The sequence below is a fragment of the Sulfurimonas sp. ST-25 genome (assembly GCF_048079205.1).
Taxonomy (GTDB): domain Bacteria; phylum Campylobacterota; class Campylobacteria; order Campylobacterales; family Sulfurimonadaceae; genus Thiomicrolovo; species Thiomicrolovo sulfuroxydans.
On the sequence record NZ_CP182225.1, the window covers coordinates 619333 to 675259 of the forward strand.

Here is a 55927-nt window from a genome sequence, read left to right on the forward strand (position 1 = left end):
CGCACCAAGCATATCAAGGCCCCGCTCAACGTCTCCGTTATGGGCTGCGTCGTCAATGCCATCGGTGAAGCGCAGCATGCCGACGTTGCGATCGCTTACGGCAAGGGGAGCGGCCTGGTGATGGTGAAGGGCGAAGTTGTTGCGCGCCTGGAGGAGAAGGAGCTGGTGGACAAGTTCGTCGACGAGGTTGAAAAGATGGCGGGAGGGAACGAATAATGGAAGAGAAACTCTACAACCTCGCCTTTGAAAAAGCCGTACTCAGTTCGATCATCTTCGAACCTTCCCAGTTCGAGGAGCTCGAAGCGATTCTGAAGTCGGAGGATTTCTACCTGCCGGCACACCAGGATATCTACGGTGCCATCGTCTCCCTCTCCCGCCGGGACGAGCCGATCGACGAAGAGTTTATCCGCAAAGAGCTCAATGCGAAGAAGAAGTTCGATGAGAACGTGATGCTCGAGATCCTCTCGGCCAACCCGATCTCGAATACGGCGGCCTACATTAAAGAGCTGAAGGATAAATCCCTCAAGCGGCACCTGCTGACCCTGACGACGGAGATCAAGAAGGTCGCGCTCGAAGAGGAGTGGCCCAGCAGCGAAGTCGTGGACATGGTCGAGAAAAAGCTCTACGAGATCACCCAGGATTCGCAGACGAGCGATTTCAAAGACGCCGAGTCGGTGACGATCGATACGATGCGATACATCGAAGAGATGAAGGCGCGCGGTAATTCCGTACTGGTCGGTGTCGATACGGGGTTCGCTGAACTGAACAAGATGACGACGGGTTTCGGCAAGGGGGACCTCGTCATCGTTGCGGCGCGTCCGGCAATGGGGAAGACCTCCTTTGCGCTTAACATGGTGCAGAACCTGCTGCGAAAAGGGAAGGGCGTCGCTTTCTTCTCCCTGGAGATGCCGGCGGAGCAGCTGATGCTACGTCTGCTCTCCGTTGATACCTCCGTCCCGCTGCAGAAACTGCGTGTCGGGGATATGAATGACGAGGAGTGGACAAGACTCGGACAGGCGGTCGAACGGATGCAGTCGAGCAAGCTCTTTGTCGATGACCAGGGCTCGGTCAACATCAACCAGCTCCGTTCCCGTCTGCGCAAGCTCAAGGGGCAGCATCCCGAGATCGAGATGGCCGTTATCGACTACCTGCAGATCATGAGCGGCACGGGCACGCGGGACCGCCACCTGGAGGTCAGCGAAATGTCCCGGGGGCTGAAGATGCTGGCGCGTGAGCTGGAGATGCCCATCGTCGCGCTCTCCCAGCTCAACCGCGGCTTGGAGTCGCGCAACGACAAGCGCCCGATGCTCAGCGATATCCGCGAATCCGGCTCCATCGAGCAGGACGCCGACATCATCCTCTTCGTCTACCGCGACGACGTCTACCTCTACAAGGAGGAGAAAGAGCGTGAAAAGGCCGCGAAGGCCGAGGGCAAGGAGTTTACGCCCACCTATGTCGAGAAGGAGGAAGAGGAGGCCGAGATCATTATCGGCAAGCAGCGTAACGGTCCGACGGGCCATGTCAAGCTGCTCTTCCAGAAGCGGCTGACCCGCTTTATCGACATGCCGACCTATAACGCGACGGAGATCGTTTACGAGAACGTCGATACGAAGAGTGCGGAGATGGATGTCGGCAGCGTTTCCATGCCGACGATTTAACACGCAGACTCTCCATTTTCCCCTTCAAGAAGTTTTGATAGAATAGCTATAAACCAAAATAGTTATTCTATATGAAACTTGAGCCCCCTGCGCTTTTAACCTCCCCGCGGGAAGTGATACTTTCCCTGGGTCTCCTAATCGCTGTTTTTCTCCTCTCCCTGGGCGGGGAGTATCGTGCCTATAAACGGCTGACCCGGTATGACGATGCGGTGATCTTTGCGACCGTCGAGCAGCAGTATGAAAAACGCAAGGCGGAGCGAATCTATCAGGTACTCAAGTTGCGCAGCGAGGCAGGTGCCTCCTTTTATATGACGGCCCCGGCGGCCCTGCGAAACCTGCAGGGGTATGCGGTACGGGTCTGGCTGCGAACGGACCGTCTGGATTTCAGGCACTATCTCAGCGGCTTTTTCGCCCATGGCGCTGTCGATGCCGTCTTGCCGCGACGCCAGTGGAAGTTTCGGGCGGGGGAGTGGTTCGCCGCCCAGCATGACGAGGGACGAAGCGGAGCGCTTTTTGCCGCACTTTTTACGGCAACGCCGCTGCCAACCGAGTTGCGAACGTCCCTGGGGCAGCTGGGCATCAGTCACCTGCTGGCGATCAGCGGCTTCCACCTGGGACTGCTCAGTGTGCTTCTGTTTACACTGCTGCGTTTTCCCTACCGCGCCCTGCAGTCGCGCTGGTTTCCCTGGCGCAACGCGCACAGGGATCTGTTCGCTGTCACGGCAATGATCCTGTTGGGCTATGCCCTCTTTTTGCAACTGCCGCCCTCCGTGCTGCGCGCTTTCGCGATGATGCTCATCGGTTTTTTTCTTTATGACCGCGGCCTCCGGCTGCTCTCGTTCCAATCCCTCTTCATCGCCGCCGTACTCTTGATTGCTATCTGGCCCCGGCTGCTCTTTTCCGTCGGGTTCTGCCTCTCCGTAGCGGGGGTCTATTATATTTTTCTTTTCCTGCACACTTTCGCCGACCGGGGCAAAATATTCACCTTCGTCGGGATGCACGTGTGGGTCTACCTGATGATGCTGCCGATCGCGCTGACGATTTTCGGTACCTTCTCGGCCCTTCACCCGCTCTCTATCCTCTGGACAATGCTCTTTATCCCTTTCTACCCGCTGACGCTGCTGCTGCACGCTGCCGGTGCTGGAGGCGTTCTTGATGCACCGATCGTCTGGATTCTCGAACTGCCAGTATCTGCGGTCAGGGTGGAGGCAGGGTGGTGGCTGCTGATCTCCTGGGGCGCTCTAAGCCTGCTTGCGCTTCCATCCAAGACGGTCAAAATGCTCCTGCCCCTTCTGGCCGCGGCGGTATTTGTAGGCGCGGTCTATCAGGTAGCATAGTTTGAGGCCGTAGACGAAGATGATCCACGATGTATAGATCCAGATGAAGGTGAAGAGAACGATGGAGAAGGAGCCGTAGACAGTCGAATAGGTCTTGTTGTAGAAGATGTAGTAGACGAAACCGTTCTTCGCCAGCGTCCAGACGGCGGCGATGATAAAGGAGGTGATAAAGGAGGCCTTGGTGTCGACGTTGGTGTTGGGCGAGATCTTGTAGATGATGAAGAAAAGCATCCAGACGATGAAATAGGGGAAGAGGCTCACCAGGTTGAACCATGCCGTCGCCCCGTATTCGCCGAGTACGGCGGCGGCCCGGGTCGAGAGGTAGATGGAGAGACCGAAGGCGATCGGGCTCAAAGTTACCAGGGTCCAGTAGGTCGTGACCGACTGCCAGATGGAGCGGCGTTTTGTATGGAAGATCTTGTTGACGATGTACTCGTAGTTTTCGAAAAAGAGCATGGAGGCGACGACGATCATCACGGAACCGACGACGCTGAGTTTGACGGCGTTGCTGAGAAACTCGTCGATATATTGGGAGATCTGTTCGGACTGTACAGGCAGGAGGTTCTCGATGAGAAAGGTTTTCAGATCCGCGTAATACTCCTGGAAACTCGGCATCGTCACCGCGATGGAGAGGATGATCATCAGCAGCGGTATGACGGTGAAGATCGTGTAGAAACTGAGGCTCGAAGCGTAGTAGGTCAGCTCGGAGTCAAGGAGCTGGTTCCAGTAGTAGCGGGCGTGCCGCTTAAAGCGTTTCCAGGAGTAGCGGTGGATGTTCTCTTGCATACGAAGATTGTAGCACAAAGCGCTTTACGGAAGCGGTGCGCAGGGGCGCACCGGGGGAGTATGGGTTAGTCGAGTCCCATCTTGTTCGGGTTGAGGATGTTGTTGGGGTCGAAGGCCTTTTTGATCGCCTTGAAAAGATTCATCTCCTCGTCGGTAAAAGCCATGCCCATGTAGGGGGCCTTCGCCAGGCCGATGCCGTGCTCGCCGCTCAGCGTCCCGCCCATGTCGATGGTGGCCTGGAAAACCTCCTCGATTGCCTTGTAGCCGATTTTGACCTGTTCGGGGTCCTTGCCGTCGACCATGACGTTGGTGTGGACGTTGCCGTCGCCCGTATGGCCGAAGCAGGGGATGTTGATGTTGTACTTGTCGGCGATGGCGTAGAACTTCTCGAGCAGTCCCGGCAGGGCGGAGCGGGGGACGGTGACGTCCTCGTTGAGCTTCTTGCTGCCGTAGACGGCGAGGGACTGGCTGGCGTTTCGGCGCGCGAACCAGAGGTCGGCGGCTTCGGCTTTGTCTTTTGCGATGACGAAGTCCGAACAGCCGTTCTCGCGGAAGACCTTCTCGATCTGGGCGAGCTGGAAGTCCAGGTCGGGTTCGAGGTTGCCGTCAACGTCGGTGACGAGGATGGCACCGGCATCGACGGGAAGGCCCTTGTTGAAGGTCTGCTCGACGGCACGGATGGTGAGGTTGTCGAGGAACTCCATCGCCACCGGGGTGACACCCGAGGCCATCGTTTTGTAGACCGCTTCCATCGCTTCCGTGACGGAGGGGAAAACCCCCATTGCCGTCTTGGTCATTTTCGGTTTGGCGATCAGTTTGAGGGTCACCTCCGTCGTGACGGCCAGGGTCCCCTCCGAGGCGATGAGGATCCCTGCGATGTTATAGCCCGCGACATCCTTAATGGTCCGTTTGCCCGCCTTGATGACGTCGCCGTTGGGGAGCACCGCCCTAATGGCCATGACATAGTCCTTGGTGATGCCGTATTTCGCCGCCCGCATACCGCCGGCGTTCTCGCTGACGTTGCCGCCGATCGTGGAGTAGTCCTGGCTGGCCGGGTCCGGCGGATAGAAAAGCCCGACCGCTTCGACGGCGCGCTGCAGGTCCATGTTGATGACCCCTGGCTGTACGACGGCGACCATATTCTGCATGTCGATCTCGAGGATCTTGTTCATATGCTTTTCAAAGGCGAGGACGATCCCGCCGTGGCTGGGAAGCGCCCCGCCAGTAAAGCCGCTTCCTGCGCCGCGGGGAACGATGACGATGCCGTGTTCGTCGCAGTAGCGCAGGATGTCGCTGACGTCCTGCTCATGGCGCGGGAAGAGGACGGCATCGGGTTCGAAACGTTCGCGGGTCGCATCGTAGGAGTAGGCGAGAAGATGCGCTTTGTCGCTGTAGATGTTGTCGTCGCCGACAACGGCGGCGAAGTGCTGCAGGTGCTTGGGATCGATCATGGCTGGCCCTTCAGGTCAAATTCGTCTAATAATTGCTTATCGGCGCTTGGATGCGACTGAATAAAGTCGTATAGTTTCTGCGAGTGCGGGTTGTTTTCAACGAGCAGTTCGAGGTAATAGGGTTCATAGGCATCGAGCCTGCCGCTGCCGCTGCCGAACCAGTTGGCGTCGATCTCTTTAACCCGGGTGTAGAAAGGGAGCAGCGGCTTCTCATAACTCAGACCGGCCTGGGTGACCTGCAGCAGGCTCAGGCTCTGGCAGTCCAGGGTGAAGAGGGTGTCGTCAAGGTAGAGGAAGAGCAGACCCGTCGTGGCAACGGTGCAGAATCCGGCCAGGTCCTCTTTGAGCGGCGTCGGATGTCCCCGGTAGGAGAGGTAGGTTGCCAGGGTATCGGGATGCATCCAGTCGACACTGCCGAGCTGTTCCGTCAACTTGAAGTAGGTGGCACGCGTCGGGGCGATCAGTACACCGCGGGTATAAGCGAAGGCGAGGATGACCTCGTCACCTGCTTGGGGCTGCCACTCGCCGCGCGGCAGGGAGTTTTGCTGCAGACCGCTGTATTCGGAAAAGGCGACGGTCAGGACACCGGCCGCGTCGTCATAGCGCTCGGCGACGGCATTGGCGATGATCGCACTGTGCTCCGGCGTAAAGTGGCGGACGACAAAACCGCTGACGCCCGGTTCGACGCGCGCCGTCTTGATCGTACCGGACGCATTCTCGGCGGAGACGCTTTCGAGGGAGAGGTGCAGTGCGCCGGCATGAAGAAACCCTAAAAATAACGGAAGAATATAGAAGACTCTTATCACTGAAAACCTTGCAATCTAAATGGGCAAAAATTATAGCCTAGCGTTGATAAATGGGCTCTTTATACCCTTTAGAGCTGGGCTTTAGGACGAATCTGCTACCCTTTCACATCCGTTGGATGGAGGTGAGATTTGGTTCGGGTCTTTTGGCTGCTTTTGGCGCCCCTGGTGCTGTTGGCGTCGTCGGTGGAAACGTACAAATGGAGCGAGGGCGAGAGCTATCTGATGTTCCTGGAGCGTCTCCATCTTCCGCAGGCGCTTTATTACGATATCGACAGCGACGACCAGAAGCTGACGGAGGAACTTCGAACCGGCATGCCCTATCAGGTGATGCATGACCGAAACGGCACGATTGAACAGGTGCTCATTCCCGTCTCCGACGAATTGCAGCTGCATCTTTACCGCAAAGCGGCCACTTACGCATTTGAAGCAATCCCGGTGATCGCGTCGACTGAGCAGGAGTCGATCACGCTCTCCATTGAAAACTCCCCCTATTACGATATTCTCAAAGCGACAGGTTCCCGCTCATTGGCGCATACCTTCGTCGCCGGGTTCAAAAACTCCCTGAACTTCCGCCGGGATCTGCGAAAAGGGGACCGGCTGGTGATGGTCTATACGCAGAAGTACCGTCTTGGAAGCCCTTTCGGCATGCCGGAGTTGAAGGTCGGTATGATTGAAATGCGGGGGAAACGGCATTCGGTCTACCTGAACAGCGATGAGCGCTATTATGATGAAAAAGGGCGCCAGGTAGAGGGATTCCTGCTCTCCAGACCCGTTCGAAACGGCCGGGTGAGTTCCGGGTTTACGCTGCGCCGCTTCCACCCGATTCTCAAACGCTACCGTGCCCACCTCGGGGTGGATTACGCCGCGCCGCGGGGCACGCCGGTCTTGGCTGCCGGCAGCGGAACCGTTATCTTCGCAGGACGGACGCGCGGGTATGGCAATCTTATCAAGGTCCGTCACGGGGACGGGTATGTGACGCTGTATGCCCACCTGAAGGCACTCAAAGGCGGTATCCGCAGCGGTAAACCGGTCAAGCAGGGCCAGGTGATCGGCTACGTGGGCAGCACGGGGCTTTCGACCGGGCCGCACCTCCATTTCGGCCTCTATAAGAACGGCCGGGCGATCAATCCGGCACGGGTGGTCCAGGTGACAACGAAACAGCTCGGCGGCAAGGCACTTAAAGCCTTCAAAGGCCGGATGGCAAGTCTTGATACCAAGGTCGAGGAAGTGCTTGCGCACCCGACGGAGGCTGTGAAAGTGGAGACGATCGACAACGCCTGCTATATCGATCCCGAAAGCTGCCGTCCGCTGAAAAAGGGGGAGATTAATGAAACACATCAGTGAGATCAAGCATGCGTTCGAGCAGTTCCTGCTGGCCAAGACGGAACATCTTCCCCACGCCAGCGAGATCGCTTACCTGCTTAAAAATGTTCACAAGGATAACCCGGAGGATTTCCGCGGAATGCTCGGCCGGATCCCCCAGGATGTCCGGGGAGAGGTCCTGCTCGAACTGCCCGAAAAGCTCAAAGAGGATGCGATCGAGCACTACTCCAGTGACGAGCTCGCCGAGGCGGTCGAAGGGCTGGATTCGGACGACGCCGCAGAGCTGATCGAGGATATCGTCGATTTCGACGAAGATAAGTCCGAGGCCGTTTACGAACAGCTCGACGAGGAAGACCGCGAAGATATCGACAAGATCCGCAGCTACGAAGATGACCAGGCCGGTGCGTGGATGCAGACGGAGCTTTTCGAAGCGACCCTTGACGAGACGGTACGCGATGCGATCGCCCGGCTCAAACGGCTCAAAGAAGAGGGCGAACTGGAGAATGTCCACCAGCTTTACATCGTCAATGACGAGCACCGCCTGGTTGCGACCGTTGCACTGGAAGACATGATCCTGATGGATTTCGAGCAGACGTTCCGTGCGCAGATGGGGCCCAAAGAGTTCCGATCGGTCGAGGCGACCGACGACATCGACGAAGTGGCAACGATCTTCGAACAGTACGACGTCGCCGTGCTGCCGGTTGTCGACCACGACAGCCGTCTTGTCGGGCGGATCACCTCGGACGATATCTTCGACGTCATCGAAGAGCGTGCCACCGAGCAGATCTATAACCTCGCCGGGGTCAACGACGAGGTTGAGCAGGAAGAGGGTATCAAAGGGGTTTTCAAAAACCGTGCAAGCTGGCTCTTTGTTAACCTCCTGACGGCCATCCTCGCTTCGGCGGTCATTGGCCTGTTCGATGCGACGATCGCGGCCTATGTCCCGCTGGCGATTCTGATGCCCATTGTCGCATCGATGGGGGGCAACGCGGGCACGCAGACCCTGACGGTCATGGTACGCCAGATGGCGTTGGGGGACATCGAGTTCGGCAACGCCAAATCGGCGCTCTACAAGGAGATCGCCGTTGCGCTGCTCAACGGGCTGCTTTTTGCTTTGATTATGGGGCTGATCGCCTGGGCCTGGTTCCAGCTTCCGCTCTTGGGAATGGTCATCGGGATGGCGATGATCATCAACCTTTTTATCGCCGGCTTTTTCGGTGCTTCCATCCCCCTGCTGCTCAAGCGCCTCAACATCGACCCGGCGGTCGGCTCGACCGTCCTGCTGACGACGGCGACGGACGTCTTCGGCTTCTTCAGCTTCCTCGGACTCGCCAAGATTATCCTTCTTTGATTTTTCATTGAAGGGTTTGGCTCCCTTGTAAACATTTCTATAAGATCATTGATATTTGACGGTGCGGAAGAGCGCCATAGATGCATGCCCCCGAGGGAGTACATTTATGGCATGAGTCCATTGCTAAAGCAGGCATGGCGTCAGCGAAGTAGCCGAGCTTTTCAAGTAAATCTCGCGAGGCGAAGGGTCGCTTTTACAGTTTGTAAAAATAAATGAAGTGCGGTTGACTGCACGCGCCCCGGAGGAAGTGCCCTTGGGGTATGAGCCCGCTGCTGAAGCGGACACAGCGTCAGCGTAGCCGGAGGGGCTTTCAAGGAAACATCGCGTTGCGAGCGGTACCCTTGTTTGGCTCCTGCGGCGTTAGAATTTATAAGAGACGTTGGCGTAGAAGTAACGCCCCGGTTCGTTCAGCAGCATGACGTCCCCGGCGGGATCGAGGCTGAGCAGCGTCAGGTCTTTATAGGTGTTCGAAACGGCGTAGGTCGCGTTGAACACGTTGTCGACGCCGGCGATCAGACCGAAGTTACGGTTGATGCGGTGATCGATTTTGAGGTTCATGACCGCCCAGGCGCCGATAGCCTGTTCACCGTTCTCCGCATCGTAACGGTCCCACTGGTGTGCGGCGACGCCTTCGATGGTGGCCAGACTGTCGTCACGATAGTTCCAGTTGAGCGCCAGGTGGCCTTTGAGCGGCGGAATATCGGCAAGGTTGGTGCCGTTCTGGTCTCTGAGCGCACTGTCTTTCTTGCCGTACTGGTATGCCGCACCGAAGTCGACGTAGACGGAATCGCTGGCAAACCATGTACCGGCGATTTCGGCACCCCAGATCGTGGCGTCGATGTTCTCGAACTTGTTCTGCATGATCGTCGGCGTGGCGTTATAGTAGATATAGTCCTTCAGGCGGCTGTAAAAGAGGCGCGTCTTCAGGTTGAAATTGCTGTAGGTGTTCGTCATCCCCAGGTCGGCTTCGTAGTTCGTCGTCTGGTCAAGATCGGGCGTACCGACGATCATGCCGCTTTTCTGGAAGTAGAGCTCGCGGGCGTCCGGGACGCGGGAGGCCATACCGATCCCGCCGAAGAAGCCGAGGCTCTCCGTCAGGGAGTAGTCCGCAAAAAGGTTGAGGCCGACGGAGGTGTAGTCATTGTCCTGCAGGGCGGGATTTCCCGAGGTGATGGCCGTATCGTCATAACGCAGCCCCAGCTTGTAGGCTGCATTGGTATAGCGTTTTTCCAGTTCGGCGAAAAAGGCGACGTTGCGGGTGTCGGCATCGTTGATGCTTGGGCCCATATAGGTGCCGTTCATGTCATAAGCGCCATCCCAGTTACGCAGGCTGCCGTCGAGGCCGAGGGTCAGATCCAATGTGTCCGAAAGTGCCGTCGTGTTTTTGAGCGTCGCCCCCTGGATCGTGGAAGTGAGGTGGTTGGTCATTGTCCCCATCATCATGGAGGATTTGCGCCATTCTGTCCACATCGGGTGGTCGACGTAGGAGTAGTAGTAGGTGGCGCGGAGCTCCTTGGACCAGCTGGTCAGATCCGTGGCCACGTACTGGACGTTGTAGAGGTCCGAGTTGTCATAGCGGGCATCCATCCCGGAGTTGGGGTAGAGGACACCGTCGCTGCGGTTGCCGGTGTAGCCGAGGCGGAGTTCCTGGTTCTCGGCCAGGTTGACAAAGAGTTTTGCCATTACGGAGCGTTTTGCGTAGGCGCTGCGGTCGCGTTCGGAGGGGAGGTAGGCATTCGGAGCCTTGGCCGTGCCCGCGGCAACGGCGTTGTCGATCTGGTCGGCGAAGGTGTTTCCGCTGCCGTCCTCGTACTGGCCGCTCCATTCGCCCGAGACGCCGATCAGCGCGCGGACCGTATCGTTACCGCCTGTGAGGGTGCCGGCGACTTTCGAGTAGCCGAAGCTGCCGAGCCCGGCGTTGAAATTGCCGTGTACTCCTTTGTCCGGCTGGACGGTGTCGACGGTCACAAGACCGCTGAGCGTTCCGGCGTGTTCGACGTCATACGGCCCTTCGATGATACTGATCGAGGCGATGTTGTTCGTGATGACGTGCGAGGTCGGCGGGTCCATACGGTTGGGGCAGGCGCCGTAGATCTTGCCGCCGTCGACGATGACGTTGATGTTGTCGCGCTTCTGGCCGCGCAGGATGATATCGTTGGCGATACCGCTGCGGCGGACCAGGGTGATGCTCGGCACCTGCTTGGCCAATGCCTCGGCGGTGTCGGCGGATTTGATCTCTTCGGTGTTAACGTCGCTGAGCGATGAACTTTCGACGACGATGCTGCCGAGCGTCGCTACGTCGCTGTCCGTGGCGTTGTTCTCTACCGTTTCATTGGCCAGCAGTGCGGCCGCGGCCAGCGAAACCAATACTGTTTTCTTCATTCTTGTCCTTCATTCAATTACATTCAAAACCGTCAATAGTAGAGCAAAAGTGTTAGGAGTCTGTTAAATGCTTATCGCTTCGCAGAGGATGCGTTACAATGGCGCCCATGAATGACAAAACGAAACAGATCATCAAAATCGTCCTGCTGCTCGCCGGGTCGGCCTTTTTTCTTTTTCAGGGTTTTTCCCTGCTCTTCACGGAGCAGGACGTGACGCCGGAGAAGGTCGAAGCCGTTATGCAGGGCAGCGCAGAGTAACGCAGGCGGGGAACTGCATCGTTACGCAGTGCAGCGAACCGTGCTGCCGGATCAGGACGCTGCAGTCGATACCGATGACCTCCCGGTCGGGGAAGAGGCGTCTGAAAATCGCCAGTGCTTCGTCGTCGTGGGGGTCGTTGTAGACCGGGACAAGGATGGCGCCGTTGATGATGAGGAAGTTCGCGTAGGTCGCCGGCAGCCGTTCGTCCTCAAAATGGATCGCCTCGGTCATCGGCAGAGGGACGAGACGGAAGGGCTCGCTACGGTCATTGCGCAGCGCCTGTAGCTCCCGCTCCATCGTCTGCAGTGCCTCGTAGTGCTCGTCGGCAGCATCCGTGCATTGGACGTAGCAGATGGTGTCGGCGTCGCAGAAGCGGGCGAGGGTGTCGATGTGGCTGTCGGTGTCGTCCCCGGCGAGGTAGCCCGAGGTGAGCCAGAGGGTCCGTTTGACGCCCAGGGTCTCGGAAAGCACGGCTTCAATCTCCGCGCGGCTTGTCAGGGCCGTGTTGCGGTTGGGGTTGAGCAGGCACGCTTCGGTGACGAGCAGCACTCCTTCGCCGTTGCTCTCGATCCCGCCCCCTTCGAGGATGAAGCGGTGCGAGGCAACCGGGGCATCGTAGCATCCGGCAATCGCAGCGGTCATGGCACTGTCCCTGGCCGCTTCGAACTTGCCGCCCCACCCGGTAAAGGTGAAGTCCTGGATCAGGCACCCTGTCTCCGTTTCGACGGTGATGCCGCTGCAGTCGCGGGCCCAGGTATCGTCGGTCTTGTACGCTGTGAAACAGCGGTTCGCGCCCGGGGCGACGTAACGCTGGACCCGGGCGATGTCGTCGCAGACGATCAGGCAGGGTTGGTAGCGGGAAACGGCCTCGGCGATACGGGCAAACGTAAGGCATGCTTCATCCAGATAGGGGGCCCAGTCGCTGGCGGCGTGGGGGAAGATCAGCTGGACGAAGGACTGGGGTTCAAACTCGGCGGGGAGACGTTTCGGCTGGGGCACTGCTGGGCTCGCTATATTCAATTTATGACATTATAATGTCGTATGGCTTTTATCACCCTAGACCGCAAAGCGTTTCACCACAATCTCAATATGATCTCCAAACAGCTCCAGAGCCGTGACAAGATCGCACTGGTCCTCAAGGACAATGCCTACGGGCACGGGTTGAAGCAGATCGCGCAGGTCGCGAGCAAATACGGGATCACCCGGGCCGTCGTCCGCAGCATTGACGAAGCGGAGCAGGTCCGGGACAAGTTCCATTACATCCTCGTCCTTGCGGATACGCCCTCAGTGCTGATGCCCGCGTACTGTTTTACCATAAATGCGATGGAGCAGATCAAGAGCTTTCCCCCCGGCAGCCGGGTGGAGCTCAAGGTCGATACAGGGATGCACCGCAACGGGGTCCCGCCGCACCTGCTGCATCACGCTTTTGAAAAGATCAGCAAAAACGGCTTGAAGCTCGAAGGGGTAATGACCCACCACCGCAGTGCGGATGAGATGGGAAGCGAATATTTCTGGCAGCGCCACACCTTTGAAAGCGTCAAGCGCGAAGCCCTGATGCTGGCCAAACGCTACGGCTTCACGAAGCTCCGCTTTCACTCCGCGAACTCCGCGGCGACCTTTAGAAGCCACGAGGGACATGATGATATGGTGCGTGTCGGTATCGCGGCGTACGGCTGTCTGGAGATGCCCGAGGGCCTGCCGCAGCCGGACCTGCTCCCGATTCTTTCGCTCTGGGGCGAAAAGATCTCCCAGCGGCGGCTCAACCAGGGCGAACGCGTCGGATACGGCGGGTGTTTCAGTGCCGATCGTCAACTGCAGGTCAGCAACTACGACGTCGGGTATGCCGACGGGCTGCTGCGGACGGCCTCGAACCGCTACAGCGCCCCCGGCGGCGAAAAAATGCTGGGGCGCGTCTCCATGGACAACTGCAGCTTTGCCGGCGACGCGGACGAGTTGCTCATCTTCAACGATGCCCGCAGCTACGCGCAGGCGGCCGGGACCATCTCTTACGAGGTCCTTGTCGGCCTGGACCCCCGCTTGCCGCGCAAGATCATCGAGTAGCGCTTAAAGAAGTGTTTACCCGGTGACTTTGATCACCGCTTCGGCGAAGACCACTCCGTCGATCCCCTCGAACGCCATCGCCTCGATCTGCGCCTCATCTTCGATATAGGTCAGTACCTTCGCATCGAAAAGGTAGGTCTCCGCGACCTTCTGCACCGAAGGAGCCAGGGTGCTCTCGACCAGGATAAAGCGCGCACCGCTGTTTTCGGCAAAGAGCGCTTCTTTGACCGAGGCAGCTTCGAGGGCGAAGGGGATGTCGTTCGCTTGACAATAAGAAACAAGGTCGAGGTTGGACGGGTCCCATGCGAAAAGTACCGTGCTGCCCGCGGGGGTCGCCGCAATCGCTTCGGGACCGTCGATGTGGTAGAAAGATTCCGATGCCAGATGCGGGTGGCCGAAGATCAGCATTTCAGGCACCCTCCATGCAGCTTTTTGAACAGTAGTATTTTCCCTCTTTGATAAAGGCTTCCTTGACGCTGACGAAGACGCCGCAAGCTTCACAGGGCACCATCGTGTCATCGTCACTCTTTTTGGAAGTAGTGTCGGACTTCGGTTGCTTCGCGACCGGCGTACTTTTTTTGAAGAAGATGAAATAGACGGCGGCGATGACGCCGAGGACGAGCAGGATTTTCAAGAGCATGCGGTCTCCTTGGGAGGGTTGATAAGAAGGTAGTGGCGTTCCTCGGTCTCGATGATGCGGAAGGGCAGATCCTCCGGCACTTCGTTATAGACGTTTTCGCCCTTGTAAAAGAGCAGCATCGTTGCCGCATCCCGGTAGGGGGTGCTGAGGTTCAGGAGCATCCCGGTATCGGTCACGGCCCGGGAGGTGATGAGGTCGAAGCGCTGATCGGGAAGCGCCTCGACGCGGCAGTTGGCCACGGTGACGTTCTCCAGGTTCAGCGTCGCTTTGACGAACTGCAGGAACCCGGCGCGTTTTTGCAGCGGTTCGACCAGGGTCCAGTGGGTCTGCGGCTGCGCCATTGCGAGGATCAGCCCGGGGAACCCCGCACCGGTCCCGATATCCATCGCCGTCGCCACCGGCGGCAAAAAGGTAACGGGGTAGAGGGCGTCGTAGAGGTAATACTCTACTGTCGCGGCATCCTTGTAGCCACTGAGGTTATGGACCTTGTTCCACTGCAGGAGCAGGTCGCGGTAGCGCTCCAGGTGGGAGAACAGCTGCGCGGGGGCATCGGGGAGGGCGGTGATCTTCTGGGCGAATGTCATGATTAAAAGAGGTGCCCCATCTGCTCTTTTTTGACCTGCAGATAGTTTTCGTTGTGCTCGTTGGGGTCAATGACGATGGGCAGGCGCTCGACGATCTCGACCCCCTCGATGGCGTTGATCTTCTGGGGGTTGTTGGTCAGCAGGCGGATCTTTGTAATCCCGTAGTGGGCCAGGATGAACTGGACCATTTCGTAGGTACGTTCGTCGGCCGCAAACCCCAGCTGATGATTGGCCGCGACGGTGTCGAAGCCTTTGTCCTGCAGGGCGTAGGCGTTGATCTTGTTGAGCAGCCCGATGTTACGTCCCTCCTGTCGCAGGTAGATGACGATGCCGCCCTCTTTTTCGATCATGTTGAGGGCATAGGCGAGCTGGTCGCCGCAGTCGCACTTGAGACTGCCCAGTGCGTCGCCGGTAAGGCACTCGGAGTGGACCCGTACGACCGGGGTGTCGCCGAAAGGCTCCCGCAGGATCGCCAGGTGCTCTTTATGGCCCTGTTTGAAGGCTTGGACTTTAAACTTCCCGAAACGGGACGGGAGGTTGGCAACATCAGAAATCTTTATATTTTGAAGCAAAAACAGTTCTTTAACGATGGAATTGTTACAATGCGATTATAGCAAAATTGTCAAGGGTGAACATGTTCCAACGTTTCCGCCGTAACCGGCTCAATTCCCATCTGCGTGCTCTGGTGCGCGAATACCACGTCCGTGCGGACGATTTTATCTATCCTCTTTTCGTGCGTTCGGGCGAAGGGATCAAGACGGAAGTCGCCTCGATGCCGGGCGTATTCCAGATGAGTATCGACGAAGCCATCCGCGAGTGCGAAACGCTCAAGGCACTGGGGATCTACTCCATTATCCTCTTCGGGATTCCCGACGTCAAAGACTCCGTGGGCTCCGATGCGCTGGATGAGAACGGCATCATCGCCACGGCCGTCAAAGCAATCAAGCGGGCCCACCCCGAGATGTTCGTCGTCACGGACCTCTGTTTCTGCGAGTACACCGACCACGGCCACTGCGGTATCATCGACCATGTGCACGAGACCGTCGACAACGACGCGACGCTCGCCATCTCCGGCCAGCAGGCGATCATCCATGCCCAAGCGGGCGCGGATATGATCGCGCCCTCGGGCATGATGGACGGGATCATCGAGACCCTGCGCACGGCGCTTGACGGCAGCGGGTACGAGAACCTGCCGGTCATGAGCTACTCGACGAAGTTCGCCAGCGGCTACTACGGCCCGTTCCGCGATGTCGCGGAATCGACGCCGTCGTTCGGGGACCGCGCCACCTACCAGATGGACCCGGCCAACCGCCGCGAGGCGATCGCCGAGAGCATCGCGGACGAGATGCAGGGCGCGGATATCTTGATGGTCAAGCCTGCGCTTGCCTACCTTGATATCATCCGCGACATCCGCGAAGCGACCTCTCTTCCGCTCGCGGTCTACAATGTCAGCGGCGAATACGCCATGCTCAAACATGCAGGAGCGGCCGGCTTGATTGATTACGAGCGGGTGATGATGGAGACGATGCTTGGCTTCAAACGCGCCGGCGCGGACATCATTATCAGCTACCACGCCAAAGAGGTAGCGGGGCTGCTGTAGCCTTTTTCGCACTTTACGATATAATGGGCGCTTTCATTCCGGGGAAACCCGTTACGCCGTGAGCAGAAAATGCGACACTTTTTAACCCTCAGAGATTACACCAAAGAGGAGATCCTCTCCATCATCGACCTCGGACTGCAGATCAAGTCCGAGTGTAAACGCCGCGAACACAAGCCCTATCTGGACAAGCAGACGCTGGCGATGATCTTCGAGAAGAGTTCGACGCGGACCCGGGTCAGTTTCGAGACCGGGATCTACCAGCTCGGCGGACAGGGGCTCTTCCTCTCCAACCGCGACATCCACCTGGGCCGTGGCGAGCCGGTCAAAGATACGGCCCGCGTCATCTCCTCCATGTGCGACATGGTGATGATCCGTACCTTCGAGCAGAGCATGCTCGAAGAGTTCGCCTCCTTCTCCAAGGTCCCCGTCATCAACGGCCTCACGGACAGCTACCACCCGGTGCAGCTACTGGCGGATTATATGACGATGATCGAACACGGTCAGGCGGAAAATCCTGTTGTTGCCTATGTCGGCGACGGCAACAATATGACTCATTCGTGGCTGATGCTCGCCGCCAAGCTCGGTTTTGAACTGCGCGTGGCGACGCCGAAGGGGTATGAAGTCGACGGGGCGATCCTTGCGGACGCCCTGGAGATGGCAAAGACGAGCGGTGCCGTCATCAAGGTCGGGAACGACCCGAAAGAAGCTATTGCCGGTGCGACGGTCGTGACGACGGACACCTGGGCCTCGATGGGTCAGGAAGACGAAAAAGAGCAGCGCATCCGCGATTTCGCCGGCTACATCGTCGACGAAGCGAAAATGGCGCTTGCCGCAGAAGATGCGATCTTCCTGCACTGCCTGCCGGCCTACCGGGGGCAGGAGGTGAGCGAAGGGGTCCTCGAAGGCCCCCAGAGTGTGATCTTCGACGAGGCGGAGAACCGCCTTCATGCCCAAAAAGGATTGATGGTCTGGCTCGATCGGGCGCGTTAAAATCTGTTTAATTGACTTTGGTCCGCCTACGCCCTATAATAGTTTTAATCATATTTAAACTGTTAAAAAGGGACCAAGGTTATGAAACGTATTGCCGCGACTCTACTGATGTTTGCCGCTTTCGGCGCCTCGACGTACGCTACGGAGGCCGCCCCCGAACTCAATTCACAATATCACGACTCAAGCAAGTGCAAATCCTGCCACGCCGCCATTGTTAATGAATGGTCCGGTTCCTATCACGCCAAATCACATTATAAACATGACGAGTACCTCCGCCAATCGATGGAGTACTACGCCCGCAAGACGCGCAAGCCCATCAATGCCGTGAAGGTGGAGTGTGCCGCCTGCCATAACCCCCGCGTTGCCGTGACGTCGACGGACATCAACTACCAGATCGATGTCCTGATGGGGCTGGATGAGGGGAGCGAGGTCAATGCCGCGGTCAGCGACAGTTCGCTTTCAGAGGGGGTCAACTGCCTGGTCTGCCACAACGTCGACAGTATCAAGCATGACCTCCCGGCGGACAAGCGGGGCGTGCACCGGATCCAGTGGAACCCGGTCGGCATTATGAGCGGTCCGATCGAGGACGCGAAGTCCCCCTACCACAAGACACAGTACCGCGACTTCTTCGGCAAGGACCCGAAACAGCTCTGTTTCGTCTGCCACGCCAATGACCGTTCTACGGAGAACCTCGTCTTTGCCAACACGCAAAAAGAGTACAAGGATACGACGAAGCAGTGTGCCGACTGCCATATGAGCCCGAAAAAGGAGGGGGTCGCGTCGAACCTTCCGATCGACAACGGCAAACCGAAGAAGCGCATGATCCGCGAACACGGCTTTGTCGGTGCCCATACGAACTGGCTCTGGCAGGATGCCCTGGGGATTGAAGCGAAAAAGAGCGGCGACAGCTTTATCGTGACGCTCAGCAATGAGAACCCTCACAATATTCCGACGGGCTTCGGTGCGCGGGAGCTGATCCTCGACGTCATCTACCGCAGCGGTTCCAAAGTGATCGAAACGAAGAGCATCTCGATGACCCAGCACTATACGGACAAACGGGGCAAACCGACGATCCCGCACCTGGCGGCTGGCTCGACAGATGATATGTCCGTCCCGGCACGAGGTTCAAAGACGTTCAAAGTCCCGATGGTCAAAGGGGCCGGACAGGTGACCTTCGAACTGCACTACCGCCTGGTGAATGACGAAATCCGCTCACTGCTTGAGCTGAAAGAACCACAGTGGAGCGAGAAGAAGTTTATCAACCGTACGACGATCAGGCTCTAAAGCGGGGCCGGGGAACCCGCTTAGCGGTTAATGAGCTTGATCATCACTTCATCGTCCGCGGTCTCGGCGGGGCGGAAGAAGTGTTTTCCGCAGAACTCCTCATTGATGGTTCTGCACAATCCTTTGGCATAGATCATCGCGGCATCTTTGGTATCAAACGACATTTCCGAATCAATGTTTCTCGCATCTTTGAAGCATCCGCACTCTTTTTCCAACTTTACCGTAACCATTGTTCTTTCCTTATCGTGGTGTTTTACAGAGATAAAACTGCGGATGCATAGGCTATTCTACAGCGGGGTATAAAAGGCCCGGGAAAGGTGTTAATCAGACAGAAGAGTGGGGGGAGATAACAGCGACGGAGATGCCGCGAGTCTTCGTGGTGTGATGAACGGCTCAGCCGTTCATCGCCATGTTGATGGTCATTTCGTTGTCCGCCGTTTCAGTAACGCGGAAAGCGTGTTTCTGGCAGAAGGTCTCGTTCATATCGCTGCAGAGCTCCTGGGCATACAGGAGGGCGTCATCTTTGTTCTCGAAGGTCTTGACCGCTTCATAGTCCGAGCGTTTGAAGCAGCCGCACTCTTTTTCCATTTTAACTGTAATCATTTCTCTATCCTCAATGAAATTCAGGAGCAGCATTCTACAGGGGATGGTTTAAGGGGGAGTAAAAAATTGGAGTCAGGTCGCCCGGGATGGGCGCGGTGTCAGTATGCGGCGCCGGTGACGCTGCGGACCTTCTCCGTGATCTCGCGGGCGGCTTCGCTGGCCTTGGCCGCGCCGGCTTTGAGAATGTCGCGGACCTCGTCCTGGTGCGCTTCGTAATAGGCGCGCTTTTCACGGTAGGGGCGGAAATGTTCCCAGATCACCTCTGCCAGGTAGAGCTTGAAGTGGCCGTGCCCTTCGCCGCCGCGTTCGTAGCGTTCCTGGAGCGCGAGGCACTCATCCTCGTCGAGGAAGAGCTTGGCAATGTTGTAGACGTTGCATCCGCGCCACTCTTTGGGCTCTTCCATCGGGACGGCTTCGGTGACGATCTTCTTGATCGTCTTGAGCTGGGCTTTCTCGTCGCCGAAGATATTGATCGTGTTGCCGTAGCTCTTGCTCATCTTCTGTCCGTCGATGCCCGGGACCGTCGCCACGTTTTCGTCGACACGGAATTCGGGCAGTTTCAGGATGTCGCCGTAGGCGTTGTTGAAACGGATGGCGATATCGCGGGCGATCTCGACGTGCTGGATCTGGTCCTTGCCGACGGGGACGACGTCGACGTCATAGAGCAGGATGTCGGCCGCCATCAGCACCGGGTAGGCAAAGAGGCTGTGGTTGGCGGAGATCCCCTTGGCGACCTTGTCCTTGTAGCTGTGGGCGCGCTCGAGCAGCCCCATCGGGGTGAAGGAGGAGAGGAACCAGTAGAGCTCGAGCACCTCTTTGACGTCGCTCTGGACCCAGAAGGTCGATTTCTCTGGGTCGATACCCAGGGCGAGGAAGTCGGTGGCGGCCTGCATCGTCAGTTCGGAAAGGCGCCGGCCGTCTTGGACCGTCGTCATAGCGTGATAGTTGGCGATAAAGGCAAAAACCTCGTTCTCCGCCTGCGAATCGACCATGGCTTTGATCGAGCCGAAATAGTTGCCGATATGCAGGTCACCGGAGGGTTGGATGCCCGTAAAAACTCTCATTGCTTCTCCTCTTTTAGTCGCGGCATTATAGCGTAAGAGGTTGAAAAGGGGCGCAGCGCCCCGCTGACGGCGGAATATTTGATGTCAATTTAGATATCTTCTGTTATACTTTTTTTATCCCAAAAAGAAAAAGGATTTACGATGAATACTCCTATTCGCACAAAAGATATTACATTGACGGACAATACCCGCGACCACGTTCTGAAAGCCAAAGAACAGTTCATGAAATTCGGACTCGATATTACGACGATCAATGTACTGCTGAGCAAAGTCAAAAACGGCGTTGAAGCAGAATTCGATATCCATATCGCCCATAACACACCGGTTGTAATTACGCAGCAAGACGCCGACCTTGATGCGGCGATCGATATGGCCGTCGAGCGTGCGAATAAAGCCCTCCGCCGTCTGCACGACAAACTCAAATCCCACCGCGGACCGGGCCTCAAAGACATCGAGGTTCAGGAGGCCTAAGGGTCATGGAAAAGCGCAAAGTGGTCTGCCCCCACTGCGGGCAGGTCAATGCCGTCCCGGTCAAAGAGACCTACGCCAAGGCCAACTGCGGCCACTGCAGACACTCCCTGCTCGATACGAAACCCATCGCCCTCGATCCAAGCGCCTTCGACAACCAGATCGCCAACAGCGACATTCCGGTCATCGTCGATTTCTGGGCACCGTGGTGCGGCCCCTGCCGCATGATGGCCCCGGCGTTCGAGGAAGCGGCTTCCTCCTTCGTGCTGAAAGCCCGTTTCGCGAAGGTCAATACGGAAGAGCAGCAGGCGTTGGCATCGCGCTTTCATATCCAGTCCATCCCCACACTGATCGTCTTCAAAGAGGGGTGGGAAGTCGACCGGGTTTCCGGTGCTCTCAGCGCCGAACAGCTCCGGCAATGGGTCGGGCGTTTTCTCTGATATAATGCTGCCCCATGAAACGGGGCATGACATTGAAACTACTTCTTCTACTTCTACTCTCTTTAACACTGGCAACGGCAGACGACAATGTGACCGCGGACGATAACGATTATTCCGTGCGGGTCGGATACGGTTTCTCCGATGAAAGCGATCTCGGTGAAATTATCTCGTTGATGGGCAACCAGCACCCGGCTGACACGTCGGCGGGCGGTGTCGAGTTCGGATACCGCTTTTCCCGTGATACATGGGGACTTCCTCTGGACTTCTACCTTAAAGGGGGCGTGAACCGTTTCTTCGAGAATGGCTACCAGAACGACTTTATGGAGATGACCCTTTATATCAAGGCCTACTGGAACTTCCGGCCGTGGGAGCGCACGATCCGCCTCGGGTTCGGGGAGGGTGCCTCTTATGCCTGGGGCATTCCCTACGTCGAGAAACTCGAAGCCCAGGCCGAAGGCGATCACAACTCGCGCTTTCTCAACTACCTCGACATCTCCCTCGATTTCGACCTGGGGCGCATGGTCGGCTACCGGCCGCTATACGACACCTATGCCGGGTACGCCCTCAAGCACCGTTCGGGCATCTACGGGGCGATCAACGGTGTGCGCCGCGGCGGATCGAACTACAACCTCTGGTATGTTGAACACAACTTTTAGGAGCACTACATGGAATACTACAACTGGATACTGGCCTTTCACGTCATGAGTCTCATCAGCTGGATGGCGATGCTTTTCTACTTGCCGCGCCTCTTTGTCTACCACACCGAGCATGCGGCCAATGCTGGCTTTGTCGAGGTCGTCAAGATCCAGGAGCACAAGATCTACCACTATATCGGCGTGCCGGCGATGTGGGCAACGATCCTCAGCGGCGGGACGATGATCGCGCTCAACCCCGGACTCTTCCAGGGCGGCGGCTGGCTGCATGCGAAACTGACGGCGGCGCTGCTGCTGATCATCTACCATTTCACCCTCGGGCGCTACAAGAAGCAGCTGGCGGAGGGGACGTGCACAAAAAGCGGCAAGTTCTTCCGTGCCTACAACGAAATCCCTACACTGCTGATGATCTTTATCGTCATCATGGTGGTCATCAAGCCCTTTTAACTCTGCAGCGCTTCGGCCTCGGCAAGGCAGGCCAGCCCGAAGGCTTCCGCATCGGTTTCGGGGGAGTACTCCTCCGTCTGTATGGCAAGCAGGTGATCGTTTTTGAGCATGCGCTGCAGACGCTCCGACAGCGGGACGAGGTCCGCTGCATGGGCATGGGATGTCAGGAGCGCGAAGGCGGCGGGTGAGAGACGGAAGAGCTTCTCTTCCCTTCGGCAACTGTCGTGCAGATCCTTGACAAGCTGCTTGAGGTTCCGTCTGTGGATGGCTTCTTTGTCAAAGACCATCAGGATAACGGAAAAAGAGGCATGTTCGCGCTGGGCGGCCAGGGCATGTCCCGTACACTCATCCAGGAAAGCCTGGGCATTGAACAGCCCGGTCTGAAAGTCGATGCGCTGGTTGGTTTCCAGGTCGATACGGACATACCGGTAGATGAGGTAGAGCAGGTAGAAGATCAGCAGGCTGCCGAAGAGTCCAAGCATAAAGAGCGTATTGAGCAGCCGTTTGCTCTTTTCTTTCATAACGTTGTGCAGGTCAAAAAGCGTGTGATTGCCGTGCAGCCAGCAGAGTTCACCCTCTTTGTTCAGCGTTTCGTCCGCAGTGCCCGATGCTGTTTTGATCATTTCCCAGCACGCCTTCATCGTACCGTAGCTGCCAGCCAGCGTTCTTTCGGCTTCGCCGGGGTGTAACAAGGCAGGATACACCAGCTCAGAGGAGCGGAACGCTTCGTCGATCTCCGTCTCTATCCCGCCGTTTTCCGCCGGATTTGTGATATAGCGCTGAATGGAACCGCCGATGAACGTGAGCCGTTTGAGCAGGGCCTCGTCATCGTTCCGGTTGTCGAGTTGATAGGAGACGGTGAAGTATGCCAACGGCAGCAGTAACAAGAGGATGACGGTAAAGGCCGCCAGAAAGCTGGACCGATTCTTCACGTGCACTCCTTTTGAATAGATTGTACTTGATTTCAACAAAAATCATTATGCCATACTTGAGCGTTTCAGGGGTACTACCACGCCGCAAAGCAAGAGAGGTATCGGCGCTTTTTCGTTATAATTGCAAAAAATCAAGGGCACCTCTGAAAGCCCTCAATTGGGATATTGATGAAAAAACTGGCCATTATCGGGCGACCGAACGTAGGCAAAAGCTCCTTTTTTAACCGTCTGCTCAAGGAACGCGATGCCATTACGTCGGAGATGGCGGGGACGACGCGCGACGTCAAGAAAAGGGTCGCCACGGTCCTCGACCGGGAGGTCGAAGTGCTCGATACCGGCGGCCTTGACGAGGGAAGCGAACTCTTTGACAAGGTGCGCGAGAAGTCGATCGCGGCCGCCAAGCAGGCGGATATCATCCTGTTCATGGTTGACGGCAAGAACCTGCCGATCGAAGAGGACAAGAAGCTCTTCCACGAACTCGAAGCGATGGGCAAGAGCATGGCCCTCGTCGTCAACAAGATCGATAACGACAAGATGAAAGAGAAGGTGTGGGAGTATTACGAGTTCGGCACCCAGACGATCTTCGGCATCTCCGTCTCCCACAACCGTTCCATCAACCCGCTGCTCGAGTGGATCGCCAAACAGCTCCCCTACATTCCCAAGGCCGGAGAGCTGGAAGCAGCGGAGCCGGACATGATGGATGAATTCGACGACCTTCTCGACACTTACATGGAGGAGGACGAGGAAGAGGGCTCCATCTACGACGAGAATGACGAGATGAAAGAGAGCGACGAGGACCCGAACCATATCAGCGTCGCGATCATCGGCCGGGTCAACGTCGGCAAAAGCTCCCTGCTTAACGCCCTGCTGGGGGAGGAGCGCTCCGTCGTCAGCGACGTCGCCGGGACGACGATAGACCCCATCGACGAAACGATTGAGCGCGACGACAAGACGATCACCTTCATCGACACGGCCGGTATCCGCAAACGCGGCAAGATCGAGGGGATTGAACGCTATGCACTCTACCGTACCCGCACGATGCTCGAGCGCGCAAACCTCGCTCTGCTGGTGCTCGATGCCTCCGAGCCGTTCCGCGACCTCGACGAGAAGATCGCCGGCCTCATCGATGAGAACCGTCTCGCCTGCATGATCGTACTCAACAAATGGGACAAGGCGCCCAGGGACGATTACGACAAGATCGTGCAGCAGGTACGCGACCGTTTCAAGTTTCTGCACTACGCCCCGGTCATCACGGTGTCGGCATTGACGAAGCAGCGCATCCATAAACTTTACGACATGATCATCCAGATCAACGACAACTACTCACAGCGTATTACGACGTCGCGGCTCAACGAGGCGCTGGCGTTTGCCATGCGCAAACACCCCATCCCGTCGATGCACGGGCAGGTGATCCGTCTGTACTACGCGACGCAGTACGCAACGCGCCCGCCGCAGATCGCGCTCATCATGAACAAGCCCAAGGGGCTGCACTTCACCTACCGCCGTTTCCTCGCCAACCAGCTGCGTGAGGCTTTCAATTTCGAGGGGACCCCGCTGCTCTTCAAAGCGAAGAAGCGGGGCGAGAAGTAGGGCTCAGCCTGCCGCCAGAAACAGCGGCTCCTCTTCGACCTGCTGCCGATGGAAGTGCAGCAGTTTCCACTCTCCCTCCATCGTCTCCACAACAGCAGTACACGACTCCACCCAGTCGCCGCAGTTGAGGTAGTGCACTCCCTCGATGTTGCGGTTCTCCGCTTTATGGATGTGGCCGCAGATGACCCCGTCGAATTCGCGCCGTTTTGCTTCGGACACAAGAACCTGCTCGTAATCATCAATGAACATTACCGCTTTTTTGACGCTCTGCTTGGCGAAGTTTGAAAGGGACCAGAAGCGTTTGTAGCCGATCAGGCTGCGGATGCGGTTGATGGGTTTGTTGAGCTTGAGCAGCATTTCGTAACTGATGTCGCCGAACTTCGCCAGCCACTTCTTTGTCATCGTGATGCTGTCGAAGAAGTCGCCGTGGGTGACGAGGTACTCTTTGCCGTCTGTAGCGGTAAAGTGAAATTCGTTGGTGACCTCGATGTTGTCCCCCAGCGTCAGGGGGAGAAAGGAGCGGACAAATTCGTCGTGGTTGCCGAGGACATAAACAATTTTGGTCCCCTTGCGGGCGCGGCGCAGCAGTTTCTGGATGACGTCGGAGTGCTCCTGCGGCCAGCTCCAGCGGCGGCGCAGTGCCCAGCCGTCAATAATGTCGCCGACGAGGAAGAGCTGTTCGCACTCAAAATCGCGGAAAAATTCAAGCAGGGCATCGGCTTGGGAGTGGCGCGATCCCAGGTGGATATCGGAGAGAAAAACGGAACGGTACTGCCGGACGCTGTTATCCATTTGTGTCACTTTCGTTTGGTTTGTGAAACCATACTCCACCATAATTGCGAAATGGATACAAAGGTATTACTGATCAGCGACACGGTCTACGACGCCAACGGGGTGTCGCGTTTCATCCAGGATATGGCCGCACAGTCCCGTCAGAGGGACGGCCGTTTCTCGGTATTGAGCGCTTCGCCGCTTGGCGGGGAGGAGGTTGAGAGCAACATCGTCAACCTCAGGCCCTTCTGGTATGTCCGAATGCCCTTTTACCGGGAGCAGTTCCTCACCATCGTCCCGCCGTGGATGCAGATGTACCGCTACGTCAAGGCGGCATCGCCGGATGTTATCCACATCTCGACGCCGGGACCGCTGGGGATTTGCGCCATGCTTATTGCCAAGCGGTGCGGCATCCCGGTGGCAGGGACCTACCATACGGATTTTCCCTCCTACATCCGCAAGCAGATCAAGCTGGAGATGGCCGAAGCGGTGACGCGGCGCTTCATGCGGTTCTTCTTTCACCGGATGCAGCGGGTATTCTCCCGTTCGCAGCACTATATGGAGGTACTGGAGCGGGAACTGAAAATGGAAGAACGAAAACTGCGCTTCCTGCCGCCGGGGAGCAATACGGAACGCTTCTCCCCCCGTCACCGGGACCCGGCGGTCTGGCCCCGATTCGACATTCCCGTCGACACGCTTAAGATCCTCTACGTCGGCAGGCTCAGCGTCGAAAAGAACTTCCTTTTTGTCGTCGATCTCTTCGAGACCCTGCAACGCACCTGTGACGTGCCGCTCTCCCTGATCGTCGTCGGGGAGGGGAGCCTGGCCGAGAGCGTGAGCCGGCGGCGCAACAGCCACATCCACCTGCTGGGTCTTCAGGGCGGTTCGGATCTCTCGGCCCTCTATGCTTCCTCGGACCTGATGCTGTTCGCCTCCGTCACCGAAACGCTGGGGCAGGTCGTGATGGAAGCGCAGGCATCCGGGCTTCCCTGCATTGTCAGCGACCAGGGGGGCGTGACCGACACCGTGGCACACGGCAAAACGGGCTACTGTCTCAGTGTCGAGGATGACGACGAGTGGCAAAGCAACGCTAAAACGATGATTGAGAGCAGTGTGTTGCGTCAACAGATGGGTATGGCCGGCTGGCAGCGGATGCAGGAACGCTCCATCGCACAGACCTATGAGCGCTTTATGCAGGCGCATGATGAAATTGTTAAGCATTAAGAGTTAAGAGTTAAGAGTTAAGAGTTAAGAGTTAAGAGTTAAGAGCGCGCAGCGCTGAGAGCGCAAGGCGCGAGAGCACCCCAAGGGCACTTCCTCCGGGCGCTTAGCGCTGAGGAAAACCCAGTATGCGCGCCCTGAGCGAAGCGAATAAGTCCCCTTCGGGGGATTAGCGCAGTCGGAGGGGCTTTTGCTCCTTCGACGTACTGTTGGTATATTAGAGCTCTTCGGAGTGTTTTGCGAGGTAGTCGGCAACACCGGCAGTGTCGGCTTTCATACCTTCGTCACCCTTGTTCCAACCTGCAGGACAGACTTCGCCGTGCTCGTTCGTGAAGAGCATTGTGTCGACCATACGCAGCATCTCGTCGATGTTACGGCCGAGCGGGAGGTCGTTGATGACAGCGTGGCGGACCGTACCGTCTGTGTCGATCAGGAAAGAGCCGCGCAGTGCAACGCCGCCGTCGAGCAGAACGTCATAAGCTTTGGAGATCTCTTTGGTGAGGTCAGCGACGAGCGGGTAGCGGACCTGGCCGATACCGCCGTTTTCAACCGGCGTGTTTTTCCACGCGAAGTGGCTGAACTGGGAGTCGATGGAAACGCCGATAACGTTGACGCCGCGATCTTGGAACTCCTGGAGGCGGTGGTCAAATGCGATGATCTCTGACGGGCAAACAAACGTAAAGTCCAGCGGGTAGAAGAAAAGGACGGTACCTTTTTCACCGAAGTTTTCGTAGAGGTTGAAGTTGTCGACGATCTGGTTGTCGCCGAGGACGGTAGTCGCGGTAAAGTCCGGTGCTTTTTGTGTAACGAGCATGGTTGAAACTCCTGTTTTTATGGGTGTAAACACACGGCTGAAACCAGTGGAACGTTTCAGCCGTGCGGTTGACAGTGCACATTCTATTCAAATACTCTTTTAAAAAAAATTATCGTTTAGAGGCGGTGCATTCGCTTTAAAAATGCTTCAGCACAGCGTTGCTGGTTCCGCATATGCATTGGGGCAGATCGGGTACGACACGCGCCGTTCCGATACGGAATGTGTTGCGAAAAACTTAAAAAAAGCACAGGCAAACCCGCGTACATCCATGTATAGGGTTTTGGAAGTGCCCTTTGGCTATACTTCGATGATTTTTAGCTTTTTGCTATCTTTCATCAACTGGGCACCTCATAAGCTCCTCGAGATGACGGGGGTTTTTGAGGTGCCGATTTTACGATAAAGGAAAGATGTGTCTAAAGAGTATATTTTTACTTCCGAATCCGTCACTGAAGGACATCCGGACAAGATGGCCGACCAGATCAGCGATGCGATCTTAGACGATATTATTTCAAAAGACCCCAATTCCCACGTTGCCTGCGAAACCCTCGTTTCCAATGGATTCTGCGTTATTGCTGGCGAATTGAAAACCCATGCGTATACCCCGATGCAGGATATCGTGCGCAACGTTGTCAAAGAGATCGGATACACGGACTCCACCTACGGGTTCGACCACCGCTCCGCCGCGGTGCTTAACGCCATCGGCGAGCAGTCCCCGGAGATTGACCAGGGCGTCTCCCGCGAAGGCGGTGAGATCGGTGCGGGAGACCAGGGGCTGATGTTCGGCTACGCCTGCCGCGAAACCGACGTTTTGATGCCGCTGCCGATCTACCTGGCGCACCGCATTACCGAGCGGCTCGCCGAAGCGCGCAAAGAGGGGATCATCCCCTACCTGCGTCCCGACGGCAAGGCCCAGGTCAGCGTCCGCTATATTGACGGCAAACCCGTCAGCGTCGAAACGGTCGTCGTCTCGACCCAGCACCATGAGAACATCCCGCAGGAGCAGATCCACAACGATGTGATCGAAGCAGTGATCAAGCATGTTATCCCTGCCGATCTTCTCAGTGAGGATATTGTCTACCATATCAACCCGACCGGCTCCTTCGTCGTCGGGGGACCGCAGGGCGATGCCGGCCTCACCGGGCGTAAGATCATCGTTGATACCTACGGCGGTTCCTGTCCGCACGGCGGGGGCGCATTCAGCGGGAAAGACCCGACCAAGGTCGACCGCTCCGCGGCCTATGCGGCGCGTTATGTCGCTAAGAACCTTGTCGCTTCCGGTGCCTGTGAGCGCGCCACGATCCAGGTCGCCTATGCGATCGGTGTCGTCGAGCCGATCTCGATCATGGTCGACACCCACGGTACGGCCGTCGTGGACGAAGAAAAGATCGAAGCCTGTGTCCGCGAACTCTTCGACCTGACACCGAAAGGGATTATCGAGACCCTCGACCTGCTGCGTCCGATCTACCGCAAAACGGCCGCCTACGGCCACTTCGGCCGGGAACTTCCCGAATTTACCTGGGAGAAGACCGACAAAGCCGAAGCGATCCGCGCCTACCTCGGATTCTAAGCGGCAAAACTCACGGGAAACGGCGGTGCAGAAACGGCCGTTTTCCCCGCCATACACGCCGTTTTGCCCATTTTTCCTGTTACCAATCTTCAGTCCTATTTTTGCACGACCATTTCAGCCCCATTTTTTAGGAATCATTAAAGTTCTTTCGCTAAACTTTTTTCACATCTACCATAATTGAAGGAGAAAATATGGCAGTATTGATTAACGACACATGTATCAACTGTGGTGCCTGTATTGACGAATGCCCGGTTGAGGCGATCGTAGACGAGGACGATAACCCGACGGGTGAAGAGATCTATTACGTTTACGGCGACAAATGTGTTGAATGTGTTGGCCACCACGATGAGCCGGCATGTGCAACTGCTTGTCCGACAGAAGGCTGTATCGTTTGGGACGCCGTCGGCGAAAGCCCGTCCAGCCGTGATGATATCACTGACGATATGCGTAACGACCACGTACCGGTTGTTGAGTAATCGATTCAACTAATCTACCGTTGCACCTTCGGGTGCATCGCTTCTTCTACAATTCCCCCGAAATTTTTCCATTTCATTAGAATCAGATCTTTTTTTTGCTATAATTCCACCCTATTTTTGACTACTATAGGAGATACCGAATGGAACAAACACTGTCCATCATTAAGCCGGATGCCGTAGCGAAGGGTGTTGTCGGCAAGATTCTTGATCGTTTTGAAAGCAATGGTCTGCGCGTTGCTGCAACAAAAATGCTGCAGCTTTCCCGCAAAGACGCTCAGGATTTCTATGCTGTTCACAAAGAACGCCCTTTCTTTACTGACCTGGTTGAATTCATGGTCAGCGGCCCGGTCGTGGTCAGCGTTCTTGAAGGTGAAAACGCCGTAGCCAAAAATCGTGACCTGATGGGCGCGACAAACCCGCAGGAAGCGGCGGCGGGCACGATCCGCGCCGATTTCGCGGAAAACATCGACGCCAATGCGGTTCACGGCAGCGACTCTCTTGAGAACGCTGAGATCGAAATTCGCTTCTTCTTCGCACAGAGAGAGATCTCCTAACGCAGATGAACATCCCGTTTCGTCGCGTCACAGCCGACCCCCAGCCCTTCGTTCTGGAGAAGAACGGTGCACGGTTAGAGGGGACGCTGCGCAAGTATCGCAGCGGTCTGGTACTGCTCGAAGCGACGATGCAGGGGAGTCTTGACGTAGATTGCTATCTCTGCGGCGATTCCTTTGCTATAATGCCGGATGAAAAAGTCGAATTTCTGATTTCTGACGGTGTTTTTCATGGTCAGGATGAAACCTATGATGTGGTCGAGATGCATGATGGCACCATCGACCTCGACGAAGTGTTCGATTCGGAAATCGCTTTGATCGAAAGCGATTATCACGCCTGCCCCAACTGCAGGTAATCTACAAAGAAAGGAAATAACATGGCAGTACCTAAGAGACGCGTATCCCACACGCGTGCAGCAAAACGCCGCACCCACTACAAAATCAAACTGGCACGTCCGGTCAAAGACAGTGACGGCACTTACAAAATGCCGCACCATGTCAATCCGACAACCGGCGAGTATAAATAATTGAAGGTCAAAATCGCGATTGACGCGATGGGTGGGGACTTCGGTCCCGAGCCTATTGTCAAAGGAACGATTGCGGCACTGAAGCATTACCGTTTTGAGCCGATCCTTGTCGGAAAGAAAGAGGAGATTTTGCCTTTGATTCCGGGCGGGTTCAAAGACAAGATTTCGATTGTCGAAGCGGAGGATGTCATTGCGATGTCCGATGCGGCGACCGATGCGCTCAAGCGCAAAGAGAGCTCCATCTACAAAGCGGTCGATCTGGTCCGCAACGGTGAAGCCGACGGCGTCGTCTCCGCAGGGCATAGCGGCGCGACCATGTCGGTAGCGACCCTGCGCCTCGGACGTCTTAAGCACGTCCTGCGTCCGGCGCTGGTGACGTTGATGCCGAACAAGAACAAGAAGCGTACCGTGCTGCTTGACGTCGGCGCCAACGTCGACTGCAAACCGGAGCATTTGGCCCAGTTCGCGGTGATGGGGAGCTGTTACGCCCATGATATGTGGGCGATTACCCTCCCGACCGTCGGCCTCCTGGCCAACGGCGAAGAGGAGACCAAGGGTAACGACGTGACGAAGGGAGCCTTCCAGAAGCTTCGCGGCATGGAGGGGTTCGTCGGCAATGTCGAAGGACGCGATATCTTCAACGGTTCCGTCGACGTCGTCGTCTGCGACGGTTTCATCGGGAACCTTGTCCTTAAGTCTTCCGAAGGGGTTGCGAGTACGATCACGCACCTGATCAAGGACTATATCCGCAAATCGCCCATCGCGATCACGGGCGCGCTCCTGATGCGGAAGGTCTTCAAGCTTCTGAAAAAAGAGCTTGATTATGCCGAAGTCGGCGGGGCTCCGCTGATCGGGGTCAAGGGGTGCGCCATCGTCAGCCACGGCAAAAGCAACTCCAAAGCGATTAAAAACGCGATCAAACAGGCGATCGACTTCGTCGATACCGGGGTCAACGTTCATATTGAACGGGCCCTGGATGCCACTGCCAATTAAAGGATAAAGCCATGTATGCAGCTTTTCGTTCGGTAGGTGCCTATGTGCCCGAGCGTATTCTGACCAACGCCGACCTCGAGAAAATGGTCGATACCTCTGACGAGTGGATCACGAAACGCACCGGTATCAAAGAGCGCCATATCGCCGCCGACGACGAGTTTACCAGCGACATGGGGGCCAAGGCGGCTGCACTGGCGATCGAGCGTGCCGGCATCGCCAAAGAGGAGATCGATCTCGTGATCTGTGCGACGATCTCTCCGGACTACTTCAACATGCCCTCAACGGCGACCATCATCTCTTCCAAACTGGGCCTGCCCCAGGTCATGGCGTTCGACATTTCCGCCGCATGTACGGGATTCGTCTACGTCGTCAGCATGGCGAAGGCCTTTATCGAGTCGGGGATGAAAAAGAACGTCCTGGTCATCGGGGCGGAGAAACTCAGCGCCATTACCGATTACACGGACCGTACGACCTGTATACTCTTCGGCGACGGCGCCGGGGCGGCGGTGATCAGCGCGACGGAGAACAAGGACGAAGCGATTCTCGACGTGCATACGGGTGCCGACGGCACCTACGCCGATCTGCTGATGACGCCGAACGGCGGCACGGGTTCGGCCCATGATGCGCTGGACGCGGAAGCGAAGACCGGCTGTTTTATGCAGATGAAGGGGAACGAAACCTTCAAGGTCGCCGTGCGTACCCTGACCAACGACGTCAAGGAGATCCTTGCCGAAAACAGTATGAGCGCCGATGATATCAAGCATTTCGTGCCGCACCAGGCGAACTACCGGATCATCAAAGCGGTCGGTGACGCCCTGAACCTGCGCGAAGAGCAGGTGGTGCTGACCGTGCACAAGTACGGGAACACCTCCGGGTCATCCATCCCCATCGCCATCAACGATCTCTACGAGAGCGGCAAGCTGCAAAAGGGCGATATGATGCTGCTCGATGCTTTCGGCGGCGGGCTGACGTGGGGAAGCGCACTGGTGCCGTTTGCAGGACCGGCTGCGGTATGATATAATCCCCGGGACATCGGGTAGGAAAGAGGCACATGGTTTACGCGGCAATCGGGATCTCACTGTTATTCGTCATACTGCTGATTGCTTTTAACGTTCGTTCGAACCACTGGCGCAACCGCCGAAAGAAAAAACGCCGCGAGGTGGCCGAGCGCCGCGTGAACAAAGGGCGCCGCAAGCGGAACAACCTTGACCATGAAAGCAGTCTCCCCGACCGCCGTTACGGCGGTGACCGCCGCGTCGGTCCGGAGACGCGCCGCCACAAAAAGCGCCGTGCGGAAGACCGCTTTGGCCACAATTGACCTCCCCCTTCTTTTTATAGAAGCCCACGACAGCGAAGTGCCGTGGCTGAAAATTTTTGTCCGCCGCACCGTACGTGAATTCAGCGAGTGTAACGCCGCAGAGAAGGCGGCGGTCTGGGATGCCCTGGACGTGATCGAGCGGGAGATGCTCGACTATTACCGTCCCGAAAAGATCAACATCGCCTCTTTTGGTAATATGCTGCCGCAGGTACACTGGCACATCATGGCCCGTTTCAAAGAGGACAGCTACTTTCCCGAACCCATGTGGGGCCCCCGCCAGCGCGAAGGTGCACTCGACCTGCCGCCGCTAGGAACGTTTCTTGAACGTCTGGCGAAAAAGTTTTCCGCCGAATCCTGACTTCATCTCTTTTTGGTTAGAATTGGTCGAAAACGAAGAAAGGGAAAACCTTGCAACGTTTTCACTCCTATCCGGTCAGACTTGACGGAACGGATCCGCAGGCGACGCGCGACGCGATCCGAAACGATTTCCTCAGTGCTTATTCGCTTTTTGAAGCCCTCTTCGGGCTGTTGAAGGACGAGAACGTCTTTTACCGCCGTTCGGAACGAACCCGCCATCCGATGATCTTCTATTTTGGCCACACGGCAACTTTCTTTATCAACAAACTTCTGCTTGCGAAGGTGATCGACAAGCGGATCAATCCGGATTTCGAATCTCTCTTCGCGATTGGTGTCGATGAAATGGCCTGGGATGACATGGACAGTTCACGCTATGAGTGGCCCGGCGTCGATGCCGTGCGCGACTACCGTACCCGGGTCAAGGCGCAGGTCCTGGAGCTGATCGATACCCTTCCGCTGCAGTTGCCGATCACCCAGGAAAGCCCCTGGTGGGTCATCCTGATGGGGATCGAACATGAACGGATTCACATTGAGACGTCGAGCGTGCTGCACCGCCAGATGCCGCTGGAGGAGATCCGGCCCTCTGGACAGTTCCGATACTGCAACGACGCCGGTTTGCCACCGGAGAATAGCCTGGCAGTGATCAGCGGCGCGGCCGTCCAGCTTGGAAAAGCAAAAGGGGACCCCTATTACGGCTGGGATAACGAATATGGCAGCGCGCGAATGGAAGTTACGGAGTTCCGGGCATCGAAGATGCTGGTCAGCCATGGGGAGTTCCTCCCCTTCGTCGAAGCGGGCGGCTATGAAGACCCCGCCTATTGGGACGAGGAGGGGATGCGTTTCCTGGAGCGGAGCGGCGCGAAACATCCGCCCTTTTGGGTAGCGAAAGCAGCGGGCGGCTATCGGCTGCGCCTGCTGGACCGGGAGATCGACCTGCCGATGGACTGGCCGGTGGAGGTCAACTGCCTCGAAGCAGAGGCTTTCTGCCGCTATAAAAGCGCGCAGGAGGGGCGTGTGTATCGCCTGCCGACGGAAGCGGAGTGGGTACGGATGCTCGAGAGCTCCACGGCACTTTCGGGCGAACGGTTCGACGACGCCAACGCCAATATCAATTGGAACCACTTCGCCTCCTCCGTCCCCGTCAATACCTTCTTGCAGGGGGAGCTTTACGACGTCGTCGGGAACGTCTGGCAGTGGACGTCATCGACGATTGACGGCTATACGGGGTTCGAACCGCATCCGGTCTATGACGATTTCTCTTTGCCGACCTTCGACGGCAAGCACAACCTGATCAAGGGGGGATCGTGGGCCTCAACGGGGAACGAGACCCTGCGCCATTCACGCTACGCGTTTCGCCGCCACTTCTACCAGCATGCAGGGTTCCGTTACGTGGAAGCCGATGCCCCCGCTGAGAGCATGCCGGAGAATATCTACGAAACGGACAGTCTGGTAGCGCAGTACTGCGAGTTCCAGTATGGACCGGACTGTTTCGATGTGAAAAACTTTGCGCGCAGCTGCGCGGAGCATGCCATCGCTTTCACGGCTTCCACCCCCCAAAAGCGGGCGCTGGATCTCGGCTGCGCGACGGGGCGGGCCTCCTTCGAACTGGCCAGGGTCTTCGACGACGTCACCGGGATCGACTTCTCCGCCCGTTTCATCCAGGTTGGAGCGGCCTTGAAAGCGCAGGGACAGATTGCCTATGAACGGGTAGAGGAGGGGGACGTCACGACCCGCCAGGTCCACTCGCTCGAGGAGTTCGGATTGGAGGAGACGGCTGTGAATGCGCAGTTCTGGCAAGGGGACGCCTGCAACCTCAAGGCGCATTTCAGCGGGTATGACCTGATCATGGCCACGAACCTGATCGACCGTCTCTACGAACCGGAGCGCTTTTTAGGGACGGTGCATGAACGGCTGAACGAGGGAGGAATACTCCTGCTGACATCGCCCTATACCTGGCTGGAAGAGTATACGCAAAAAGCGCACTGGCTCGGCGGCTATTATGACGAGAAAGGGGAGGTTGTCGACGGACTGACCGGGCTCAAGACGATCCTCATGCCGCATTTCGAGTTGCTGGAGACCTTTGACGTCCCCTTCGTGATACGCGAAACGGCGCGCAAATACCAGCATACGCTCTCGCAGATGAGCGTCTGGAAAAAGCGTTAGGAGAATAGAAGCACGGTTCTACTGTGTGTGGGCACTCCGCCGAGGAGAGCATAGCGCTAGCGTAGGGAACCGGGCTTTGCTCGGATTCCGTTTAAGCTAATAATTCCGCGGCGACGCTGAACTGGTTGGCCATCATCAGGTGCACTTTCGGGTGCAGGGCCATGACGTCATCGAAAAGCTGCTTGCTCAGATCGAAGCCGATCTTGTAGGCGTCGTCCGCATCCTTGGCGTTGCCCAAGGCCTCGAGCCACGAGGGCGGAACGTGGATGCCCGGAACATGGGCATCAAGGAACTGGGCCGTGCGCAGTTTCGTAATGGGAAAGAGGCCGAGGACAAGTTGGGCATTTGTGCCGTGCTTCGCATTGGCTTCGTCCATCAGCTCCAGCAGCAGTTTGGCGTTATCAAGGTCGAAGACCGGCTGGGTGATGATCCCCTGGGCGCCGTGCTCGACTTTTTTGGCCATCTTCTTGTAGAGGCTCTTGGGGTTGCGGGCGAAGGAGTTGACGACGGCAAAGGGGAGAATCGGCTGCGGCGCGACGGAGAAGGCTTTGCCCTCCAGGTCGGTGCCGGCGTTAAAAGCGGCGATGATCTCCAGCAACAGGGTACTGTCACTTTCAAATACCCCTTTGGCATCTTTCTGGTCGGAGTTTTTGGCCGGGTCGCCTGTCAGGGCGAGAATGGCGCGGACGCCGGCTTCGTTGGCCCCGAGCAGGTCGCTTTGCAGGGCGATGCGGTTGCGGTCGCGCATGCTCATCGTCGCCAGGACCGGTTTACCGAAGCGCTGCTGCATAAGGGTGGCGGCGAAGAGGGCGTTGTATTTCAGTTTGGCGAGGGGGTTGTCGGTGGTACTGAAAGCGTCGACGCGCTCATGCAGGCCGAGGGATTCGATCGTGTCGATGACGGGGGCAAAGGAAGCGGAGTGCGACGGTGTCGTTTCGAGACTGACATAACGTCCGTTTTTTAGCTTTGCTTCCAGTGCGTCAAACACGATTTACCCCTGCGGTGCGATATAATGGCGCCATTATAACCTAGGGCCCCGCCAAAAAACCTGTACCGGGTCGGGGGATGCCCTTAGAGAGCATAAAGGATAGGAATGCGGTTATGCGTGTTTGATTTCGATTCGACGTTGATGGACGGCGAGACCATCGACTTTTTTGCCGAGGCGCTGGGCATAGGCGAAGAGGTCGCCGCCATCACGGAGCGGGCCATGAACGGGGAGCTTGACTTCTTCGAGAGCCTTCAGCAGCGGGCCAAGCTGCTCAAGGGGCTTGATGTGGAGACGGTAGAGCGCATCAGCCACTCCCTTCCCTACATGCCCGGTGCCAAAGAGACGATCGCGGCGCTGAAAGCGCAGGATATTACCGTCGTCTGTTTCAGCGGCGGTTTCCGTACGGCGACCTCCTACGCCAAGGACGTGCTCGGGTTCGATGCGGACTTCTCCAACGCACTGCATGCCAAAGACGGCAGACTGACCGGCGAAGTCGGCGGGGACATGATGTTCAATTGGTCGAAGGGGGATATGCTCGTGCGCCTGCAGGGGCTGCTCAAGGTGACGCCCGAAGAGACGATGGTCGTCGGGGACGGGGCCAATGACCTCAGCATGTTCGCCCATGCCGGAACGCGGGTCGCCTTCTGCGCGAAACCGGTCCTGAAAGAGGCGGCGAATATCATCATCGATACCAAAGACCTCCGCGAAATCCTGGGGCGTCTCGTATGAATCTCTGGGAACGCTACAACCCTGAAACAATGCTCGGCAGTGTCCTGGGGGAGATGACGGGGCTACCGATGATGCAGTGCCCGGAGAAAACGCTTTTCGAAGCGCTCAAGCGCCACCTGACGCGAAAAGAACTGCGCTGCTGGGTGATGGCCCGGGGCGGGGTTGACCTGGAGACGATTGGTACGGAGACGGGTCTTGGTGCGGAGGAGATCGACAATGCGGTCCGCAAAGCCTCCAAAAAGATACGCCAGCCCAAGCTTCGAAGCGAATTCCAGCAGCTGCTCGGGGGCCTGGAAGCGGAGGATGCGTAACAGGCTGTGTTAAGATTTTTTTATCTTTCGTTCAGTCTGTCGTGATAAAATTGTGTTACTTTACGGTTTAGGAGGGATGAATCGAATGAAAAAACATCTATCGGCCCTGTTGGGCGCGGCACTGCTGCTCGGCAGCTTCTCAACGGCGGCGAACGCCGACGTCAAACGGGGGCAGAAAGCCTATCTGAAGAAGTGTAAACGCTGTCACGGAAACGGTACGAAGGGGGCCGCGATGAAGACCCAGAAAGAGTGGGCGGACGCTTTCGCGGATGATGCCGCGCTGTTCAGAGCGTGGCACAAAGATGACAAGAAGGCGATGAAATATATCGACAGCAGCCGCTTCAAGAAAGATGCACCGAATCTCAAGGATTTCCTCTACGAATACGGTTCGGATTCCGGTAACGTCCCCTCCTGCGGCTAAGCCCGCCACCGTCCCTACGGGACGCTCTTCCTCTCTACTCCGCCTCATCGCTGTTGATTTCGATGGCACCGTACTCCTGTAACAGTTCTATGATCTGCTTGCGCTGATGCTTCTGCGCAATCCGCATGGCGCTCATCCCCTGCGGCGAGATGCGGTTAACGTCGCAGCCGCATTCGCATAGAAAACGGCAGACATCGATGTGGTTGTAGTAGACCGCCAGCATCAGCGCGCTCCAGCCGTAGTGGTCGATCCGGTCGATGTCCGCGTAGTTGTTAATGAGCACTTCGACCGCCGACTGGCGCCCCATGGAAGCGGCGACCATCAGCGCCGTCCGACCGTTCTTGTCGGTATAGTTGACGTCGCTGCCCAGCTGCATCAGCAGACGGAGGTGTTTTTTGATCCCCTCATCCTGGCGCCGCGCGACGGTGTGAAAGAGCGGCGTCCACCCCGCCCGGTTTGTGGGGATGTCCGTATGGGCTCCACGGTCGAGCATGATGCGTAGCAGGTTGCGGTAACTGTCGGCGATCTCCGGGTAGGTCTCGATGCCGCGATGCACCAGGGAGAGCGGCGTATGCAGGCCGTCGTAGGTGAGGATGTTTGCGCCGTGACGGATCAGTGCAGCGGCCCCGTCGGGGTTGCCGTTGCGCAGGGCGATGGTCAGGGCCGTTGCATGGTTGTCCGTACGGTGTTCCAGGGTTGGGTAGCGCTGCAGCAGTTTTTCCAGGAGCCGCACGAACTTCGGGTGGGAGGCCGCAATGATAACGGGCGTGATCCCGTGCAGGTCGCCGGCGTCGATCGCGAGGCCCTTGTTGAGCAGGTAGGTGACGAGTTTCGGATTGTTCCCGAAAACGGCGTGGTGCAGCAGTGTCCGGTTCTGTACATCGCGTTTGGAGAGCTCCATCGGCGTCGCCTCGGCATTGACGATGGCGTAGAGGTTCCCCTTGGATGCCAGCTCGAAAAGGTCCGGCTCGGCCGGGAGGTCGAAAACAGGCTGGACCTCTTCGAGCAGGGAGAGGATGGTTTTACTCTTTTGGGCTTTGGCGATGGCGGCGGGGGTCATCCCTTCGCTGCTTTTTGCATGGGGGCGGGCGCCGTACTGCAGCAGCTGCAGTACGATCTCGGGATCACCGAGTTTGACGGCGAAATGCAGGGGCGTTTCCTGTTCCCGGTCCGCGAGGTTGGGGTTGGCACCGTACATGAGAAGGTTCTCGACGATCCGGGTACGCTGCTGCATCACGGCGACGATCAGCGGGGGACGGTGGCCGAAGGCGTGGTAGTCGACGTCAAAGCCCTCCTCGATCATTGACAACAGGGTCGCCTTGTCGTCGCTGCGGATGGCGTTGAAAAAGGTCTCGCTTTTGTGCTCGATGATCTCTCCGGCACTGGGGTCGTAGAGATGCGTTCCCAAAAGCATGGCACTGTGCAGACGCTCCATAAAGGGCATGACGGCTCCTGCAGATGAATGGATTTTGTTCTATCCTAGCATAAAAGTGTAAAAGGGGATTGAAGAAATGGGTGAAAAAATAAGCTCAAAGCTCCGAAGCGGGTGCTTCGGAGAACGAAATTACTTGATAATTTCGAACGGGTTGACGACAACTTCCTTGCGGGAAATTGTGTACGGGATGATCGCAGCGGAACGTGCACGCTTGATCGCGATCGTGACCATGTCCTGGTGGCGCTTGCAGTTGCCTGTCAGGCGGCGCGGCATGATTTTGTAGCGCTCAGAGAGTGAGTGCTTGAGGCTAGAAGCATCTTTGTAGTCGATGAAGTCGACTTTTGCTTCACAGTATTTGCAATAACGTTTTTTATATTTGCGTTTTTCTGCCATGGTTTTTTTCCTTGCTGTCTATTATTCTAGAATGGGATCTCGTCTTCGTCGATGTCGATCTCGGGAATCGTGTTCTCCGGCATCTGCTGTTTCGGCGGCTGGTAGGCATTCTGCGGTTGTGGCTGCTGCGGCGGCGGGTTGTAGCCCTGCTGCGGCGCATTGTATCCCTGGGAGCTCGGGGCGTTGTAGCCGCCGTTGCCCTGGGGAGCGTCGTATCCGCCCTGATCGCCGCGGGAATCCAGCATCTTCATCTCTTCGACGTTGACCGAGTGTTTCGAGCGTTTCTGCCCGTTCTGGTCCGTCCACTGCTCAAGCATCAGTCGCCCTTCGACGAGGACTTTACTCCCCTTGCGAAGGTACTGGTTTGCAATCTCGCCGCTGCGGCCGAAGAAGGTGATGTCGATGAACATCGTTTCATCCACCATCTCGCCGTTTTGTTTCTTGAACTTGCGGTTGGTCGCAATGCCGGTTTTGGCAATGGCCATACCGCCTTGCGTGTAACGAAGCTCAATGTCGCGTGTAAGATTACCTACCAGAATGACTTTGTTGAACATATGGAAACTCTCCTAACTGCTTAAGAAGCGGCGCTTTCGCTGCTCTCTTCGGTTTTCGCCGGCTGTTGCTTTGTCTTCTCGACCAAATCGTTCCATGCTTTGACTTCGCGCTTGGAATCGTATTTGATCGTGACGTAACGGAGGAGTTCCTCGTTGATGCGGAAGCGGCGTTCGATCTCCGCGATCGCAGACGGCTCGATCATGTAATAGACAACGTGGAAGTAACCACGCGGGCTTTTTTCAATCGGGTAGGCCAGTTTGCGCATACCCATCTCGTCGCGTGCAACGATTTCGCCACCGTTTTCAGTGATGACGGCTTCGATCGCAGCGATGCTGTTTTTGATCTCTTCTTCTGTCAGGGTCGGTTTGACGATGACAAGGTTTTCGTAATGTCTCATGTAGAGTATTTCTCCTTATGGTTTCATCCCTTATGGCTCTCGGTCACGGACGATTCCGCGCGATAATATGCATTGCGTCGCAAAGCACAAAGAGTAAGGAACGCGCAATAATACATAATTACGGCTTAATTTAAGGTGAAATTCAGACGTTGCGCTTCGGGAGCAACGGCGACGGCGCACCGCAGGGGGTTCGGCTGCCCTTTGTCGCGCCTACAGGAGGGATTGGACTTTCAGGAAGGTCGCGGCGAGGAGGGCGCTTTTGCTCCCGCCGCCCGCCGATTTCATCTGCAGCTCCGTGTCGCCGAGCAGGCTCATCATCCGGGTGTATTGCGGCTGTTTGAAGCGGACGCTCTGCTGCGAACGCGCCTGCTCGATGCGCGGGGGGAGTTTATAGCCGAGGATCTTGGCCGAATCCGCGGCACCGTTCAGGCGGATGGAGGCGTAAAAGAGGTAGAGCTGGGCGATGTGGTTCGAGAGCGCCGTCAGCAGCCGTATCTCATCTTCGCCGTGTTCGAGCAGGCGGCGCATCAGGGGAACAAAATCCTGTTTCTGCAGCAGCGCGTCGATGAGCTGGTCGACTTTGACCTCGGCGACGCCGTAGACGAGCTCGTCGATCTCTTTGATGCCGATACGCCCCTGCAGCAGTGAAAATTTGTCCAGTTCGTTGATGGTGAGGGCGAGGTCGCCGTTTTGCGATTCGAGCAGATGGGTCGCGGCGTAGGGGTCGAGGTTGATGCCGCGTGCGGCCGCCTCGTTCAGCACGATCTGGCGCGCCTCATTGGGGAAGGGGCGGAAGAGCCGAACGTCCGCACCGCCCGATTTCGGGCCGAAGGCAGTGGTGGCGCTTTTTTTGAAGTCGGTGCCGAAATAGGCGTAGATGAAGAGGTTGCCGGGGTTCTTCTGTACCAGGTCGATCAGGGCAGTGAGGTCGTTTTTCGGCAGCTTCTTCTCGCTCTTGACGATAAGAACGTTGCGGCCGCCGAAGAGCGAGCCCTGCGACAGGTGCGCCTTGGCGCTCGAGAACTGGTACTCGTCAAAGTAGACGCTGAGGATGTTCGGGTCCTCGACGGCGGCGAGCTGCTTGGTGTAGTGCTCGATCAGGAAGTGGCTTTCGCCGTAGAGCATGACGGCCCCGGGGGCCTTGCCCTGCCGGATCAGGTTGTCCAGATCCTGCCGCTTCATTCGCGCTCCTTGGAGAGGGTCGCATGGGACTCCACGGTACGGACGTAGGTCGTATGGATCCGCGCGGTGGCCAGGCTGACGTTTTCGATGCGCAGTTCGATGTCATCAAAGAGCATGACCGGCTCGTTTGTGACGACTTTGACCTTGGCGCCGCGCAGCGGCCCGGTGATCTCGGCACGCAGTTCCGGGTCGGTGGCGTAGACCCGCGCCGGGAAGACCTCGCCGATATGCCCGGCGGCCCAGCGGGCGAATTTTCGGTCCATGAAGCGCAGTTCGATGTCGCTGGCTTCGCGCTCCTTGTCGCTGATGGCGAAGCAGAGCGCGTCGATGTTGCGCAGGACGTAGGAGCCCTCCTCCTTGTCGCCGCGCTGGATCGCTTTGAGCAGCCGGTGGACGATGAGGTCGGAGTAGCGGCGGATGGGGGAGGTGAAGTGGGTGTAGCGCTCGAACCCCAGCCCGAAGTGGCCGACGTTGTCCGGGGCATAGCGCGCCTGCATCTGGGAACGGATGATAAGGGTATCGACTTCATGGGCGATCCCGCGCTTTTCGGCTTCGTGCTGGATGCCGGTAATGGTCTCCTTGAGGCTCTCTTTCTGCTCGGCGATGATCCCGATGCCGGCCAGTTCGGTGTAGAGGCTCTGCAGCTTGGCCGGGCTCGGGGGTTCGTGGATACGGAAAACACCGCGCTCGTACATCGCCGCGGCGGCTTTGTTCGCCAGCAGCATACAGTCCTCGATGAGGGCGTGCGAGGGGGTCTCCTCAGCGACGGTCGTCTCCACAATGTTTTGCGCGTCATCCAGGGCCATCTCCAGCTCTTCGGAGCGGAAGTCGAAACCGACTTTGAGGCGCTTTTCGCGCAGGGCATCGGTCAGTTTGCGCAGTTCGAAAAGGTTGGCGATGACGGTCCGTTCGTCGTCATTCGCCGGTGCGGCCTTGCCGGGGGCGTCAAAGAGCGCATCGACCTCCTCGTAGTTGAAGCGGCGCTTGGAGTGGATAACGGACTCGAAGAGTTCCGTCTCGACGACCTCGTGGCTCTCCGGGTCGAGGACCATTTTGAAGGTGTAGGCGAGGCGGTCGACGTGGGGCTGCAGAGAGCATAGCGTCTCGGAAAGCTCGCGCGGCAGCATCGGAATGGAGCGGTGGGGCAGGTAGATGGAGAAGCTGCGGTAGATCGCCTCGGCATCGATGGGGCCGAAGGGGGTAACGTAGGCGCTGACGTCCGCGATGGCGACATAGAGGGTGTGCGCGTCGGGCAGGTAGCAGACGGCGTCGTCGAAGTCCTTGGCCGTGACGGGGTCGATGGTGCAGAAGGGGAGGCTGCGCAGGTCCTTGCGCCCCGGAAACTTCGAAGCGTCGACTGTTTTGTCGAAACTCGCGGCGAGTTTTTTGACCTCGTCGTCGAACTCGTCATGCTTGTTGTACATCGCAAGGACGATCTTCTCGTCCACCAGCGGGTCGGCCAGGTTGCCGAGGACCTCCATGATCTCGCCGTTCTGGTTATTGACCTTGAACAGCGTCCCCTCTTCATACCCGGCAAGGGCCTCGGCGCTGAGCGGCACCCCGGCGGGGTAGTCGTTGCGGATGTCGAGCACCGATTTGACGCCGTTTTGGATCTTGATATAGGCGACGCTGAAGGTCTCCGCCCGTCCGACGACGGCGACGAGCTTCGCCGAGGGTCTTCCCCGGCGCCCGAGCAGCCGTTTGACGATGACGAGGTCTCCCTCCTTGGCATCGCCCAGGTCGTGTTCGTCGATAAAGAGGTCGCGCACGTTCGCGCCGAGAACCTGCAGGTAGGCGCCGCTGCCCGACTGGTTCATGGCGATGGCGCCGGCACGATACTGGGAAGGGAGGCGGTAGACGCCCTCTTCAAGGACGACGAGGCCTTCTTGGAGCCACTGCGCAACGAGGGGCTTTTCGTCTTCGGCAACGTCCTGGGCATAGAGTCCGACGGTCAATCTGACAAGGAGTGATTTCATGGAGGCTTTCGATTTTTTACCAGATTATAGCGTATGGGATAACTTATGCTAAAATTTTCGACTACCCAATATTAAACACAATAGGAGAAAAAGCATTGCAGTTTATTGATAGTGAAGCGGTATTGAAACAGCTCGGTTATGCACCGAACGAGGCACTCATGGAACAGGTCGGACGCATTGAAGCGAATACGGCCGGATATGACAAGATCCAGAAGCATATCCTTGAGCTGCACGAGCAGCTGAAAGTCGATGACAGTTTCGTGGCCCTTTCGAATACGCGCGACTGTTTCAAGATCAAGATCGAGGCACCGAGCGACGAGCGCAAAGCCGAAGCCCTGGAACGCCTGAACCATTTCACCGAAAAATATAAGATCGACCTCGAACAGGTCCCGGGAAAAGAGACCTACTACATCCTGGGGTACAGCAAGTAAATCATGCGCGTTGAGCCGATGATACCTCAGAAATGCAAGGTGAGTGACCGCACGTTGCATCTGAGTAAAATAGCTGAGATAGGAGGGAGGTTCAATTTTGTCCAAAGTTGAACCGATGACCCCCGAAGGGTACGACCTCCTTGTCCGGGAGTTCAAATTCCTCAAAGAGGTCGAAAAACCCCGCGTCAACCACGAAAAACAGGTGGCGGCGGAGCTCGGGGACCGCAGCGAAAACGCGGAGTACCATGCCGCCAAGGAGAAACTCCGCCACATCGACAAGCGTCTTTTCTATCTTAACGGCATGATCGAAAAGGCCCGGGTGATCGATCCCGAAGGCCTCGACCACAGCCGGGTGCATTTCGGTGCGACTGTCACCCTCGAGCGCATCGAAGACGGGAAGGAAGAGCGCTATACAATTTGCGGAGTGCTCGAGAGCGAACCGGAGATCGGACTTATCTCTGTGCACGCGCCCCTCTCCCGGGCGGTTATGGGCAAAACGGAGGGGGACGAACTTACGGTGAAGTTGCCCGCCGGCCTGCGCGCGTACGAGGTGATCACTATCGAGTACATTCCGCTTTTTTCATTGAAAAAACAGATCCGAAGCGAGGCGGATTTCAGTTTCGCCTGAAAAGCGCTTCCTCTGCCGTTCTCCCTCAGCCGGCACCACCGGAATTTCAACTCCCCTTTGCTATAATCCTTTCCACTATTTATGCGTAAGGAAATGCAGTGAATCAGCCACTTGAAAACATAGACGAGCTTCTGGCCCAGCACAAACTGTCCAAGCTTGATTATGCCCACATCAAAGAGATCCTCGGGCGCGAACCGAACCTGGTAGAACTCGGAATTTTCTCAGCGATGTGGTCGGAGCACTGTAGCTACAAATCCTCGAAAAAGCACCTCAACGGCTTCCCGACGAAGGCGCCCTGGGTCATCCAGGGGCCGGGCGAAAATGCCGGTGTTATCGACATCGGCGATGGCTACGCAGCCGTCTTCAAGATGGAGAGCCACAACCACCCCTCCTTTATCGAACCCTATCAGGGCGCGGCAACGGGTGTCGGCGGGATCATGCGCGACGTCTTCACGATGGGTGCGCGCCCGGTTGCAAGCCTCAACGCCCTGCGTTTCGGCAGTGTACATGGCGACGATGCGTCGGCACACCACCAGCGCTTCCTGGTGCGCGGCGTCGTCGAGGGGATCGGCGGCTACGGCAACTGTATGGGGGTCCCGACGATCGGCGGCGAGATCAGCTTTGATGAGTGCTACAACGGCAATATCCTCGTCAATGCCTTCAATCTCGGCGTTGCCAAGGCCGACGAGATCTTCTACGGCCGTGCGGAGGGGATCGGCAACCCGGTCATCTACGTCGGCTCCAAAACGGGCCGCGACGGTCTCGGCGGGGCGGTTATGAGCTCCGACTCCTTCACCGAGGAGTCCAAATCCCTGCGGCCGACAGTCCAGGTCGGCGACCCCTTTACGGAGAAGCTGTTGCTCGAAGCGTGCCTGGAACTCTTCAAGACCGACTACGTCATCGGTATCCAGGATATGGGGGCGGCGGGGCTGACGTCGAGCTCCTTCGAAATGGCGGGCCGTTCCGGTTCAGGGATGATCATGCACCTCGACCGTGTCCCGGCACGCGAAGAGGGGATGACGCCGTACGAGTTTATGCTCTCCGAGTCCCAGGAACGGATGCTTCTCTGCGCGAAAAAGGGAAGTGAACAGGCGATCATCGACATCTTCGAGAAGTGGGACCTCGACGCCGCCGTCGTCGGCGAAGTTACCGCGACGGGCCGCATGGAGCTCTTCTGGCATGGCGAGAAGTGTGCCGACGTCCCGGTCGACCCGGTCTCCGAAGAGGCGCCTATTCTCGACCGCCCGACGGCACGCCCGTCATACCTTGACGCGATCAAGGGCGTCTCCATCAACGATTTCGAGACGCCGTCCAATCAGGAGGCCTTTGAAACATTGATGGCTTCCATGGAGGTCGTCGACAAGGCGTGGGTCTACGAGCAGTACGATTCCATGGTCCAGACGAACACCGTCAAAAAAGGGGGGATGCTCGACGCCTCCGTCGTCCGCGTCAAAGAGAACGGCCGTGCCCTGGCCATGAGCTCGGACTGTAACGTCCGCTACTGCTACGTCGATCCGAAGGGAGGCGCGGCGGCCGCCGTCATCGAAGCGGGCCGCAATGTCGCAATGAGCGGCGCGCGTCCGCTGGCCATTACCGACTGTCTGAACTACGGCAACCCGGAGAACCCGGAAGTGATGTGGCAGTTCGCCGAAGGGTGTCTGGGGATCAAAGAGGCGTGTGCAGAGCTTAACACGCCGGTTATCGGCGGCAATGTCTCCCTCTACAACGAAACCAACGGCGTCTCCGTCTTCCCGACCCCGGCGATCGCGACCGTCGGCGTCAACGAGGACGAGAACAAAGTACTGCTCTCCTCTTTCCAGAAAGCGGGCAACCTGCTTTACCTCGTCGGCGAGACGAAGAGCGAGTTCGGCGGTTCACTCTATATGAAAGAGCTCTGCAACACCGTTGCGGGCGAGATGCCTGCGATCGACTATAAGAAGGAACTGGCACTCTGGGACCTCGTCATCGAGGCGAACAAGCAGGGCCTGCTCTCCTGCGCGAAAGACCTCAGCTCCGGCGGGACAGCGGTCGCGCTCGGCAAGATGGCGGCAACAAGCGGCCTGGGCTGTGACGTCACCATGACGGTCGCGGATGCGCGCGACATCTTCTCCGAGAGTATGGCCCGTGCGATCATCGAGGTCGCGCCGGAAAACGCGGCGGCCTTCGAAGCGATGGCCGGCAGCCTCGCCTTCGAGAAGATCGGTATGGTCGGCGGTGACGCTGTCCGCATCAACGACGTTTCACTCCCGCTCGCGACACTGGACGACCTCTACTTCAACACCTTCAAACGCGTCGTCGAGCAGGATATCTAACCCCACCCGCACGATACTGTAACCTCCTCTGATACCTCATGTCGGCGTTAGCCGGCATGATAGAAAAAGCCCCCGATTCCCAGCGTAAAGACAAGATTACCGTAGAGGGAGTGCTCAATGGCGCTCATGGCGACGGAACGGGTACGCAGATAGGTACGCATAAAGAGCACACCTCCCAGAAAACTCAGGATAACGGCGACGGGATTGCCGAACACACCGTGTACCAGGGAAAAGAGCAGGGCGTTAAACAGGATGAGAAGCCGCCGGTCGGCGATGAGGTGTTCAAACCGGTAGGTGAAAAAGCCCCGGAAGACGATCTCCTGCGCCAGGGCGGAGAGCAGCGGGTAAAGGAGCATCACCAGCAGCCACAGCCCCGGCCGCTCGCGGGGAAACGCAAAAAGCAGTCCAGGGAAAAGAGCCCAAATCGCGACATCCAATAACGTTCCCAAAATGATGAATCGGACAAGCACCCTCAAAAGTTCGTTGCCGTCGATATGCCACCGCAGATGCGTGTTACCCTCTTTTCGCAGTCCATAGAGGGCATAGAGCATGCCAAGCCACAGCAGCGGCATGACGGCGAACTTCGGCAGCAAACCCGTGATGATCAGCATCGGAAGTGCGAAGTAAAGCAGCACTGTTTCGAACAGGAGACGGAGCCGGGAAGAGATCACGGTGTCGGTAAAGGGGGGCACGTCTGTTCCATTTTTTATCGAAAATTCTTTTGAGTTTCAGGGTGCCCTTTTCAGGGCACGTTGATTGCTCAAAGGAGCAGTGTGGCCGTCACGAAGCCGCTTTGCCCTCCGCCGTCGTTGACCTGCTGGACACCGATGGTGACGGTACGCCCGGCACTCTGCGGGAGGGGGAGTGAAAGCGAATCGAACAGATGGTAGTTCTGGTAAGGGGATTGCGCCCGCTGCTCTCCGGGAACAGCTTCCGCAGCGAAATCACCGGGGGTGCTGTCAGCCCACCAGACGGTGTAAAGACCGGCAGAGAGTGGATTGGTAAAGGTCAGCTTGATCATCGTACGGTTATAGAAATCGACGCCGAGAGGTTCGGCAATGAACGGCGGCGGAACCGTGGGAGTTACCGGGATGCGTACCGCCCGGACGGTATTGCCGGCGGGGCCCACTTTTCCAAGGGCCTTGAGGCGCAGATGGTACGCCACAGTGTCGGATACCCCGTCGGGGCCGGGGAGAGGGTCGGGCACGTTGAGTTCGGTCGGAAGGGTTGCGGGGTCGAACTCTGCGACTTTTGTCCAGAGGTCAAGATGCGTCGGCATCTGATGGAGTTCGGCGGCTCCGGCAAGAAAAAGGGTAGTGCCGCCGTCTCCCGGTTCAAAGAAGACGTCGCTGCCCGAGACGCCCGTTACTTCCGCTTTGAACGGCGGGGCGACGAGGAATCCTCCCAGGAAATCGTCCAGTGTACCTGCCCCCGCAACGGTGGTGCGGTAGCGGTTGGCGCCGACGTAGACCGGTGCGGACACTGTGACCGGTTCCAGACGGGGCTGACCCGCCGCGCCGCTCTTTTGCCGGTAGACATGCACCTTGGCCCCGGCATCTTCTTTGATGACTTTGTCGGGCAGCCAGCCGGGGAGCGCCGGCGATTCCGTTTGGCGTATCAGGGTTGCGGTCCCGCTCTGATAGCGTGCCTCTACCAACGGCGGGGCCGGCGGTTCATACCCAAAGGAGAGGCCGGTCCATGGCGACCACATACTGAAGGTGCTTTCGCGATCCCACGCATCGGTGGCGCAGATCCTGCAGCGGACTTGGACATCATGGAAAGGGACTTCCCGGCGCCGGGTCAGGTTGCCTTCGCCCGGCAGCTCATCGGGAAAGCGGGTGCGGTTCTCGATACTCTCCTTTAGCAGGTCGCCCCCGATAGAAGGGCTTTTTGAAGTCTCCTCTTCAAGACGTACTCCCAGGGCATCTGCAGCCGTCTGTTGCCAGTGCAGGTTGTAGCTGGCCTCGAAGACGGGTTTATCCGTTTTGGCATCGATGCCGAAATGCACTTTGGGATCACCGTAGAGGGGCACACCGGGCGCAGTAAGATCGGCAACGGGACGGGAGAGACAGATGACGAGATTGCTGGGGCCGACCCGTTTGTCTTTTTCTCTGACGCGGTAGACGGCGGTCTTGCCCGAGGGTATCTTGTCGAGCAGCAGGTCACGTTTGAGATCGTCTATCTTCGGCCACTGGGTCCGGGGGCCGTCGAAAAAGCCGTGCCCGAACAGAAGGGCGTGTTCCCATCGAAGGGCTGCCATCATGCCGAAGATCTCCCAGGGGGAGGCTTCCCCATCTTCAAGATCGGCCGGGTCCGAAGCCTGACCTTCCTGTGCCGCCGTGACAAACTCCTGCCACTCCGCCGCATCGAGGGTCGTCGGTATCGAGCTGCGCGGTGCCACGGCTGCCAAGTCGGCATCGAGGGTCTTTTTGACACGGATACGGGCAATCTCCTCAAAGGAGAGCCCCCGGTCATCGAAGAGGTCGAGGCTGCGGAAGTTTTCGAAACGACTTCCCATGCCGAGCAGTTCAAACCGGTCCATGTCTGCCGCTTCGACCAGGACGACCTCCCCGTCGGTGACGCTGCGTTCGGCCACCAGGGTGTCCGTCGCGCTATCAAATACCCGAAGCCGGGTCGACATGCCGCGATAGGTAAAGCGGACAGCTTGGACGGGGGCCGGCAGCTTAAATCGGCAGACAATCAATCCGTCGGGAATGATGTCGCCGTGCACGTTCCACCAGCTGGCGGGCACACTGAGCAGCGCCGTCGATTCGCCGGGGGTTTCCGGTTTGCGGGGGGAGAGTTCGTCCATCCATGCCCGTTCGACGATGATGGTATCGGGCAGTCCGAGAAAACCGCCGGAACCGTCCGGCGCTTGCAGAGGATAGGACCAGCGCAAGCGGTGGCCTGTGGGTGCATCGTCGACCCAACCGAGTCCTGTAAGATAGAGTTTCATTCCATGCCTCCTTTATCTGACACGTCGCTGTCGAGCCCAACGTCGGGAGCGGACGTTTTCGGCACGTTTTTGGTTTCGGCTGCGGAGAGGGTACGAATGGCGCTCCCAAGGTTCTCCGGAAGGTCGGCAAGGCGTTTTGAGACGTTTTCAAGCTGCTTCACGGCGGAAGAGAACGCATCCAGCGCGGGCTGATCCGGTGTTTGAAGCGGCGGTGTCGCGTCGCCTTTGAGGCGTTCTTTGATCCAGTCAGGGTCGACCCGGGGGTCGATCAGGACATCGATGATGTCCCATGGGATATCGTAAATGACAACAAGCCGTTCGAGCAGCCCGGCAGGAATTTCGATGGGCGAGGCCGGCAGCGGCCACCGCTCCCCGAACGGCTGTATGAACGTCAGGGCAATCTGCTCGGTCGGGCCGCCGACGGCCGGTGAGGGGCGCAGGCGCGGCAGCCCCGGCAACGTCGTGTCAAACCGGAGTGTCAAGGTATATTCGCCGCGGGGCAGCCGGGTGCGGTGCCCGGCCAGCCCCCCGACCAGGAATGCGGATGTGGCATCCGGACTCGGCAGGATTTCGACGGTCAGTTCAAGAGGATGGCGCAGCTCGTATCCGGTAGGGCAGTCGCCGCTCTGTTCGACATGTCTGATCTGCAGCGACGCTTCGACACGGCGCCAATCCACCGGTTCGGGTGTTCGGACCCACAGCGCCAAAGGACGGCCGCTGCCGTCGGTGACAGCCTCTATGGTCGTACTCTCGACGGTATCATTGATCCCGTCGAGCATATCGCCGCTCCCGTCATTGAAGCGGGCGCCGGATGCCGCAGCGAACCGCGCGAAGCGCTCGGCACTGAGAGCATCAAGGGGGCTGATCCACTGTGTCATCGCGCTCGGGAGGCGCCAGTTGACGGGCGGGACACTCAGCTCTTCGGGGTAGAGAGGTTGGATCAGATCGCCGTTGCCGATCAGTCGGTCGTTCTCGAAAACAGGGCGGAATGATTCGGCGACAGAAAGCGTTTTCCGTGCGAAAATCGGATCGACACGGTTTCCTTTTCGCACCGGACGGTGGGGCTTCTGATACGAGACGGGGATGATGGAAGGGCAGCAGGCACTGTCGGTGCGCCCGCTGGGGTTGTAACGCACGGTGAGACACCGGCTGTCCCAGTCGAGGTGCTCTGTGAAGGAGGCGAACATGGAGACATAGCAGTTCCAGCCGTCGAGCTTCACCTCGCCGCGTTCGGGGTGATCGAACGCAAGGGCCACCGCGGCCGGTCCGCTTTGGGCCAGGAGGTCGGGAAGGACGATCTCCTGATCCGGCGAGACCGTGCCGCAGTGTTCCGCTATCCATTGACGCGACTGCCCCGGGAGGTAGGAGTCGCCGTCACCGTTCGGACCCGGAATGAGGTCTTGGACGACGGTTTCCCCGCTTTCCCAGACGATGCGCATCCGCAGTGGATTGAAGATCGCGTCCATATAGGGGACCAAGAAGCGTACTGCCGGTCGGTAATCCTGGTAAATCGGGAAACCGAATCCGTACATCGTGGGGTTCCAGGGCAGTGATTCGTCAAAAAAGATCCGATTGTCACCGATGGTGGTGGAGCGGATATAGGGACGCAGGGTTTCGGGGAAGTCAATGTTGAAGGTATCGTTGAGTTCCCATTCGGTCGTTTTACTGCTGGGCAGGCCCCCGCCGGGATACTCCGCAACGGAGGTGCCGGAGAGTGACACGGCGTACCGGCCCGGTGTCAGGACAACTTTCTCCTGCCAGTTACAGCTGCGTTGGCGTGCTTCAGTATAGCGTACGGCATAGAGCAGCAGGTCGCGATCCTTGCTGCCGGACGAGATGACAATGGTCGCTTCGGGTTGCGGCAGCTGAATGGTCAGGGCCATCAGCTGCAGACTGTCGTAAGGACTCCAGACGACATCGGATACGGTAAAGACACCATACTTGGTCTCAATCCGCATTTTCCGATCGTATTCGAGATTTCCAACCAGATACAGCGTGATCTGCTCTACTTCGACAGGGAGGTCGGTCGCCGTACGGAAAGCAAGTTCAAACCGTTCGCTTTTAAAGACCCGAGTCGGCAACGCCGGCTGGAACACCGTTTCAAGCGAGCCCATGTTCTGAATGGGGTCGACGAGCATCTCATTGAAACGTCGGGGATTGATGAAGTGCTCCTCCGCGCCGTACCCGAAGTTCACCTCACAGGTACGCCCCGGGGTTTCATAGGTGCTCTCTATCGTATCCACGTGGGGAACAACCCAGGCAAAGGGGTCCTGGCCGTTGATGTGCAGCCGTGCGGTATCGCCGCCCGGTCCTGCCGCCCAAACCGCCTGGATGCCGGCGACGGTCGTACCCTGGGCGATGTCGGTCACTGTGAGGGAGTCCAGACGGTGGGTGACGGTGTAGCCTCCCTCCGTGGCAGCGCTGATGACGGAGCCGACAACCTTGCCGGTCTGGTCGATGACGCGAGTGCTGAACGGTATCACGATCTCGACGTCAGGCCAGGCCCCGCGCGCTTCGGCGTTGAACTCCCACTGCCGTCCGGTCAGGGCATGCAGCAGCGCCGGTTTCATCGCGCCGCTGTCCGATTCGGCCCCCCGTTTCCAGGTCCCGGCCAGCAGCGGCGAGGCGACGGCAGGCGCTTCGGGCTCTTCATCCCCCAGGGTCAGGGTCTTTTCGCCTTTGATATCGGGGATTGGCCAGGGAAGGTTCAGTTTGTATTTAAAGGTGACATCCAGTTCCGTCGGATCGGGCGTATGTCCCAGGACCTCCGCCGCGCCGCTCAGGGCAAACTTGAATTTCCACACTTTGAGCCCCAGCTCGCCCCAGATCTTGAACAGCCCTTCGAGCAGGACCGGGTTCCATCCGATGGTGGCGGCGACGGCCGCGCCGATCCGGGCGAAGAGGGTGATGATACTCCACTTCCACTCGCCGCCGATCGAAATGCCGGCGCCGAAGGCCATGCGGTAATTGTTGATCATAAAGAAGAGTTCGGCGCGGAGCAGGTCGGAGAGGATTTTGCCGCTGATCTGCTTCTGCTGGGTACCAAGGTTGATATACCAGGTAGTCGGGTTCTCGAAGGAGAAGAAGGCGTCGAGCACCCCGTTTGCACGGAGCAGATAGGTCTTTCCCTCTTTGGGAATGTTGACCTTGACACCCATGCCGAGCGCCATGGAGGCCGAGGCAATGTCGACGACGATGTACCCTTCGACCTGCGCCGAGTCGCTGGAGATCAGCTTGCCCGTACCACCCAGGATAAAGACCGGTCCCGGGGTCAGCACCGCCAGACCGATCGGCTCGAGTTTGAGTACGTAGCCGTTGTCCGCCAGGGTGACCAGGTCCGTTCGGATGCCCACGCCCACGGCTGTCTGGTCGATGGGGCCGGCCTGCCAGCGGTCGAGTTCCTTGTTCTTTGCCCAGCGGACATAATCATTGGCGGCCGGGTCGGTGACAGGCAGGCCGTTCTTTTCGAGACGGGCGATGAAATTGTAGGCGAAGTCGCCTCCCATCCCGGCGAGTCCCAGGCCGGTACTGCCCAGTGGGACGGGTGCCGGAAGGTCGACATCCAGCCCGATCATGACGCCGCGGTCGCTCAGGCCGCCCAGGAAGAGGTCCAGGCCGAAACCGGCGGGCTCTATTTTCAGCGCGCCGCGTCCCATCCAGACCCCGTCGTCATATCCCAATCCAAGCTGGGCATTGAAGACCTTCTTTTTCCTGATCTTGAGGTCGCCCATGACGGTAATCCATTCGATGATGGTGATGGGAGAACCCCCGCTCATCAAATCGACGTCCGTAGAGATGGTGACCTCCACACGCATAAAGACCGATTCCATCCCCTTGAACAGGGGAATGCGTCCCCGGATCAGAAAGGTGATATGGTCTACTTCCGGATCGGATGTGGCGGTATAATCCGTCACCCGTACCAGCGGTGAGGATGCCAGCGGCTTTTCGCTGCCGACTTCACTTGCAAGCTCTTTGAGCTTGGTTTCAATTTGCGTTTCTCCCCATGTGGCGATATCTTCCCACATGTCTCGGAGAGCCTGCCAGATGATTTCCCTAAAAAGATTGTCAAGCCATTGATCCATCGTTCCCGCCCCTTTGCGTTTGCCTGCGTTCCGTTTGACGTTTCCCTAACGACTCCTACCGTGAGCTATGCCTATTACGCCCCTGCTGTATGCATACTAAAAAACATACATTCATATTAATAATTAAAAAGACGTACTTGATAATTCTACAAGTTGTAGCTTAAAAGATGCAACAAGATGCCGTGTATAAGTATTGGGAGGAAAACGGGCGTGGCCGGAAGGGATGGCATCGTCGGGGGGCTTGCTGTGAAAAAGGGGAGAGGGACGGTCGACGGAGTGTCAGCGCATTTTGAATGCCAGCGTGAAATCCTCGTAGTCCAGGTAGGTGAAGCGGAAAAAGAAGCTATCCAGACGCTTGCAGCACTTTGTAAAGATATTGGTAGACTCTGCTTTCATGTGTTCCATCATAGTACGCTTCTATTACCTCCGGGGGACAGATCCGCAACCGTTTGATAACATCGTGGGAAAAGCAGTGATGATAGACATCGGTCCCGAAACGATCAAAGCGGTGCCGAAGCAGCTACTGGTGTCGCTCGGCGATGCGGCGGAACTCCTCTTTGAGTGCGAGGAAGACGTCGACGATCTGCGGGTCGAAATGGCTTCCCCGTCCCTCGACGATGATCGCCTCCGTCTCTTCAAAAGAGAAGGGCTCTTTGTAGTAGCGCCGGCTGATGAGCGCATCGTATACGTCGGCCAGGGCCATCAGACGTGCCTCGAGGGGGATCGCCTCGCCCGAGAGTCCCTGGGGGTAGCCGCTGCCGTTCCACTTTTCATGGTGGCCGTAGGCGATATTGCGGGCGACACGGAGCATTTCGTTGTCGCGGTAGCTGTTAATGGCGTTGTCGAGCATCTCCTTGCCGTAAGTCGTATGCAGTTTCATCGTCTCGAACTCTTCGGGGGTGAGCCGGCCCGGTTTTTTGAGGATATGGTCCGGGATGCCGACTTTGCCGATGTCGTGGAGCGGTGCGGTATGAAAGAGCTGCTCGATATAGGTGTCGCTGAGTATCTCCCGGTAGGAGCCCTGCCGCGCCATGGCCATGGCGAGAAGCCTGACGTAGTTTTTGGTACGGATGATGTGGGCGCCCGTCTCCATATCCCGTGTCTCTGCGACGAGGGCCATGCTGTCGAGGGCCGCCTGGTGGGAGTGGCTGAGCTGCTCGTAGAACTGTTTGCGCTGGGTATAGCCTTTGACCGCAATGGCGAGGGCCATAATGATAAAGCTGACAGCCAACGGGGTCAGGAAATAGCCCGGGGCGATGTAGAGCGATTGGGTCAGCGCGGTGACGGCGGCGGCGCTGTAGAACAGTGTGACGGCACCGAAGAAGAAGATAATGGAGAGGTAGCGTTTGCGGCGGAACAGGATGAGCGTTGCCAGGGCGCTCAGAAACGAAAGGACCATATTGACGGGGGGGAAGACCCCGGGTTGGGAGATGAGGTCGCCGTTGAAGAAGTTTTCGATCAGCGTCGCATGCATAAAGATCCCCGGCAGCACTTCGTCCGGGGCAACGGTATAGCGGTCGTGAAGTCCCACGGCCGTCGCACCGACGAGGACGTATTTACCCCGGATGTCGGCGGGGTCTACCCGGCCCTGCAGCAGGTCGACGGCGGAGATGCGCCGGTAGGTGTCCGGGGGATAGAAGCGGAGCAATACATTGGTATGGGCAT

General features: G+C 57.7%; 58 protein-coding genes (2 of these 58 running past the window's edge). 32 read left to right on the forward strand and 26 right to left on the reverse strand.

Features of this window, described 5'->3' with window-relative positions; genetic code table 11:
- The 3 genes from ispG to ACM66T_RS03130 all read left to right on the forward strand — a co-directional run.
- A protein-coding gene (gene ispG, locus ACM66T_RS03120; RefSeq protein ID WP_231020340.1) for a flavodoxin-dependent (E)-4-hydroxy-3-methylbut-2-enyl-diphosphate synthase crosses the window boundary here: on the forward strand, positions 1-216 show its final stretch. 846 nt of this gene lie to the left of the window's left edge; the window shows 216 of its 1062 coding nt (coding positions 847-1062); the start codon falls outside the window, past its left edge; it ends in the stop codon at positions 214-216.
- Positions 216-1658: a replicative DNA helicase gene (locus tag ACM66T_RS03125; RefSeq protein ID WP_416768765.1), complete on the forward strand. Its 1443-nt coding sequence runs from the start codon at positions 216-218 to the stop codon at positions 1656-1658. Before ispG ends, ACM66T_RS03125 begins: the two co-directional genes overlap by 1 nt.
- A 71-nt stretch (positions 1659-1729) precedes the next feature.
- Positions 1730-2995, forward strand: coding sequence for a ComEC/Rec2 family competence protein (locus ACM66T_RS03130; RefSeq protein WP_416768766.1), 1266 nt, complete (start codon positions 1730-1732; stop codon positions 2993-2995).
- Here the strand turns inward: ACM66T_RS03130 and ACM66T_RS03135 are convergent.
- The 3 genes from ACM66T_RS03135 to ACM66T_RS03145 form a co-directional block, all read right to left on the reverse strand.
- A complete protein-coding gene (locus tag ACM66T_RS03135) occupies positions 2900-3781 on the reverse strand; it encodes a YihY family inner membrane protein (protein WP_416768767.1) in 882 nt (293 codons plus the stop codon). The two genes, ACM66T_RS03130 and ACM66T_RS03135, sit on opposite strands and share 96 nt — an antisense overlap.
- Before the next feature lie 65 nt (positions 3782-3846).
- Positions 3847-5232 carry an FAD-linked oxidase C-terminal domain-containing protein gene (locus ACM66T_RS03140; RefSeq protein ID WP_231020344.1) on the reverse strand — a complete coding sequence of 462 codons (1386 nt, stop codon included), beginning with the start codon at positions 5230-5232 and terminating at the stop codon, positions 3847-3849.
- Positions 5229-6038 carry a plasminogen-binding N-terminal domain-containing protein gene (locus tag ACM66T_RS03145; protein ID WP_231020345.1) on the reverse strand — a complete coding sequence of 270 codons (810 nt, stop codon included), beginning with the start codon at positions 6036-6038 and terminating at the stop codon, positions 5229-5231. The genes ACM66T_RS03140 and ACM66T_RS03145 overlap by 4 nt, the downstream gene beginning before the upstream one ends.
- 129 nt (positions 6039-6167) lie before the next feature.
- Between ACM66T_RS03145 and ACM66T_RS03150 the strand changes: the two genes are divergently transcribed.
- Both ACM66T_RS03150 and mgtE read left to right on the forward strand, forming a co-directional pair.
- Entirely contained in the window at positions 6168-7382 is a 1215-nt protein-coding gene (locus tag ACM66T_RS03150) for a peptidoglycan DD-metalloendopeptidase family protein (protein ID WP_416768768.1), read from the forward strand.
- Positions 7366-8712 (forward strand): magnesium transporter, encoded by a 1347-nt coding sequence (mgtE, locus tag ACM66T_RS03155; RefSeq protein WP_231020347.1) that lies wholly within the window; start codon positions 7366-7368, stop codon positions 8710-8712. The genes ACM66T_RS03150 and mgtE overlap by 17 nt, the downstream gene beginning before the upstream one ends.
- Before the next feature lie 360 nt (positions 8713-9072).
- Here mgtE and ACM66T_RS03160 read toward each other — a convergent pair whose 3' ends face one another.
- Positions 9073-11094 (reverse strand): TonB-dependent receptor, encoded by a 2022-nt coding sequence (locus ACM66T_RS03160; RefSeq protein ID WP_231020348.1) that lies wholly within the window; start codon positions 11092-11094, stop codon positions 9073-9075.
- Between the two features lie 107 nt (positions 11095-11201).
- On the opposite strand from ACM66T_RS03160, the gene ACM66T_RS03165 reads away from it, so the two are divergent.
- Positions 11202-11351 (forward strand): hypothetical protein, encoded by a 150-nt coding sequence (locus tag ACM66T_RS03165; RefSeq protein ID WP_231020349.1) that lies wholly within the window; start codon positions 11202-11204, stop codon positions 11349-11351.
- Here the strand turns inward: ACM66T_RS03165 and ACM66T_RS03170 are convergent.
- A complete protein-coding gene (locus tag ACM66T_RS03170) occupies positions 11329-12372 on the reverse strand; it encodes an agmatine deiminase family protein (protein ID WP_416768769.1) in 1044 nt (347 codons plus the stop codon). The two genes, ACM66T_RS03165 and ACM66T_RS03170, sit on opposite strands and share 23 nt — an antisense overlap.
- A gap of 21 nt (positions 12373-12393) precedes the next feature.
- On the opposite strand from ACM66T_RS03170, the gene ACM66T_RS03175 reads away from it, so the two are divergent.
- Positions 12394-13413 (forward strand): alanine racemase, encoded by a 1020-nt coding sequence (locus ACM66T_RS03175; protein WP_231020351.1) that lies wholly within the window; start codon positions 12394-12396, stop codon positions 13411-13413.
- Positions 13414-13428: 15 nt separating this feature from the next.
- Here ACM66T_RS03175 and ACM66T_RS03180 read toward each other — a convergent pair whose 3' ends face one another.
- The 4 genes from ACM66T_RS03180 to ribA are packed head-to-tail and all read right to left on the reverse strand — an operon-like array spanning position 13429 to position 15209.
- Entirely contained in the window at positions 13429-13821 is a 393-nt protein-coding gene (locus tag ACM66T_RS03180; RefSeq protein ID WP_231020352.1) for a hypothetical protein, read from the reverse strand.
- 1 nt (position 13822) lies between these two features.
- Positions 13823-14053, reverse strand: coding sequence for a PP0621 family protein (locus tag ACM66T_RS03185; protein ID WP_231020353.1), 231 nt, complete (start codon positions 14051-14053; stop codon positions 13823-13825).
- Entirely contained in the window at positions 14044-14637 is a 594-nt protein-coding gene (gene rsmG / locus ACM66T_RS03190; RefSeq protein WP_231020354.1) for a 16S rRNA (guanine(527)-N(7))-methyltransferase RsmG, read from the reverse strand. Before rsmG ends, ACM66T_RS03185 begins: the two co-directional genes overlap by 10 nt.
- Positions 14638-14639: 2 nt before the next feature.
- Positions 14640-15209 carry a GTP cyclohydrolase II gene (gene ribA, locus ACM66T_RS03195; RefSeq protein ID WP_231020355.1) on the reverse strand — a complete coding sequence of 190 codons (570 nt, stop codon included), beginning with the start codon at positions 15207-15209 and terminating at the stop codon, positions 14640-14642.
- A gap of 62 nt (positions 15210-15271) precedes the next feature.
- Here ribA and hemB point away from each other — a divergent pair, with 62 nt between their 5' ends.
- The 3 genes from hemB to ACM66T_RS03210 all read left to right on the forward strand — a co-directional run bounded on the left by hemB (position 15272) and on the right by ACM66T_RS03210 (position 18511).
- Positions 15272-16237 (forward strand): porphobilinogen synthase, encoded by a 966-nt coding sequence (gene hemB, locus ACM66T_RS03200; protein WP_231020356.1) that lies wholly within the window; start codon positions 15272-15274, stop codon positions 16235-16237.
- Positions 16238-16306: 69 nt separating this feature from the next.
- Positions 16307-17227, forward strand: coding sequence for an ornithine carbamoyltransferase (argF, locus tag ACM66T_RS03205; RefSeq protein ID WP_231020357.1), 921 nt, complete (start codon positions 16307-16309; stop codon positions 17225-17227).
- 81 nt (positions 17228-17308) lie between these two features.
- The gene (locus ACM66T_RS03210) at positions 17309-18511 is read left to right on the forward strand and encodes a cytochrome c family protein (protein WP_231020358.1); all 1203 of its coding nucleotides are present in this window, start codon (positions 17309-17311) and stop codon (positions 18509-18511) included.
- Between the two features lie 20 nt (positions 18512-18531).
- Here ACM66T_RS03210 and ACM66T_RS03215 read toward each other — a convergent pair whose 3' ends face one another.
- The 3 genes from ACM66T_RS03215 to trpS form a co-directional block, all read right to left on the reverse strand.
- The gene (locus ACM66T_RS03215) at positions 18532-18741 is read right to left on the reverse strand and encodes a hypothetical protein (protein ID WP_231020359.1); all 210 of its coding nucleotides are present in this window, start codon (positions 18739-18741) and stop codon (positions 18532-18534) included.
- A 163-nt stretch (positions 18742-18904) separates the two neighbouring features.
- Positions 18905-19114 carry a hypothetical protein gene (locus ACM66T_RS03220; protein ID WP_231020360.1) on the reverse strand — a complete coding sequence of 70 codons (210 nt, stop codon included), beginning with the start codon at positions 19112-19114 and terminating at the stop codon, positions 18905-18907.
- Positions 19115-19212: 98 nt separating this feature from the next.
- A complete protein-coding gene (gene trpS, locus ACM66T_RS03225; protein WP_231020361.1) occupies positions 19213-20178 on the reverse strand; it encodes a tryptophan--tRNA ligase in 966 nt (321 codons plus the stop codon).
- 141 nt (positions 20179-20319) lie between these two features.
- Between trpS and hpf the strand changes: the two genes are divergently transcribed.
- From hpf to hemJ, 4 genes are read left to right on the forward strand one after another with little or no spacing between them, the layout of a single operon-like run.
- Entirely contained in the window at positions 20320-20649 is a 330-nt protein-coding gene (hpf, locus tag ACM66T_RS03230) for a ribosome hibernation-promoting factor, HPF/YfiA family (RefSeq protein WP_231020362.1), read from the forward strand.
- Positions 20650-20654: 5 nt separating this feature from the next.
- A complete protein-coding gene (trxC, locus tag ACM66T_RS03235) occupies positions 20655-21086 on the forward strand; it encodes a thioredoxin TrxC (protein ID WP_416768770.1) in 432 nt (143 codons plus the stop codon).
- Positions 21087-21100: 14 nt separating this feature from the next.
- Positions 21101-21742: a hypothetical protein gene (locus ACM66T_RS03240; RefSeq protein ID WP_231020364.1), complete on the forward strand. Its 642-nt coding sequence runs from the start codon at positions 21101-21103 to the stop codon at positions 21740-21742.
- A 9-nt stretch (positions 21743-21751) separates the two neighbouring features.
- The gene (hemJ, locus tag ACM66T_RS03245; protein ID WP_231020365.1) at positions 21752-22186 is read left to right on the forward strand and encodes a protoporphyrinogen oxidase HemJ; all 435 of its coding nucleotides are present in this window, start codon (positions 21752-21754) and stop codon (positions 22184-22186) included.
- On the opposite strand, the gene ACM66T_RS03250 is transcribed toward hemJ, so the two are convergent.
- Complete coding sequence (locus ACM66T_RS03250; protein ID WP_231020366.1) at positions 22183-23118, reverse strand: hypothetical protein; 936 nt, start codon at positions 23116-23118, stop codon at positions 22183-22185. The genes hemJ and ACM66T_RS03250 overlap by 4 nt on opposite strands.
- A gap of 168 nt (positions 23119-23286) precedes the next feature.
- Between ACM66T_RS03250 and der the strand changes: the two genes are divergently transcribed.
- Positions 23287-24708: a ribosome biogenesis GTPase Der gene (gene der, locus ACM66T_RS03255; protein WP_231020367.1), complete on the forward strand. Its 1422-nt coding sequence runs from the start codon at positions 23287-23289 to the stop codon at positions 24706-24708.
- A gap of 3 nt (positions 24709-24711) precedes the next feature.
- Here der and ACM66T_RS03260 read toward each other — a convergent pair whose 3' ends face one another.
- Positions 24712-25500, reverse strand: a complete 789-nt coding sequence (locus ACM66T_RS03260; RefSeq protein WP_416768771.1) for a UDP-2,3-diacylglucosamine diphosphatase — start codon at positions 25498-25500, stop codon at positions 24712-24714.
- 51 nt (positions 25501-25551) lie between these two features.
- Here ACM66T_RS03260 and ACM66T_RS03265 point away from each other — a divergent pair, with 51 nt between their 5' ends.
- A complete protein-coding gene (locus ACM66T_RS03265; protein WP_416768772.1) occupies positions 25552-26703 on the forward strand; it encodes a glycosyltransferase family 4 protein in 1152 nt (383 codons plus the stop codon).
- Between the two features lie 214 nt (positions 26704-26917).
- Here ACM66T_RS03265 and ACM66T_RS03270 read toward each other — a convergent pair whose 3' ends face one another.
- Positions 26918-27514 carry a peroxiredoxin gene (locus ACM66T_RS03270; RefSeq protein ID WP_231020370.1) on the reverse strand — a complete coding sequence of 199 codons (597 nt, stop codon included), beginning with the start codon at positions 27512-27514 and terminating at the stop codon, positions 26918-26920.
- Between the two features lie 409 nt (positions 27515-27923).
- On the opposite strand from ACM66T_RS03270, the gene metK reads away from it, so the two are divergent.
- The 10 genes from metK (at position 27924) to ovoA (ending at position 35466) form a co-directional block, all read left to right on the forward strand.
- Positions 27924-29081: a methionine adenosyltransferase gene (gene metK, locus ACM66T_RS03275; protein ID WP_255707452.1), complete on the forward strand. Its 1158-nt coding sequence runs from the start codon at positions 27924-27926 to the stop codon at positions 29079-29081.
- Between the two features lie 191 nt (positions 29082-29272).
- Entirely contained in the window at positions 29273-29557 is a 285-nt protein-coding gene (locus tag ACM66T_RS03280; protein ID WP_345986153.1) for a 4Fe-4S dicluster domain-containing protein, read from the forward strand.
- 140 nt (positions 29558-29697) lie between these two features.
- On the forward strand, positions 29698-30111 hold the full coding sequence (gene ndk, locus ACM66T_RS03285; protein ID WP_231020373.1) for a nucleoside-diphosphate kinase: 414 nt from the start codon (positions 29698-29700) through the stop codon (positions 30109-30111).
- Between the two features lie 5 nt (positions 30112-30116).
- Positions 30117-30464, forward strand: coding sequence for a hypothetical protein (locus ACM66T_RS03290; protein ID WP_231020374.1), 348 nt, complete (start codon positions 30117-30119; stop codon positions 30462-30464).
- Between the two features lie 21 nt (positions 30465-30485).
- Positions 30486-30635, forward strand: coding sequence for a 50S ribosomal protein L32 (rpmF, locus tag ACM66T_RS03295; protein ID WP_231020375.1), 150 nt, complete (start codon positions 30486-30488; stop codon positions 30633-30635).
- Positions 30636-31628, forward strand: a complete 993-nt coding sequence (gene plsX / locus ACM66T_RS03300) for a phosphate acyltransferase PlsX (RefSeq protein WP_416768773.1) — start codon at positions 30636-30638, stop codon at positions 31626-31628.
- Positions 31629-31639: 11 nt separating this feature from the next.
- Entirely contained in the window at positions 31640-32644 is a 1005-nt protein-coding gene (locus ACM66T_RS03305; RefSeq protein ID WP_231020376.1) for a beta-ketoacyl-ACP synthase III, read from the forward strand.
- Between the two features lie 35 nt (positions 32645-32679).
- Positions 32680-32946 carry a hypothetical protein gene (locus ACM66T_RS03310; protein ID WP_231020377.1) on the forward strand — a complete coding sequence of 89 codons (267 nt, stop codon included), beginning with the start codon at positions 32680-32682 and terminating at the stop codon, positions 32944-32946.
- Positions 32933-33304, forward strand: a complete 372-nt coding sequence (locus tag ACM66T_RS03315; RefSeq protein ID WP_231020378.1) for an HIT family protein — start codon at positions 32933-32935, stop codon at positions 33302-33304. Before ACM66T_RS03310 ends, ACM66T_RS03315 begins: the two co-directional genes overlap by 14 nt.
- A 50-nt stretch (positions 33305-33354) precedes the next feature.
- Positions 33355-35466 carry a 5-histidylcysteine sulfoxide synthase gene (gene ovoA / locus ACM66T_RS03320; protein WP_231020379.1) on the forward strand — a complete coding sequence of 704 codons (2112 nt, stop codon included), beginning with the start codon at positions 33355-33357 and terminating at the stop codon, positions 35464-35466.
- A gap of 91 nt (positions 35467-35557) precedes the next feature.
- Here the strand turns inward: ovoA and ACM66T_RS03325 are convergent, their stop codons facing one another.
- Positions 35558-36454, reverse strand: a complete 897-nt coding sequence (locus ACM66T_RS03325) for a methylenetetrahydrofolate reductase (RefSeq protein ID WP_231020380.1) — start codon at positions 36452-36454, stop codon at positions 35558-35560.
- A gap of 105 nt (positions 36455-36559) precedes the next feature.
- Here ACM66T_RS03325 and serB point away from each other — a divergent pair, with 105 nt between their 5' ends.
- The 3 genes from serB (at position 36560) to ACM66T_RS03340 (ending at position 37915) form a co-directional block, all read left to right on the forward strand.
- Positions 36560-37183 carry a phosphoserine phosphatase SerB gene (serB, locus tag ACM66T_RS03330; RefSeq protein WP_231020381.1) on the forward strand — a complete coding sequence of 208 codons (624 nt, stop codon included), beginning with the start codon at positions 36560-36562 and terminating at the stop codon, positions 37181-37183.
- On the forward strand, positions 37180-37494 hold the full coding sequence (locus tag ACM66T_RS03335; RefSeq protein ID WP_231020382.1) for a hypothetical protein: 315 nt from the start codon (positions 37180-37182) through the stop codon (positions 37492-37494). The genes serB and ACM66T_RS03335 overlap by 4 nt, the downstream gene beginning before the upstream one ends.
- An 85-nt stretch (positions 37495-37579) precedes the next feature.
- Entirely contained in the window at positions 37580-37915 is a 336-nt protein-coding gene (locus tag ACM66T_RS03340) for a c-type cytochrome (protein ID WP_231020383.1), read from the forward strand.
- A gap of 34 nt (positions 37916-37949) precedes the next feature.
- Here the strand turns inward: ACM66T_RS03340 and ACM66T_RS03345 are convergent, their stop codons facing one another.
- From ACM66T_RS03345 to ACM66T_RS03370, 6 genes are all read right to left on the reverse strand, one after another.
- A complete protein-coding gene (locus ACM66T_RS03345) occupies positions 37950-39359 on the reverse strand; it encodes an ankyrin repeat domain-containing protein (RefSeq protein WP_231020384.1) in 1410 nt (469 codons plus the stop codon).
- A gap of 120 nt (positions 39360-39479) precedes the next feature.
- The gene (rpsR, locus tag ACM66T_RS03350; RefSeq protein ID WP_231020385.1) at positions 39480-39743 is read right to left on the reverse strand and encodes a 30S ribosomal protein S18; all 264 of its coding nucleotides are present in this window, start codon (positions 39741-39743) and stop codon (positions 39480-39482) included.
- Positions 39744-39769: 26 nt separating this feature from the next.
- Positions 39770-40297 carry a single-stranded DNA-binding protein gene (locus ACM66T_RS03355; RefSeq protein WP_231020386.1) on the reverse strand — a complete coding sequence of 176 codons (528 nt, stop codon included), beginning with the start codon at positions 40295-40297 and terminating at the stop codon, positions 39770-39772.
- 20 nt (positions 40298-40317) lie between these two features.
- Positions 40318-40695, reverse strand: a complete 378-nt coding sequence (rpsF, locus tag ACM66T_RS03360; protein WP_231020387.1) for a 30S ribosomal protein S6 — start codon at positions 40693-40695, stop codon at positions 40318-40320.
- 210 nt (positions 40696-40905) lie between these two features.
- Positions 40906-41877, reverse strand: a complete 972-nt coding sequence (gene holA, locus ACM66T_RS03365) for a DNA polymerase III subunit delta (RefSeq protein WP_231020388.1) — start codon at positions 41875-41877, stop codon at positions 40906-40908.
- A complete protein-coding gene (locus ACM66T_RS03370) occupies positions 41874-43853 on the reverse strand; it encodes a ribonuclease R family protein (protein ID WP_231020389.1) in 1980 nt (659 codons plus the stop codon). The genes holA and ACM66T_RS03370 overlap by 4 nt, the downstream gene beginning before the upstream one ends.
- Before the next feature lie 95 nt (positions 43854-43948).
- Here ACM66T_RS03370 and ACM66T_RS03375 point away from each other — a divergent pair, with 95 nt between their 5' ends.
- The 3 genes from ACM66T_RS03375 (at position 43949) to purL (ending at position 47224) form a co-directional block, all read left to right on the forward strand.
- The gene (locus tag ACM66T_RS03375; protein WP_231020390.1) at positions 43949-44284 is read left to right on the forward strand and encodes a hypothetical protein; all 336 of its coding nucleotides are present in this window, start codon (positions 43949-43951) and stop codon (positions 44282-44284) included.
- A 97-nt stretch (positions 44285-44381) separates the two neighbouring features.
- Positions 44382-44912, forward strand: coding sequence for a transcription elongation factor GreA (gene greA, locus ACM66T_RS03380; RefSeq protein WP_231020391.1), 531 nt, complete (start codon positions 44382-44384; stop codon positions 44910-44912).
- Between the two features lie 98 nt (positions 44913-45010).
- Positions 45011-47224, forward strand: a complete 2214-nt coding sequence (gene purL / locus ACM66T_RS03385) for a phosphoribosylformylglycinamidine synthase subunit PurL (protein ID WP_416768774.1) — start codon at positions 45011-45013, stop codon at positions 47222-47224.
- Positions 47225-47271: 47 nt separating this feature from the next.
- Here purL and ACM66T_RS03390 read toward each other — a convergent pair whose 3' ends face one another.
- The 4 genes from ACM66T_RS03390 to ACM66T_RS03405 all read right to left on the reverse strand — a co-directional run.
- The gene (locus ACM66T_RS03390) at positions 47272-47916 is read right to left on the reverse strand and encodes a CPBP family intramembrane glutamic endopeptidase (RefSeq protein WP_231020393.1); all 645 of its coding nucleotides are present in this window, start codon (positions 47914-47916) and stop codon (positions 47272-47274) included.
- Positions 47917-47984: 68 nt separating this feature from the next.
- On the reverse strand, positions 47985-50180 hold the full coding sequence (locus ACM66T_RS03395; RefSeq protein WP_231020394.1) for a hypothetical protein: 2196 nt from the start codon (positions 50178-50180) through the stop codon (positions 47985-47987).
- The gene (locus ACM66T_RS03400; RefSeq protein ID WP_231020395.1) at positions 50177-54262 is read right to left on the reverse strand and encodes a hypothetical protein; all 4086 of its coding nucleotides are present in this window, start codon (positions 54260-54262) and stop codon (positions 50177-50179) included. Before ACM66T_RS03400 ends, ACM66T_RS03395 begins: the two co-directional genes overlap by 4 nt.
- Positions 54263-54782: 520 nt before the next feature.
- Positions 54783-55927 carry the 3' portion of a CHASE2 domain-containing protein gene (locus tag ACM66T_RS03405; protein ID WP_231020396.1) on the reverse strand. 790 nt of this gene lie beyond the right edge of the window, so the window shows 1145 of its 1935 coding nt (coding positions 791-1935); its start codon lies beyond the right edge, outside the window; the stop codon is at positions 54783-54785.

What these genes read in the sequence shown, in the direction of transcription:
- ACM66T_RS03125 (WP_416768765.1), top strand. Translation starts at nt 216, where the DNA reads ATGGAAGAGAAACTCTACAACCTCGCCTTTGAAAAAGCCGTACTCAGT.
- ACM66T_RS03130 (WP_416768766.1), top strand. Translation starts at nt 1,730, where the DNA reads ATGAAACTTGAGCCCCCTGCGCTTTTAACCTCCCCGCGGGAAGTGATA.
- ACM66T_RS03135 (WP_416768767.1), bottom strand. Translation starts at nt 3,781, where the DNA reads ATGCAAGAGAACATCCACCGCTACTCCTGGAAACGCTTTAAGCGGCAC.
- ACM66T_RS03140 (WP_231020344.1), bottom strand. Translation starts at nt 5,232, where the DNA reads ATGATCGATCCCAAGCACCTGCAGCACTTCGCCGCCGTTGTCGGCGAC.
- mgtE (WP_231020347.1), top strand. Translation starts at nt 7,366, where the DNA reads ATGAAACACATCAGTGAGATCAAGCATGCGTTCGAGCAGTTCCTGCTG.
- ACM66T_RS03160 (WP_231020348.1), bottom strand. Translation starts at nt 11,094, where the DNA reads ATGAAGAAAACAGTATTGGTTTCGCTGGCCGCGGCCGCACTGCTGGCC.
- ACM66T_RS03165 (WP_231020349.1), top strand. Translation starts at nt 11,202, where the DNA reads ATGAATGACAAAACGAAACAGATCATCAAAATCGTCCTGCTGCTCGCC.
- ACM66T_RS03175 (WP_231020351.1), top strand. Translation starts at nt 12,394, where the DNA reads ATGGCTTTTATCACCCTAGACCGCAAAGCGTTTCACCACAATCTCAAT.
- ACM66T_RS03180 (WP_231020352.1), bottom strand. Translation starts at nt 13,821, where the DNA reads ATGCTGATCTTCGGCCACCCGCATCTGGCATCGGAATCTTTCTACCAC.
- ACM66T_RS03185 (WP_231020353.1), bottom strand. Translation starts at nt 14,053, where the DNA reads ATGCTCTTGAAAATCCTGCTCGTCCTCGGCGTCATCGCCGCCGTCTAT.
- rsmG (WP_231020354.1), bottom strand. Translation starts at nt 14,637, where the DNA reads ATGACATTCGCCCAGAAGATCACCGCCCTCCCCGATGCCCCCGCGCAG.
- hemB (WP_231020356.1), top strand. Translation starts at nt 15,272, where the DNA reads ATGTTCCAACGTTTCCGCCGTAACCGGCTCAATTCCCATCTGCGTGCT.
- argF (WP_231020357.1), top strand. Translation starts at nt 16,307, where the DNA reads ATGCGACACTTTTTAACCCTCAGAGATTACACCAAAGAGGAGATCCTC.
- ACM66T_RS03210 (WP_231020358.1), top strand. Translation starts at nt 17,309, where the DNA reads ATGAAACGTATTGCCGCGACTCTACTGATGTTTGCCGCTTTCGGCGCC.
- ACM66T_RS03215 (WP_231020359.1), bottom strand. Translation starts at nt 18,741, where the DNA reads ATGGTTACGGTAAAGTTGGAAAAAGAGTGCGGATGCTTCAAAGATGCG.
- ACM66T_RS03220 (WP_231020360.1), bottom strand. Translation starts at nt 19,114, where the DNA reads ATGATTACAGTTAAAATGGAAAAAGAGTGCGGCTGCTTCAAACGCTCG.
- trpS (WP_231020361.1), bottom strand. Translation starts at nt 20,178, where the DNA reads ATGAGAGTTTTTACGGGCATCCAACCCTCCGGTGACCTGCATATCGGC.
- hpf (WP_231020362.1), top strand. Translation starts at nt 20,320, where the DNA reads ATGAATACTCCTATTCGCACAAAAGATATTACATTGACGGACAATACC.
- trxC (WP_416768770.1), top strand. Translation starts at nt 20,655, where the DNA reads ATGGAAAAGCGCAAAGTGGTCTGCCCCCACTGCGGGCAGGTCAATGCC.
- ACM66T_RS03240 (WP_231020364.1), top strand. Translation starts at nt 21,101, where the DNA reads ATGAAACGGGGCATGACATTGAAACTACTTCTTCTACTTCTACTCTCT.
- hemJ (WP_231020365.1), top strand. Translation starts at nt 21,752, where the DNA reads ATGGAATACTACAACTGGATACTGGCCTTTCACGTCATGAGTCTCATC.
- der (WP_231020367.1), top strand. Translation starts at nt 23,287, where the DNA reads ATGAAAAAACTGGCCATTATCGGGCGACCGAACGTAGGCAAAAGCTCC.
- ACM66T_RS03260 (WP_416768771.1), bottom strand. Translation starts at nt 25,500, where the DNA reads ATGGATAACAGCGTCCGGCAGTACCGTTCCGTTTTTCTCTCCGATATC.
- ACM66T_RS03265 (WP_416768772.1), top strand. Translation starts at nt 25,552, where the DNA reads ATGGATACAAAGGTATTACTGATCAGCGACACGGTCTACGACGCCAAC.
- ACM66T_RS03270 (WP_231020370.1), bottom strand. Translation starts at nt 27,514, where the DNA reads ATGCTCGTTACACAAAAAGCACCGGACTTTACCGCGACTACCGTCCTC.
- ACM66T_RS03280 (WP_345986153.1), top strand. Translation starts at nt 29,273, where the DNA reads ATGGCAGTATTGATTAACGACACATGTATCAACTGTGGTGCCTGTATT.
- ndk (WP_231020373.1), top strand. Translation starts at nt 29,698, where the DNA reads ATGGAACAAACACTGTCCATCATTAAGCCGGATGCCGTAGCGAAGGGT.
- ACM66T_RS03290 (WP_231020374.1), top strand. Translation starts at nt 30,117, where the DNA reads ATGAACATCCCGTTTCGTCGCGTCACAGCCGACCCCCAGCCCTTCGTT.
- rpmF (WP_231020375.1), top strand. Translation starts at nt 30,486, where the DNA reads ATGGCAGTACCTAAGAGACGCGTATCCCACACGCGTGCAGCAAAACGC.
- ACM66T_RS03305 (WP_231020376.1), top strand. Translation starts at nt 31,640, where the DNA reads ATGTATGCAGCTTTTCGTTCGGTAGGTGCCTATGTGCCCGAGCGTATT.
- ACM66T_RS03310 (WP_231020377.1), top strand. Translation starts at nt 32,680, where the DNA reads ATGGTTTACGCGGCAATCGGGATCTCACTGTTATTCGTCATACTGCTG.
- serB (WP_231020381.1), top strand. Translation starts at nt 36,560, where the DNA reads ATGCGGTTATGCGTGTTTGATTTCGATTCGACGTTGATGGACGGCGAG.
- ACM66T_RS03335 (WP_231020382.1), top strand. Translation starts at nt 37,180, where the DNA reads ATGAATCTCTGGGAACGCTACAACCCTGAAACAATGCTCGGCAGTGTC.
- ACM66T_RS03340 (WP_231020383.1), top strand. Translation starts at nt 37,580, where the DNA reads ATGAAAAAACATCTATCGGCCCTGTTGGGCGCGGCACTGCTGCTCGGC.
- ACM66T_RS03345 (WP_231020384.1), bottom strand. Translation starts at nt 39,359, where the DNA reads ATGCCCTTTATGGAGCGTCTGCACAGTGCCATGCTTTTGGGAACGCAT.
- rpsR (WP_231020385.1), bottom strand. Translation starts at nt 39,743, where the DNA reads ATGGCAGAAAAACGCAAATATAAAAAACGTTATTGCAAATACTGTGAA.
- ACM66T_RS03355 (WP_231020386.1), bottom strand. Translation starts at nt 40,297, where the DNA reads ATGTTCAACAAAGTCATTCTGGTAGGTAATCTTACACGCGACATTGAG.
- rpsF (WP_231020387.1), bottom strand. Translation starts at nt 40,695, where the DNA reads ATGAGACATTACGAAAACCTTGTCATCGTCAAACCGACCCTGACAGAA.
- holA (WP_231020388.1), bottom strand. Translation starts at nt 41,877, where the DNA reads ATGAAGCGGCAGGATCTGGACAACCTGATCCGGCAGGGCAAGGCCCCC.
- ACM66T_RS03370 (WP_231020389.1), bottom strand. Translation starts at nt 43,853, where the DNA reads ATGAAATCACTCCTTGTCAGATTGACCGTCGGACTCTATGCCCAGGAC.
- ACM66T_RS03395 (WP_231020394.1), bottom strand. Translation starts at nt 50,180, where the DNA reads ATGAAACTCTATCTTACAGGACTCGGTTGGGTCGACGATGCACCCACA.
- ACM66T_RS03400 (WP_231020395.1), bottom strand. Translation starts at nt 54,262, where the DNA reads ATGGATCAATGGCTTGACAATCTTTTTAGGGAAATCATCTGGCAGGCT.